Source organism: Maribellus maritimus (genome assembly GCF_022267315.1).
GTDB lineage: Bacteria > Bacteroidota > Bacteroidia > Bacteroidales > Prolixibacteraceae > Draconibacterium > Draconibacterium maritimum.
This window is the reverse complement of sequence record NZ_JAIKLE010000001.1, coordinates 461,372-510,519: the sequence shown is the minus strand read 5'-3', so window position 1 is coordinate 510,519 and position 49,148 is coordinate 461,372. Positions and strand designations below refer to the sequence as shown.

The following is a 49,148-nucleotide window of genomic DNA, read 5'->3' as shown; positions in this document are numbered from 1 at the left end:
GCCAGCGCCGATGGTACTGCGTAAAAGTGGGAGAGTAGGTCGCTGCCAAATTTATTGAAGCCCGTGTTCTTACTTGAGCACGGGCTTTATTGTGTATAAATGTTGTTAATTAACGTGAAAAGTTTCTAAGTTTTCAGTTTAACATCGATGCTTTTTTTAGTTTTGTTCTCGAATTACTTGGTTTGTATGAGAAAACAGATAAATAAATATCTTCTTTTTATCATAATTGCTTTTTTACCTGTGCTTGTGTTCTCACAGCGGCCCAGCGAATTTATGAATGAAGAAGAAAGTCAGCCAAGTAAACCACAAAAAGAAATTAAACCTGAAATAAAATTGTGGCAGCTTTCCGGTTATGGAGCTTTTCAGGATTCAAGCAAATTAGATACAATGCTGAAAGATTTTCGTTTGTATCATCCGGTATATAAAAATTCTATAACAGCAACTTATCTTGGAAATTATGGTTTGCCCTATTTGGATAATAATTTTTTCGAACGAAAAACAGATATTGACTTTTTTTTCCTGCGTACCAGGGAAGCTTATCTTTTAACACCATCCAAACTAAAATATTATAATACCCGCACTCCTTATACGGTTTTGGATTATAGTCAGAGCGAGAATAAAAGCCGGAAAAGTGAAGCAAGATTTAACGTACTTCATACTCAGAATGTGAATCCATATTTAAATCTTACATTCCGTTATGACCAGGCTCGTTCTGATGGTCAATATAACTATCAGGATAGTAAAAATAATTTGGTATCGCTCTATTCGAACTATAACAAAGATGAATTAAAAATACACGCGGGATTTATAGCTAACAGTATTCAAAACAGTGAGAATGGAGGATTGGAGGCTGACAGTTTATTGCTGGGTGACAGAGAAACAGAGTATTTGAATGTTAACTTAAACAGCACCCGGTCGAAGTTTACCAACACGTATTTTTTTGCAACGGGAGAATATCGGTTTGGGAGACACATAAAAGTAGATACAATTCCTCCACCGGAACCTGTTTCTGAAGACGAAGAGGGGGGAGCTCCTGTGCCTCCTTCAGAAATTTTTAAGCCAATTGTAGGCTTGATGTATTCTGTTGAATACCAACGCCACTATAAACAGTTTACCGATGAAGAAGATACAACAAATACCTTTTTCCCAAATACTTATTTTGGTGATGATTATGTGAAAGATTCTATTCGGTTCAATAAGATTTCAAATGTCTTTCAAATAAAGCAATACGAAAACCCGGATAGAAAAACGAGTTTTGGGAAACGGGCATTTATTGGGCAGGAATTTGTTAAGGTTACACATCCGGGACCAATTCCTGACGTCTATAATCGACCGCAGGTTAGCAAATATTCTAATGTATATCTCGGGGGAGGTATTTTTAGGCAAACAGGCGATTTTTGGCAATGGAATGCCGAAGGAAAATTTTATGTGGTTGGCAGGAATATCGGACAAACTGAAATATCAGGAATAATTTCAAAACCATTAAGGCTTTTTAATGATTCACTGGCGGCATTCAAAGTTCGGGGAGCAATCGAGAATACGGTGCCGGATTATTTTCAGGAAGAGTTCTATTCAAACCATTCGAAGTGGAATAATGACTTGGATATGGAACAAAGTATGACCATAGAAGGTAGTTTTGAAATGCCAAAACACAGGCTGGAATTTGGAGCTAACTATGCCCTTATAAACAATTACATTTACAATGACACCCTTGGGGTTCCTGCACAAACAAATGAAGAATTACTTGTAATTGCGGCCTATATTGATAAAGATTTTAGCGTACGTAATTTGCATCTCAGAACCCGCTTGCTATATCAAAAGGTATCAAACGAGAAGTACATTCATCTGCCCGATTTTTCTGCTTTTGTTTCCGCTTATTATCAGTTTGTTATCTCAAAGGTATTATACACTCAATTGGGGGTTGATACCCGGTATTATACGTCGTTTTATTCCGACGCCTATGAGCCTTCAACAGGATTGTTTTACCTTCAAAATGAAAAAAAGACAGGAAATTTTCCGTATATTGATGCGTACGCCACTTTAAGGCTGAAAAGAACCCGTTTTTTCTTTAAAATGATTAATATAGGGACCAGTTTCATAGAAAGGGAGTATTTTACTACCCCTCATTACCCGATGAATCGAATGACGTTCAGATTTGGAGTTGCCTGGTCTTTTTATGATTGATGAAGTATTTTTTTCTACATAAAAAATCAACTGTAAAAATTTTCTTTTTGTTGGTTTGTTTTCTCTGTTTATTCTCCTGTAACCATACGAGCCGGGAAAAGAAAAAGAAGGAAACTGTCCAATCTGAGTCAAACGACCTGGAGCGGATAAGTAGTACCGGAACATTACGTGCAGTTGTTGACTATAACTCAACAAATTATTTTGTATACAGGGGAAAACCCATGGGATTTAAATATGAATTATTAAAACAATTAACTTCTGATTTGGGGGTGAACCTTGAAATAGTTGTAAGTAATAATTTGGCAGAAACGTTTAACGGACTTCAAAATAAAAGATTCGATTTAATTGCTAAAAATTTAACCGTGACAAAACAACGAAATTCGTTGGTTGATTTCACAGTCCCTTTGGAACAAACCAGACAGGTTTTAGTGCAGCGGAGTCGTGAAAATCAATTGGATTCGGTTTATGTGAATTCAACTCTTGAACTTGCCGGAAAAGAAATCCATGTTCAGAAAAATACCTCTTATTACAGAAGAATGGTAAATTTATCGGAAGAAATAGGTGAAGATATTCACATTGTTCAGGATACTGTTTACGGGGTGGAACAATTGATTGCTTTGGTTGCTGAAGGTGAAATTAATTATACTGTTTGCGATGAAAACATTGCCTTGTTGAATAAAATGTACTATCCCAATTTGGATGTTTCTTTAAAAGTAAGTTTTCCGCAAAACATTGCCTGGGCTGTAAGAAAGGACTCAAAAGAGTGGAAAGAATATTTAGATAACTGGATCTCGAAGTTTAAAAGGTCAAGAAAATACCATGTTTTATATCACAAATATTTTGAAAGTCCGCGAACTGCGGAGCGATTGGGAAGTGATTTTCACAGTATATCGGGGGGGAATATTTCAAAGTATGATAATTACATTAAAGAATTTTCAGAGGAATACGGTTGGGACTGGCGTTTAATAGCTTCAGTTGTTTACCATGAATCGCGTTTTAATGCGCAGGCTGAATCATGGGCGGGAGCATATGGATTAATGCAAATCATGCCTTCGACGGCACGTTCATTAGGAGTTGAGAATTTTGAACGACCTAAACAAAATATTAAGGCAGGTATTCTTTTACTCGACTGGCTGGATGAACAGTTAAGCGAATCAGTAAGGGATTCAACAGAGAGGATAAAATTTATACTTGCGTCGTATAACGTGGGTTTGGGACATGTAAAAGATGCACAAAGACTTGCCCGTAAGTATGAAAAAAACAGCGAGATTTGGGACGACAATGTTGATTTTTATCTTCGAAACAAATCAGCGGAAAAATACTACAAAGATCCTGTTGTTCGTTGGGGATACTGCCGAGGGGAAGAAGCTTACTTATACGTTTCTAAAGTGCTTAATAATTATCAACATTACCTGAATGTCATTCCTGAATAAAAGATAAATCGTCCATTATATCATAAAATTCAGATAAAATCATGGCAGTGGCTCCCCAAATGATTTCACCGTCAAATTTTATACAGGGCACTTCAAGAACTCCTATATTGGTTTTAATACTCGTCTTTTCAAAATGATTTTTATATTTCAAGATAGGAAGCAAAACCATCTTTTCCACCTCATCTTTGTTAATGCTAAAAGTCGGCTTTTTATTTAGCCAGCCAACAATTGGTTGAATCTGGAAACCGCTCACTTCAACGTACAACTCTGAAAGCATTCCGAGTATTTCAATCTGATTTTGGTGAACTCCAATTTCTTCGTAGGTTTCGCGCAGGGCTGTTTCAACCGCATTTTCACCTTTCTCAATTCGGCCTCCCGGCAGTGCAATTTGACCGGCGTGGTGTTTCATGTGTTTTGGTCTTTTTATCAGGCACCCGTATAAATTGCTGTTTTCAACATATAAAGCGAGTAAAACACTGCTGTGTTTTAGTTTGTTTCGTTTTTCGGGTGTAGCAACCAGTTTGCGGCTCGGGGGAAGCATCTTTTTATGCGATGACTCACCGGGAAGTGTAATTTGAAGTGCTTTTTTTATTTCGTTTTGAAATGCCATGGGGCAAAAATAAGAAATGGATTTTTAAATAAATTGTTTTTAGTTGTTTTGAAAGCATAAAATCAAAACGAGAGTCGTTTCAAATTGTTGTAAAGGAAAGCGCTTGCAGGATCAACTAAACTTTTTCTTGGTGTCGTCGGAGATGTTGATATTTTTAAGACGGTATTTTGTAATGTACACGGAAGGAAGTTCTCCATAAAATTTTTCAAAATATTTTGAAAAGTAACGTGGACTGTTAAAACCTACATGATAAGCTGTTTCTGAAACTGTCAGCTGGCTCGATTGCAAAAGATCAGCGGCTCTTTTTAACCTGATTGTGCGAATAAACTCAATGGGGGTTTTATCGGTTAGTGCCACCATTTTTTTGTACAAGCTTACCCGGCTCATCCCCAACTCTTTGCTCAAATCTTCAACGGTGAAAGAAGAGTCTGAGATGTATGTTTCAATAGTTTGGAGAGCCTTTTTTATAAATATCTCGTCCTGCGAATTGACTTCAATTTTTTCAGGATTAATACCAATCATCGACTGGTAGGACAACCTGAGTTGTTCGCGTGTGTTGATCAGATTTTCAATTCTCGATTCAAGAATCCGAAAATCAAAAGGTTTCGAAATATAGCCGTCAGCACCTGATTCAAAACCTTCAACTACTGGTTCTGTTTCAGTTTTGGCAGTAAGCAAAATTACCGGAATATGTTTGGTTTTGCGGTTGGTTTTAATTGTGGTACAAAGCCTGATCCCATCCATAACCGGCATCATAATATCGCTTACAACCATGTCGGGAAGCTTACTTTCTGTCAATTCCCATCCCTGCTCTCCATTTTCAGCCTCAAAAATATTATACAGCTTTTTTAAGTTGTCTTTTAAATAAAAACGAAAATCAGGGTTGTCTTCAACAAGTAGAACTGTTTTTTTTGCATGATTATGTGTAATATCCTCTTCCAGTAAGGTGCTTTGAGTGGGCTCTTTTTTACTTTCTGTAACCTGATTTTTATTTTGAGTACTATAAGAATCAATTTCTTCTTTGGAAAATAATTGAGCCGGCAATTGAACTGTAAATGTACTTCCTTTACCAACAATACTTTCAACTTTTACTATACCTCCCAAAATAGTAACATACTCGTTCACCATGGAAAGCCCTATTCCACTGCCCTGGTTTGTTATCGAATTGGGCAAATCGTTTTGGTAAAAGCGGTCGAAAATACGGGTTTGCTGTTCGGGGGCGATTCCTATTCCGGTGTCTTTTACAGTTATTTGTACGGTAGCAGTTTTCGATTCTGTATTTTGGTCCGGTATTTCTATGTCAAGATTTACTTTGCCTTTTTCGGGGGTAAATTTAAATGCATTTGAGAGAAGGTTGGTAATAATTTTATCGGTTTTGTCTTTATCAAAAAAAGTGAAAAACGCCGGTGTTTGGGATTTGAAGTCGAACTCAATTTGTTTGTTTTGAGCCAGATCTTCAAATGATAAACTAAGCTCACGGATAAATTTAACCATATCACCCCAATTTTTTTTGGCTTCCGGTTTCTGAACTTCCATTTTCCTAAAATCCAGCAGTTGATTTACCATGGTTAGCAATCTTCGTGCATTTCGCTGGACCAATATCAGGTGATTTCTGTTTTTTTCATCATGAGTTTGGGAAATTAGTTTCTCGATGGGGAAAATTATCAACGAAAGCGGGGTTCTGAATTCATGGCTTACATTGGTAAAGAATCTGGTTTTTAAAGCATCCAATTGCTGTATTCTTTCCGCTTCCCGATGTTCCTGTTCGGCTTCAAATTTTAGTCTGTGACGTTCGAGCATTATTCTTCTCGAAAAAAGAACCAGGGCTACAAAGAGTATAAAATAAAGAACAAATGCATAAATGCTTTTCCAAAAAGGAGGAAGGATTTCAATTGTTAACGGAGGCTGCATTTCTGTCCATTCATCTCCATCTTCTGTTACCCTGATTTCCAGCTCATATTCTCCGGCATTGAGGTTGGTAAAAGTAATGTCGTTTAAACGTTCATCTACCGGGAGCCATTCATCGTTAAATCCTGTAAGCCGGTACTCAAAACTGTTTTTTTCCGGGTGAAAGAAGTTTAGTGCTGCAAATTCAAAAGAAAAAACATTTTCGTTGTGCCGGAGTGTAATTTTGTCATATTCGGTAATTGATTTTTCAAGAATGATACGATTTCTAAACGGTATGTTAACAGGAACATTTTGATTAAAAACTTTAAATTCAGTGAGAACAATTTTATTTTCGGTATTTTGTTCTTTTATTTTTTCCGGGATAAACAGGTTAAAACCGTTGGCCCCGCCAAAAATAAGTTCTCCTGAACGTGTTCTATATGCCGCCTTTTCGTTAAACTCTTTTCCCTGAAGTCCATCCGGAATGTTGTAATTGTTCACTTTTATATTCAATTCGTCGAGAGAAGGATGTTGCTGCGTATTTGCTACCGAGATTTTTGAGATACCATTTGTGGTCGATATCCAGATATTGCCTTGTTGATCTTCCTGAATGGTTTTGATGTTGGAACTTGCCAGTCCGTCTTTTTCGGTAAAAACTCTGAAACGCGATTCATTTCTATCTAAAACGTTTACTCCCTGGTGTGTGGCTATCCATATAAACCCACGCCCGTCTTCGAGTAAGTCAATTGTATTTTTATCACTCAATTTTCCATGCGTTCCGGGCTCCGGAGTATAATGATAAAAACGTTTTGTTCCGAGGTCAAGTCTGTCCAGTCCATCGGAAGTTCCAAGCCAAAGATTGTTTTGCGAGTCTTAAATTATAGAAACAACAAAATTGGATCCCACTGAATTGATATCTTCTGTATTATAATGATAGAATTCGGTTTTTTCGCGGTCGAATAAGTCAAGGCCGCCGTTTAAAGTTCCAATCCACAGATTTTGTTTTGAGTCTTCATAAATTTCCCAAATACGGTCATCAGCTAACGAACTCGGATTTGAAGGATCGTGCCTGAATGTTTTGAACTTTTTCCCGTCAAAACGGTTGAGCCCGCCAAAGTAGGTTCCTATCCACAGTATTCCGGCCCGATCGATAAAAAGTGAAACGATAACATTGTTGCTGATACTTTCCGGGTTACCGGGATCGTATGTGAATGTTTTGTATGAATTGTTTTGCCGGTCAAAATATATAAGACCTCCGCCGTTTGTCCCAATCCATAAATTTCCTTTACTATCTTCTGCAAAACAGTTCACGTCGTTGTATGGCAGACTGTTTGGGTCAGAGGGAATATGACCAACATGTTCAAACCGAATCAGATTATTATGATAGTAACTTAACCCTTTTTTATATGTTCCGGCCCAAATAATTTCTTCGGAATCTTTAAAGAGGCAGGTAACACTGTTTTGACTGATGCTGTATCGATCATTACGGTTATTTACAATGTAAGAAACCGATTGGCGTTTTTTATCAACAATGTTAATACCACCATGATCTGTCGCCAGCCAGATTTTCCCGTTTTCGTCCTCTTCAACCGATGAAACGAGGTTATTATTTAAGCGAATGGGATAAGAGGAATTTGTATAGTTTTGAATTTGATTAGCCGAAGAACTGATATGAAAAACACCATTCGGACTACCGGGGGAACAAATCCAGACATCGTCATCGCTGTCAACAAACAAACTGAAACTGTAAATTTCACTTGTCAGCCATTTATCCAGTTCGAATTCTTCAAGAATTTGAAAGTTACTTGGAGTAATCTTTTGAACTACTCCTGAGTTTGAAATAACCCAGAGATTTCCCTGCGAATCTTCATCAATGCCATAAAGATAATTATTACTTCCGGCCTTTTCGGGGGGGGGCGGATACGGAATTGAATCTGTTTTTTCGCTTTTTGGTGAATATTTATAAAGCCCGAAGTCTCTATTTACAAACCACATATTGCCAGCGCTGTCTTTAAACAGATTTTGTAAAGTGTTTAATGGAATTGATGTATTTTTATAATAATTTCCGGCTCTTTTAAACGATTCACTTTTAGGATCATAAATAACAAAGTTCTGGAGTGAGCGAATCCAAATATTCTGATCAATGTCTTCAAAAAGAAAATCAATACTATTAAAAGGAATGGATGTAGAGTCGTATAAATTGTTCAGATAGATTTTAAAATTGGTTCCGTCAAAACGGTTTAATCCACGGTCGGTCCCAAACCACATAAACCCCCTGCTGTCTCTCAGAATCGCTCTTACCTGATTGTTGGAAAGCCCGTCGTTTAGGTCAGTATGCATAAACTTATACTGTTCTCCTGCATGGCCTTCGTCAGCAGCAACCGGAAAACAGCAAATGATAGTAAGCAGAATAACCTGAAATACAATATTTATTTTTGTTTTTGCTGAAATTAGAATCATCATCAAGGTCTTAACATCCAAAAGATACAAGAATTTTGTATTAATCCTGTCCAACAAAACAAAAATGTAAAAAAAACGGGAAACTGGAAATTACTTTCACGTCTCCCGTTTGTATCTAACTTGCTAAACAAACATTACAATAGTTGTATTTTTATCTCTTTCCCTTTATATGTCACTGTTTCAGCTACTCCGTCTTCAGAGAGGAAAGGAAGTGGCTTGTTACGGGTAATTACTTTTATTCTGAAGACTCGCGTGGGAATCATACTGTCAAATTTACCTTCGCGTGAAAGAATGGTCAGGACTTTTTCCTTTTCAGAATAGTCAAAACTGATGGTGCTGAATTCGCCTTTTTCGTAGTCGTAATTGGTTCCTTCATCTTCGTATAAATTAAATGAGGCATCTTGTCCTGCATAGACGTATATGTCAATCGGTGCATCTTTTTTCTGACTTGTATATTCAATCTCCGGGCCAACCGGAATAATTGAACCCTCTCGCACAAACAGGGGCATCCTTTCGTAAGGGGCTTCTGTGTTTACTTTCTGTCCTCCTGCATAATATTCGCCGGTATACAAATTAAACCAACCGCCGTTATTTGGAAAATATACATCCCGTTTTCTTGCCTTGTATTCGTACACCGGGCAAACCAAAAGTGAAGGGCCAAACATGTACTCATCGCCTATGTTTTGTACTCTTTTGTCAAACGGAAAGTCCATGGCCAAACCGCGCATAATAGTGTAGTCGTTGTGATAAACAGCACCTGTTAAGCTGTAAATGTAAGGCATAAGCCGGTAGCGCAATTTGTTGTAATACAGCATTGATTTGTAAGCCGGGTGACTTTCAGGTGCCAGGTTCCAGATTTCACGGTACGGAAACTGTCCGTGTACCCTGAATAAAGGAACAAAAGCGCCAAACTGGTACCAGCGTGTGTTTAATTCCCGCCATTCATCCATTTCCTTTGAACCTTCTGTAGCTTGTTCAAATTTTTTCTGAACGCTAAAGCCTCCAATATCCATGGTCCAGTAGGGAAGCCCCGACATCGAAAAGTTAATACCTGCCGGAATTTGTGCTTTTAAATCTTCCCAGCATGTTCCTATATCTCCGCTCCAGGTGGTCGTTCCGTAACGTTGCATGCCGGCAAATCCTGAACGGGTTAAAATAAATACCCGGTCGTTTGGATTTTTTTCACGCTGGCCTTCGTAAATTCCTTTGGCATTCATCAACGCAAAAGCATTAAAGTACTTTGTTGATGGGCCGAGCGCCGTTGGATTCATTAGTTGTTTGCGGTATTCTACGCTGGCGTTCGATAAAATATCGGGTTCTGTTGCATCGAGCCACCATGCATCAATCCCTTTTTCATATAAATGTTCATCAATCTGTTCCCAGAAAAGTTTACGGGCTTCTTCGTTGTACGCATCATAAAACGAACCAAGATAACCCGGGTAAATCCAGTCGCGAATGCTGTCCTTAACGGCTTGTTTATATATCCACCCTTTTTTTTCAAATTCGTTATAATGTTCTGTTCCTACATAAAATTTTGGCCATACCGAAATTAAAATCTTTGCGTTGTTGTCGTGTATTGATTTAATCATTCCTACAGGATCGGGAAAACGAGTTTTCTCAAATTCGTGACTTCCCCATTTGTCAACTGGCCAGTACGACCAGTCCTGCACAATGTTGTCTATCGGAATATGTCTTTTCCTGAATTCTTTTAAGGTATTGATCAGTTCATCCTGGGTTTTGTATCTTTCGCGGCTCTGCCAGAATCCCATTGCCCATTTGGGCATCACCTGTGCCTTGCCTGTCAGCTTTCTGTATTTGCTGATAACCTCGTCGATTGAATTTCCTTTCATAAAATAGTAATCGATTTGATTCCCCATTTCAGAAGAGAAAGAAATATCATCCTGTTGGTTTGCAGGAAGCGGTGAGAGTGCTTTTAATCCAATATATGAAACTCCTCCATCCGGAATCCATTCCAGTTTTAACTTGTATCTTTTCCCGGCTTTCATATTCCACTGAAATTTTGCTACCGAAGGATTCCAGGCGGTCCGCCACTTATCTGCCATTAACTGGCCGTCGATCCATATTTTTGTATAACCTGCGTAATACAAAAGAAAACGGAAAATGCCTGATTCTTCTGGCTGGAGTTCTCCTTCCCAGGTAATTTTGGCATGGTTAAAGTCAAATCCTTCCGGGAATTTTTCTATTGTTTCCAGGTTTTCATAATCTATCGTTGATTCATCACGCGTTATAAAAATATGGTCGTTATCGGTGTTGTTGATATAAGTTGCTGTTAAGCTCCCTTCGTTGCCATTAGCATTAAAGAGTTTGAACTGATTTATTTGACCGTAGGGGCGCGGATCACCAAAGCGTGAAAATGAATAATTATCCCAAAGTAGTCCGTAGTTTTTTGTTGAAACGATAAATGGAACCGATACTTTCGTGTTGTACTGAAACAGCTCTTCGTTTTTTCCCTTGTAGTTTATTTCATCGGCCTGGTGCTGCCCCAGACCGTAAATAGCTTCGTCTTTCGATGATTCAAAAACCTGTTGAACAATGTATCCTTTTATTCCGTCAACTTCAATTTCTTTTAAGCTTTTCCCTCCGCCTTGTTTTTCCTCAAGAAGAAGATTTTCGTTCTCGTCTGAGAATTGTATTTCTCCTGTTGTTTTTGAAATTTTAATTTTTGTTTTTGAAGTTGAAACAATCAGTTTATCTTTTTCTTCTTTTACCTCAAATTCAACCGGTTTTGTATCGGGTAAAACAACCAGGCTTTTCTCGGTACTAAACGTTCTTGTTGCTGAAGCTGAAATTTTTATGATTTCTTCGTCAACAGGTGAAACAAGGATAGCTTTTGCCGCATTTGTTTTTGCACCAGAAGGATATAAAATTATGCCGTTGCTGCCTGCTTCCCAGTTTCTTTTTGAGCACGAAATACTTATAAATGCTATTAGAATAACTGTCAAAATATGCTTCATCGGTTCGTTTTTATTAGATTGTGAAATACGATGTTTCTCTGTTCTTATTTATTTTTTGGTATTTTTAATGGTTCTGTTTTTCAAAATGGGTAGATTCCGGCACTGGCCCCCTCTATCAAGCCGGTGTATGATTGTTGATCACTTATTAGATTTGTTTCTCTGTTAAAAATACCGCTACCGTTGTCCCAGAAAAAAGGAACCAATCCATTATTTTTTGCTTTTTCCACTACATTCTTATAAAAATAGGCCAGTGACTCATCGTGTTTTTCCTGCCAAAGCTGGTTATAGGGGAATGTGCGGTGTATTGCTCCAAATTCTCCTAAAATGACTGGTATTCCGTTATCTACGAATTTAGTTTTCATCTTTTGGAACTGCGCCACTAAATAGTCTTCTTCACAATTCCAGTCGGGATAACGACCTTCAGCACCTTCGAGGTGGTAAGGGGCTCCCCAGAAATAGTAAACGTCGCCCCAGCCGGCATCTTCGGTTAGCCCGCAAAACTGCCATGGAGTATAATAATGTACTTCTGCGAGTAGTCTGTTGTCTGTATTATCCGATGGAATTGTCATATATGTGTCGGCTTTGTCAATGTCGGTAAAGGGAGTCTGAACAACAAGATTCCGGTAAGCATTTTTTCCACCTGTAGCACGGACAATATCAACAAAGGTTTGCATATATGCAGCAAGTACGTCTACTTGCACCTGATTTTCGGCGTTCGGTTCATTTGCTCCTGCAAAAAGCAAATGCTCGTCATAATCCCGAAAATAAATCGCAATTTGTTTCCAGATCGTTTCCAGCTTTTGGTTTACCTCATTTTGTTTTTCGGGTGTGCAGTTATTTTCCATCCAGCCGCCATCCCAGTGAATATTTAAAATAGCGAACATATCGTTTTCAATACAGTAGTCCACTACTTCTTTTACACGTGTAAGCCAGGATTCCTGTATTTTGTATGTTGTTTGCTCTTCCAGGTATTGATCCCACGAGCATGGGATGCGGACGGCATTAAAACCGGCTGCTTTTACAGCTAAAATTAAGTCGGCGCTTGCCTGTGGATTTCCCCAGACTGTTTCGCCTCCAATCGCTTCAAGCGTATTTCCTAAGTTCCAGCCCAGATATATTTTTGATGCAATGGTTTTTGCATCACTTTCCATTCCCGTATTATCAGGTTCAATATATTCAGGCAGGTGTATTTCCGGCTCACCAGCCTCCTGTGAAATTGAAATTGTAATATCGTCAACATTTAAAGCCGTTATTGTAAAAGTGGTATTTCTTTCCTCTTCCAGTTCGTTCGCATCGGCAGTAATGGTAACTGATGCATTTCCTTTAGTGGTTTGAATAGAGGGGCGGCACCACGTTGAAGAAGAATTAATATTCCAGGTCGTATTTGATGCTATTGAAAAGGTTTTTGTGCCGCCTTCTTTTGTAAAATCAAACGATAGCGGAGCAACAGAAAGTTCAGCAACAAATTCTTCAGGAGGAATAATTTCTTCCTTTTTTTTGTCACATCCAAATACAAAGAACAAAAGAAGGAGAACGATGATTATTAAATTTTTTTTCATACGTAAAAGTTTAATTAGATTATTAGTTCTCTCAATTCTTACAATTTAGCTGCGATGAAAATTCCATTTCCGGAAATTCATAATAAATTAATTCTAAAAGTATGGACCTGGAGAAGAATACATGTGAGAAAATGTTTTTGCTTGGTGTATGAAGTGTTAATGCGGGTGTGTAAAATGTAAAAAAGCACCGGTCTGTTTGTTAACGTTTTTAATACATTTTTTTGATTTTTGTTTTTATTTTGTTGACAGACAGGTGATTTGTTCAGGATCCAAAAAAATGTTGGTTCTCCTCTTTTTTCTAATTCTTCCAGATGAAGTTTTTCTTCCCGGCTACTAATTTTGAACCAGATAATGACAGACCTGTTTTAACATTTAATCAAATCGGATTGCTTTCTCAGGTGAGATTTTGCTGATAAGGAAACTCGGAATTACGAGCATTAATATCGTAATGGTGATACTTGCCAGGTTTAAAATAAGAATATGGAGAATGGAAAAATTAACTGGCGCTACATCAACATAATACATTGCAGGATCCAGTTTTACAACATGAAAGACTTTTTGAATGACAATAATTGCAATCGCGATTATATTTCCCCAAAGCATACCACTGCCGGTTAGAAAGAAAGAGAGGTATAAGAAAACTTTTCGGACCGACCAGTTCGGGCTTCCGAGTGCTTTCAAAATGCCAATCATATTTATTCGCTCCAGGATTAAAACCAGTAATCCCGATATCATATTAAAACCGGCAACTACGCTCAATAGAATCAGAATCACCCATACATTCATGTCAATAACAGAAAGCCAATCAAATATTTGCGGATATTCGCGTGTAATGTTGAGTGTGCGCAAAATCGTCGAATTTTCTTCACTGTAGCTGATTACCTGGTTTCTTACCCGCTGTTCAATTTCTTCGGTACTGAAAAAATTGTCAACAGTAATTTCAAAGCCACTTACCTGGTCGTTCTGCCAGTCATTTAAACGTTGAATGTGTTTTAAATCGCCAAGAATAAAAACATTGTCAAATTCTTCCAGACCAGTACGATAAATACCGCAAACCTTAAGTTGTAAGATTCTGGGGAGGTTTTCATCTTCGTTTAAAAAATAGATAAATACATCTTCGTTTAACTTTAAGTGCAGCAGCTGTAAAACCTGCTCCGACAAAATAATTTCATTTACCCTCGCCGAATCATTCAACGCAGGAATGCGACCTTCAATCAGGTTTTTTTTGAAGAAGGCCCAGTTGTAATCTTTGTCAACACCCTTAAAAACAATTCCCTGCAAGTATTCGTCGGTTTTTATCATTCCGGGTTTTGTCGCATAAACATCTACACGGTTGATTCCTTTAATTTTTTTTATTTCGGGGACAAAAGCCTGGTTTTTTGAAATTGGTTTTGTTTCATATGAATTGTTGGAATCGAAATTAATGATTTGAATATGCGAACCAAAACCAACTATCTTACTTCTGATTTCGTTTTTGAACCCGGTAACTACCGCCACCGAAACTATCATTACCGCTAGCCCGAGTGCAATGCCAAATAGGGCAATCCGTATTATCTTGTGCGACAAATATTTTTTATTGCTTTTGTCGAAAAATAATTTGCGAGCGATAAATAGTTCGGTATTCATCCGAAAAAGTTTTAAATTTTGGAAATTCTGAATTCAGAAATCAGGCACCTGCCGGTTCCACATCGTTTCTTCTGTTTATAAACGGTAAAACAAGCAACGAAATTATACCAATGATAATAATCATCAGTGTCATTGAAGAGTGGGCCACAAACGCAAAAATAATTCCGTTTTCATTGGCAATGCCGTAAAGCGAAAGTGCTTCTTTGGCCATAAAATGCCATGCTCCGATTCCTCCCTGCACCGGTGCCACCATCCCGAAACTCGCCAGAACAAAAGTGGTTAAGCCGGCAATCGGATTTAAATCGCTTGTAAAATCGAACGCGAAAAAAACCACATACAACATCAAATAATACATGGCCCAAATAAAAAACGAATGAAAAAAGAACCAGCCTTTTCTTTTTATTGAACCAATAGAAATAAATCCTTCTTTAAAATTATTAATGATTTCTATAAGTTTGGTGAAAACCACCGTGTGTTTAAATGCTTTTCTGAAAATATACATAAGAACAATCAAAACGACCAGTCCACCAATTAAATATGGAGATGAAATAATTGAACCAAGCTTTTCTTCAATGCCTGGATTGTTATGAAGAAAGCTCAACATTTCGCCAAATTGCGAAAAAATGACAATTGCCAGCAGTACTAAAAGAGAAACCATGTCAACCGCTCTTTCCGCAACGACAGTCCCTATCAGTTTTGTAAACGAAAGTTTTTCATAACGTGATAACACCCCACATCTCGATATTTCTCCCATTCGGGGTATCGCCATGTTCATCAGATACCCTACCATAACTGCCAGGAAAGTATTTACAAACCTTGGCTTATGTCCAATGGGCTCAATCATCAATCCCCATCTTAAAGTGCGGCTTATATGACTAAGCAGCCCGATAAAAAGAGAGATGATAACCCAAAGATAATTTACATCGTTTTTTAGTACCGATTTAATTCGTTCAATATCTTGATCTTTATAAATAAGCCAGAAAATAAATGCGCCAACAGCAAAAAAGGCCAGAAACTTTAATACGTTAAGTACAATTTTTTTCAATCTGTAGTTTTTTTGGGTGCAAACCGGTTTCAAAATAATAATCCCTAAATTTTTATTACTTTCGGGATGCGAAATTAAAAAGGCTGCAACTATTCGTAGCGAACAAAAATATAAATTTGTTTTATTAATTTCGATAAAAAATATAAGGTTATAACAGAAATGGACGAGGCGGGGAGTAATGAATATTGTAAGACCCAAAAAGAAACTTGGTCAGCATTTTTTGAAAGATCAAAATATTGCACGTAAAATTGTTGACAGCCTGGGGACTACCGAATCCAATGTATTGGAAGTAGGACCGGGGATGGGAGTGCTGACACAGTTTTTGCTTGAACGTCCTGAACTTAATATTCATGTTGTAGAAATAGACAAGGAATCGGTTGAGTATTTACATCAAAATTTTCCGGCGCTGGAAAATCATATTTATTCTGAAGATTTTTTGAAATTTAATTTTCCTGGTCTTTTCGAAGGAAAATTTTGTGTCATAGGGAATTTTCCCTACAACATTTCTTCTCAAATATTTTTTCGGGTTCTTGAATTCAGAAACCGGATCCCCGAGGTTGTCGGAATGATTCAGAAAGAAGTAGCCGAAAGAATTAACGCGGGCCATGGAAATAAAACCTATGGAATATTGAGCGTATTGCTTCAAACTTTTTATCAGATAGAATATCTTTTTACGGTTTCCGAACAGGTTTTTACTCCCCCACCAAAAGTAAAATCGGCGGTAATTCGTTTGGTGCGTAACGACCGGACCGATTTGCCCTGTGATGAGAAGCTTTTTTTTAAAGTAGTAAAAGCGGCTTTCAACCAACGGCGGAAAATGCTTCGGAACTCTCTGAAGGAAATTTGTACTGATCTTCCGGCTGAATACGCTGAGAAAAGACCTGAGCAGCTCTCTGTTAATGACTACATTGAATTAACTCGCGGAATTGAAAATCAAATCAAAAAGACAGGACATGCAATTTGAAATTTCAAGAGAATATATAGATCACATCAAAGAACTTGTTGAAAACGACAACAAGAAAGAATTGCAACAGCTGATGGATGAACTCCACCCCGCTGACATAGCAGAGGTAATGGATGATTTGAACATGGACGAAGCCAAATACATCTATTTGCTTCTTGATGGAGAAAAGGCTTCTGATGTTTTGGTTGAAATTCCCGAAAATGACCGGCGAAGATTCCTGAAGGTATTGCCACCCGAGTTTATTGCAAGTAAGTTTATCGAATACATGGATTCTGATGATGCGGCGGATGTTGTTGCAGCTTTGGATGATGATGTAAAAAAAGAGGTTTTAAACGAGATTGAGGATATTGAGCAGGCTGGCGATATTGTTGACCTTTTGGAATATGAAGAAGACTCTGCCGGCGGGATTATGGCAAAAGAGCTGGTGGTGGTAAATGCAAACTGGACCGTTGCTACCTGTTTAAAAGAAATTAGCAGGCAGGCCGAGGAGGTAGATGAAATCTACTATATTTATGTGGTTGACGATACCGAAAAACTGAAGGGTGTTCTTTCACTCAAAAAGCTTATTCTGAACAACACAAATACAAAAATTTCGAATATCTATAATCCGGATGTAAAAATGGTTGATACCAGTACCCGGCAGGAAGAAGTAGCGGAAATTATGGATAAATACGACTTGGTTGCGATTCCTGTGGTTGATGAAATTGGTCGATTGAAAGGCCGGATTACCTTTGACGATGTCATTGATTTTGTGCGTGAAGAAGCCGAGAAAGATTACCAAATGGTATCGGGTATTACCGGTGATGTTGAACCGGGCGATAAGGTTTGGGAATTATTGCGGGCACGTTTTCCCTGGTTGTTAATCGGACTGCTTGGTGGGATTATGGGAGCACTTGTTTTAGGAAGCCATGAAGATGCATTGAGTAAAGTCACCGAACTGGCTTTTTTTATACCCTTAATTGCTGCGATGGCAGGAAATGTGGGAGTCCAGTCGTCCTCGATTGTGGTGCAAAGCATTGCCAGCGGGGTGAAAGATATCGAATCAACGTCTAAAAAGTTAATGAAGGAGATTTCTGTGGCCTTATTAACCGCTTCTATTTTTGCAATACTTATTTTTGTCTACAATTATTTTACGCAGGGGAATATGAACCTTACTTTTTCTGTGTCTATTTCTTTATTTATTGTAATTATATTCGCGTCGTTTTTTGGAACTACAATTCCATTAATATTGCATCGTTTAAAAATAGATCCCGCATTGGCAACAGGACCTTTCATTACCACAATGAACGACATTTGCGGGTTGCTTATTTATCTGATGATTGGAAAGATGTTTTTTGAATTTTTATAAGAACAGCTTGTGTTTGTAAAAAAAATCGTAATTGGCAGGAAAGATATTGCCGACTTCGAAAAACTTGGTTTGTTTGGCATTGAAGTGAAAGTGGACTCGGGAGCATATACATCCAGTTTTCATTGCCATAAAATTTCGTGCATTGAAAAAGAGGGAGAAGACTGGGTAAAATGTAATTTTCTGGATCCGGACCATGAAATGTACCACGAAAAAGAATTTTGTTTTCCGGTTCATAAAACACGTCGTGTAAAAAGTTCAAACGGCATGGTGGAAGAAAGGTATTCCATAATTACTGACATAAAAATATTTGAAAATGTTTATCCAATAGAATTAACGTTGACGGAAAGACAAGATATGAAACATCCGGTTTTATTGGGCCGGAAATTTCTGTCAAAAAAATTTATTATCGATACGTCAAAAAAAAATCTTTCCCAAAAGAGAGAGAAGATAGAAATTAAATTACCGAAAAAAGCAGACAGATGAAGATTGTGATACTATCAAGAAATCCACATTTATATTCAACAAAACGATTGGTTCAGGCGGGAGAAAAACGAAAACATGAAATGGTGGTGGTGGACCACACCAAATGCGATTTAATCATTGAAAAAAAGAACCCGGTTATTAGTTACAAAGGGGCAAAGCTGGAAAATGTTGATGCTGTGATTCCGCGAATTGGGGCATCAGTCACATTTTACGGGACAGCAGTGGTTCGCCAGTTTGAAATGATGAAGGTGTTTACTGCTGTGGAGTCGCAGGCTCTCGTTCGGTCACGCGATAAACTGCGGAGTTTTCAAATATTGTCGCGTGCCGGTTTAGGTTTGCCAAAAACTGTTTTTACCAATTACTCAAAAAATGTAAAAGACATTATAAAAGGAGCGGGAGGGACACCGGTGGTTATCAAACTGCTTGAAGGAACACAAGGACTTGGTGTGGTTTTAGCTGAAACAGATAATGCAGCCGAATCGGTGCTGGAAGCTTTTAATGGTTTAAAGGCAAGGGTAATTGTTCAGGAATTTGTAAAAGAAGCTAAAGGTGCTGATATCAGAGCGTTTGTTGTTGACGGTGTTGTGGTTGGAGCAATGAAACGCCAGGCAAAAAAAGGTGAATTCCGATCCAATCTGCACCGTGGAGGGTCGGCCGAGATTATTGAACTTTCGGAGGATGAAGAAAATGCTGCTCTAAAAGCTGCGCGTGTAATGGGGCTTGGCATTTGCGGTGTTGATATGTTACAGTCAGACCACGGGCCCCTTATTCTGGAGGTAAATTCGTCGCCGGGTTTGGAAGGTATCGAGTCCGCAACCGGAAAAGACATCGCCAAAAGCATTGTTCGTTACATTGAACGAAATGTTTGATTCAAAATATGAATAAGAGAAAGAAAATTACCATTCTCGGTGAGGAAATTACGCCCGGTAAAAAAAGAATTTTAAACCTCGACATTGCCCGTTTGCATACCTATTCAAAAATTGAAATTCCTGTAATTGTTGAACGTGCAAAAGAAGAAGGTCCGGTTCTTTTATTAAACGCCGGGATTCACGGAAACGAATTAAACGGGGTTGAAATTGTTCGCGAATTACTTGCGAGAAAATTTACGAAACCCGAAAAAGGAATGGTAATTAGTATTCCTACGTTGAATATTTTTGGGTTTATCAACCAAACCCGCGAATTTCCCGATGGCAAAGATTTAAACCGCATTTTTCCGGGTTCGCAAAAAGGTTCACTTGCTGGTATTTTTGCCCATCACATGATGAAAGAGATTATTCCGCATGCAGATTATTGTATCGATTTTCATACGGGTGGGGCACGTCGTTTTAATTCTTCGCAGATTCGCATTTCTAAAGACAATGAGGAATTACTTGAGTTGGCAAAAATTTTTAATCCGCGGTTTATCGTTTATGCCGGGCAACGTGAAAAATCGTTTCGACAGGCGGCTACATTGGCGGGCAAAAAAGTGTTGCTTTTTGAAGGTGGAAAAACACACGACTTTAATCAGCGCATTACAAAACGAGGGGTTTCAGGAACAATGAAACTGATGCAATATCTCGGGATGCGTGACTTTTCGGAGGAACTGGAGAAGATGAACAATTATTCCGATGCAGTTATTATTAAAAATTCTACGTGGTTACGCGCGCGGCAGGGAGGGTTGTTCCGGTTTTTTATAAAAGACGGAGCAAAAGTAAAAAAGGATGAAATTATTGGTACCATATCCGATCCGTACGGGAAATACGAATACAAAATAAAAATACCTGCCGACGGGCACATTATTGGTCTAAACCACGCACCGGTGGTATACAAAGGCGATGCATTGCTGCATTTGGGTTTTGAATAAACTAACTAAACAGAATTAATTGCTTCTACCGGATCGAGTTTGGCGGCAGATCGTGCAGGCATTAATCCGGCAATAAAACCAATAACACTTGAAATCAACAAGCCTCTTACGATATTTCCAACTGTTAAAACAATAGTGAATTCACTAACATAAGTGACAATCTGTGTTCCGATAAAAATCAGTACCAGACCAACTACTCCTCCAATCAATGAAAGTACAATGGCTTCAAAAATAAATTGAAGCAAAATAAAGTACCGTTTAGCTCCCAGCGATTTTTGAATGCCGATAATTTTTGTACGTTCTTTTACCGAAACAAACATGATATTGGCAATCCCAAAGCCACCCACCAAAATGGAAAATCCGCCGATAATTGCACCGGCAAGGTTGATCACTCCAAAAAGCTGGTCAAACTGGTTAGAAATCAGGTTTACTTCATTTAGTGCAAAATCATTTTCTTCCATTGGTTTTAATCGATGGATGTTTCGCATAATTCCTTCCAGCTCGGCGATAAACTCATCCTGGTCAGCATTTTGTTTTGCTTTTACGCAAATGGTTTGCCCGCGGTCGCGATTTCGGACGTCGACCATATAAAACGATTTTGTGGCCGAGATATGGATATAGTTGTCCATGCTTGTCCCAAACATGTCTTGCCCCATTTTCTTGTAAACGCCAATTATTCTGAATTTGTATCCCTGGATTTTTATTGTTGTCCCCACCGGGTTCGTTCCGCTGAACAATTTATTGGCTATTTCTGCGCCAATTACGGTTACAGGTGCTCCTGAGTTCATTTCAGCTTCGGTAAAATATCGTCCCTGGCTAAGTTCCAGGTTCCATACATCATACAGCGGATAAGATGTGGCCAGGATAGTTGCATTTTCGAGTTTGTCGGAACCGGATTGAACAGTTCTGGAGAATCCGAAAAAGAAAGAGGCGTTGTCGATGGTATTTCCTCTTCTGACCAATTCTTCGGTTTCTTCTGGAGTTGGTGAGGGCCGATTTAAATATCTCCACCATGGATACTCTGTTTCTCCTTCCGGTGGTGTCCAGGGCCATTTTTGAACATAAACCATGTCACTTCCCAGTGAATTCAAACTCTCTTTGATAAACCGTTCGAGTGAATCGATTACTGTAAAAACCGAAATAATGGCAAAAATTCCGATAGTAATTCCCAAAAGCGAAAGCAAAGTTCGCAATTTGTTTGCCCTTAGCGAACCAAACGCAAAACTAAAACTTTCAAATATGAGTCTTAAAAGTAACATTCAGGAAATGGATTTCGGTTTTAAAAATACAACTTGTATAAACGATAAAAATTAAAATTTCTTAAAAAAGTAATTTTCCTTATTAGTGTATTTTTTTTGTAATGATTACAGTTTATATTTAAGATTGAAAGCAAACTTAAAAAAATCCCAAAGAAAATTTTTTTATCCTTTTGTTTTTTAACAATATCTGCATTGATTTTTTTATCTTTGCAATCGAATTCGAAAAATGGAATAAATGGCTGATAATAAAAAAATTAAGACTGCTCTTGTCTCAGTCTTTCACAAAGAAAATCTGGATGTAATTATTAAAAAGTTAAATGAATTAGGTGTTAAAATTTTAAGTACCGGGGGAACAAAAAGTTTTATCGAGTCGCTTGGAGTACCCGTAACATCAGTTGAAAGTCTTACAGGTTATCCTTCAATTTTAGGAGGTCGTGTAAAAACACTTCACCCAAAAGTTTTTGGTGGAATTTTGTCGCGACGTGATAATCAGGGAGATGTAAGTCAGTTGACAGAATATGAGATCCCTGAAATTGATTTGGTGGTTGTTGATTTGTATCCCTTTGAAGATACCGTTGCTTCAGGAGCAGAGGAGCAGGACATAATTGAAAAAATTGATATTGGTGGAATTTCCCTGATTCGGGCCGCTGCGAAAAATTTTAAAGATGTTGTGATTGTTCCGTCACAAAAAGAATATCAGCCATTGCTTGATCTTTTGAATGAAAAAGGTGGTGAGTTTTCGCTTGCCGACAGAAAATGGTTTGCCGGAAAAGCATTTGGTGTTTCATCGCATTACGACGCTGCAATTTTTGGTTATTTCAATAATGACGAAGATGAAGCAACTAAAAGAATCAGCCTCAACAACGGACATGTTTTACGTTATGGCGAGAATCCACATCAAAAAGCAACCTTTTTTAAATTTGATAATTCTCCTGAAAAAGACACTTTGGCCAATGCCGATGTTTTGCAGGGGAAAGCGCTTTCATATAACAATATGCTTGATGCCGATGCCGCATGGAAATCGGCAAGCGATGCCTACCATTCAGTAAAACACATCGAAAAGAAAGTTGCTGCTTCAGTAATAAAACACCTAAATCCTTGTGGGTTGGCAGTGACCGATAATACTTTAAAATCTTTGGAACTGGCCTGGGCGGGTGATCCGATTAGTGCATACGGAAGTATTATTTGTTTTACCGACACAGTGACAAAAGAAGTGGCTGAGTGGTTTGGGAAAAAGTTTGTTGAAATTGTTATCGCTCCCGAATTTAGTGAAGGTGCGCTTGAGGTTTTCAGCAAAAAGAAAAACCTGCGTTTGTTGGTAACGCCGGTAAAAAAAGAAATTACAGGAGAAAAATTATATCGTTCGATAAGTGGCGGAATGCTGGTTCAGGATGAAGATGAAGGGCTGGATACGGAGTTCAAAAATGTAACCAATCGTCCGTTTGAACCCGGAAAATTAAACCTGGCTAAATTTGGTGTTACAGCATGTAAACATTTGAAGAGTAATTCAATTGCCGTTGTCACGGAAAATGAAGATGGTTCGTTTTGGCTGACCGGTGCAGGGATGGGACAACCTAACCGTCTGGATAGTTTACGTCATCTGACTATGCCTCGTTTTAAAATGAAGGAAGGACTTGATATCGAAAGTTCGGTTTTAATTTCGGATGCATTTTTCCCGTTCCGCGACAGTATTGAAGCGGCTAACGAATACGGAGTAAAATACATTATCGAACCCGGAGGCAGTATTCGCGATGATGAAGTGATTGAAGCATGCAACGAATTTGGAATCGCCATGGCATTTACCGGACGCAGACATTTCAAACATTAACAATAAACTGGATAATATTTAGTTTAAATAAGTATTTAAATTAATATGGGATTATTTTCTTTTTTGACACAGGAGATTGCGATTGACCTGGGAACAGCTAACACCATTATCATTCATAACGATAAAATTGTGGTAGATGAACCTTCGATTGTTGCCATTGATTTGAAAACAGAAAAAATGGTAGCAATTGGTGAAAAAGCCAGGCAAATGCAGGGGAAGACACATGCGAACCTGAAAACAATCAGGCCGCTAAGAGATGGTGTGATTGCAGATTTTAACGCTGCAGAGCAGATGATACGGGGTATGATTAAGATGATTAATCCCAAGTCGAGAATGTTTTCACCGGCATTAAAAATGGTTATTTGTATTCCTTCAGGAAGTACAGAGGTAGAGATTCGGGCTGTACGCGATTCTTCTGAACACGCTGGTGGAAGAGAAGTATATATGATTTATGAGCCGCTGGCAGCAGCGATTGGTATTGGACTTGATGTGGAAGCACCGGAAGGAAATATGGTGGTTGACATTGGTGGCGGAACAACCGAAATTGCTGTAATCTCTTTGGGAGGAATTGTTACCAATAAATCAATCCGTATTGCCGGCGATGATTTAACAGCTGATATTATGGAGTATATGAGGCATCAGCACAATATCAAAATAGGTGAACGTACAGCAGAGGAAATTAAAATACATGTTGGTTCGGCGCTGTCACAGTTGAAAGATCCGCCGCCGGATTATGTAGTACAAGGACCTAACCAAATGACCGCACTGCCGATTGAAGTTCCCGTTTCATATCAGGAGATTGCACATTGTTTGGAAAAGTCAATTTCAAAAATTGAAACAGCAGTGTTAAGCGCGATGGAGCAAACCCCGCCTGAATTGTATGCTGATATTGTAACCAAAGGAATTTGGCTGGCAGGAGGTGGAGCCTTGCTTAAAGGTTTGGATAAACGTCTTTCAGACAAAATAGGAATTCCCTTCCACATTGCAGAAGATCCATTGAGAGCGGTTGTACGAGGAACTGGAATAGCATTAAAGAATGTAGATAAATTCTCTTTCCTGATCAGATAACGGTCAGGATTTTTTTTAATTTCAAATGAGGAGTCTTTTCAGGTATTTATTTCGGAATTATGGTTTTTTCCTTTTTATCATATTGGAAATAGTCGCCTTATTTTTAGTGTTTAATTACAACAATTATCAAAAAGTAAAATACCTGAATTCATCCAATGTGGTTGCTGGTTCTGTTTACAATTCATTTAATTCAGTAGTTAGTTATTTTGCACTGGCAAGGGTTAACGCAGAGCTGGCAGCGGAAAATGCAAAATTAAGGTCACGCTTTCAGACCGACGAAAGTGAACCGATGATTTTTGAGAATAAAGCACCTGCCTTTGTCCCATCCGATTCAACACTTTTTCAGTTCATTTCTGCAAAAGTTATCAATAATTCGGTGAATAAACCTTTTAACTATATTACGCTAAACAAAGGAAGAAGTGACGGGGTAAAACCCGATCAGGGAATTATATCTGCAAGTGGAATTGTAGGGGTTGTTACCAATGTGCTGGAATCATATTCCATGGGTTTGTCGGTTTTAAATCAGCGTTGGAGTGTTTCCTCGAAACTTAAAAAGAATGGTTCTTTGGGCTCATTGTTGTGGGATGGAGAAGATTACAGGTTTGCGGAGCTTATGGAGATTCCTTTTCATGTTGAGCTTCAATTAGGCGATACCATTGTTACCAGTGGCTATTCATCTATTTTTCCTGAAGGAGTAATAATTGGTACTGTTAACGCATTTGATAAACCTGCGGGAGAAAATTATTATAATATAACAGTAAAATTAACAACCAATTTTAAGGCACTTTCATATGTTGAAGTGGTGGAGAATTTACATGTAGATGAAATAAAGGAACTTGAAAAATTAATTCAGGAAAATGAGAGGGGGAATTAGATATATCGTCATGTTCATAAGCTTGGTATTGGTTCAGGTGTTGGTACTAAATCAGATTCAGGTGAGTGGATATTTAAATCCTTACATTTATGTTTTATTTATAATGTTACTGCCTTTAAGTTTACCCTTGTATATTGTATTGCCGCTTGCTTTTTTAACCGGGCTTACTGTTGATGTTTTTTCAAATACTCTAGGAATACATGCTGCAGCTACTACTTTTATAGCATACATACGACCATTAGTAAGCCGCTCAATATCGACTCATGAAGAGGATCGGAGTGATTATCCGGGAATGAAATACAACGGATTCCGCTGGTTTTTATACTACACTATCATTATGGTATTTTTTCATCATGCTATTTTATTTTTTCTCGAGATTTTCACATTTGCTGATTTTGTCCAAACTTTTTATCGTATTGTTTTAAGTTCTCTTTTTTCAATTTTTATTATAGTTTTAAGTCAGTTTATTGTTTTCAGAGACTAATTTTGTAGTGTGAATAATTTTTCGAAGAGAAGCTATATCATAATTGCCATATTTGCTGTTGTTGGCCTTGTTTATATTATTCGTTTGTTCAGCTTGCAGGTTGTTGATTCTACCTACAAGCAGTTTGCAACAAATAATATACTGCGCGAGATTGTTCAATATCCGGCACGTGGACTAATTTATGACCGAAACGGTAAGTTGCTGGTTATAAACAAGGCGGCTTACGACTTGTTGATTACACCACGGGAAGTAAAGACTTTCGATACGCTTCAGCTGTGTAATCTTCTTGAAATAACCAGGGAAGAACTTGAAATAAAAATTCAGGAAGCGAAAGACTATTCGCGGTATAAACCTTCCATTCTTGTAAAACAGATTCCTCCTGAAAGCTACGCAAATCTGCAGGAACAGTTGTATAAGTTCAGGGGCTTTCACACCCAATCGAGAACTTTAAGAGAATACGAAACCACCGCTGCATCACATGTTTTGGGGTATGTTGGTGAAGTTACCGCCAGCGATATTAAAAACAGTACTTATTATAACATGGGCGACTATATTGGCGTAAGTGGCATTGAAAAAACGTATGAAGAAGCCCTGCGAGGAACCAAAGGAGTACAAAAAAAACTGGTTGATGTACATAATCGTATTCAGGGGAGTTTTCTGGACGGACAGGAAGATGTTCCTGCTCAAATTGGCAAAAATGTAACTTCTTCTATTGATCTGGATTTGCAATTGTATGCCGAGAAATTATTTCAGAATAAAATTGGAAGTGTGGTTGCCATCGAGCCGTCAACCGGAGAAATACTTGCTATGGTAAGCGCCCCTACTTATGACCCCGGTTTATTAGTTGGTAGGGTTAGGGGAAGTAATTATGCAAAGTTGGTTGCCGACACCCTAAAGCCATTGTTTAACAGGGCGCTGCTTGCTGAATATCCTCCAGGGTCCACATTTAAAATATTAAATGTTCTTATAGGCTTACAGGAACAGGCGATAAATCTTTATACCCGTTTTTCCTGTGCCGGACCTGCTTCTACGCCAATCCGTTGTACACATAACCATGTAACACCTTTAGGACCTATTCAGGCAATTAAAGAGTCTTGTAATCCCTTTTTATGGAATACATTCCGTGCTATAATAAACAAAGGGAAAACCTCTGCTGACGGTTTTAATATGTGGAGAGAATATGTGCAAAGTTTTGGGCTGGGCAAAAAATTGGGTTCCGATTTACAATACGAAAATAAAGGAAATGTTCCTACGGAAGAGTATTATAACCGGTTTTACGGAGCCGGCCACTGGAATGCAATGACTGTCCGTTCGCTGGCTATCGGACAGGGAGAACTTGGCATCACTCCTTTACAATTGGCAAACTACTGCGCTGTAATTGCCAATAGGGGCTACTATCATATCCCGCATGTTGTAAAGGAAGTTGAGGGAGAAGAATTAAAAGCAGATTTTCTTGAAAAAGTAAATACCAATATTTCCGAGGAGTTTTTTGAGCCGGTAATTGAGGGGATGCAGAGAGTGGTAGAAACAACCAATGCTTCTGTTTTTATGAAGATTCCCGACGTTGTGATGTGCGGAAAGACCGGTACTGTTCAGAATCCACATGGAGAAGATCACTCTGCTTTTATGGCGTTTGCGCCAAAAGATAATCCCAAAATTGCTATTTCTGTTTATGTTGAAAATAGCGGCTACGGCTCAATGTTTGCGGCTCCGATTGCAAGTTTACTTGTTGAAAAATATTTAAAAGGAGAAGTGGAAGAAAGCCGGAAATGGGTTGAAGAACGAATGCTTAATATTGATTTGATACATCCGAAACAGGAAAACTGATATGGCAAAAAGAAACAATGTGTGGGCAAATATCGACTGGGTGACTGTTTTGTTGTTCCTTTTACTCATATTTTTGGGCTGGATTAATATTTATGCTGCTATTTATAATCCTGAAAACCAGAGTATATTTGATGTTTCTGAACGTTATGGGAAACAGTTAATTTGGATTGGAGCGGCACTTGCACTTGGCTTTCTAATTTTGCTTATTGAAACTAATTTTTATGTGTTCTTTTCCTATATTATTTATGGATTTTTTATTTTGTTGCTCATTCTTGTGCTGTTTATGGGGAAGGAAATTAATGGCGCCAGATCATGGTTTGACATTGGTGGAGTGAGACTACAGCCCTCTGAATTTGGAAAGTTTGCAACTGCTTTGGCTCTTGCAAAGTACATGAGTTCTTTTGGGTTTAAATTGCAGCGGTTTAAGTCGATTGTGGTAATTGCTTTGCTTATTTTAGCCCCTGCTTTTTTTATTTTGCTTCAAAACGATACCGGATCTGCTTTGGTTTATTTCTCTTTTGTTCTGGTACTTTTCAGAGAAGGTTTGTCAGGGGTGATTTTATTTTTTGGCTCGTTGATAGCCCTGCTTTTTGTTCTGGCATTGGTGCTTTCAAACTTAATTCTCAACGCTGTATTGATTGGCGCAGTTTTGAGCATATTTTTGATTATGAACACGCGGTTGAAACAGTTTGGTATAATCCTGATAATATTTTCTTTAAGTATAGGAATATTTTTTGGTTTAAATGAAATTGTCTCAACCGAATACCAGCCTGCCGATTTTTTATTTTCAGGTGGATTATTGGGGGCATTAATTACACTGATATACAGCATCCGTAAACAGATAAGCAATTATATAATCGTAACGGTAATATTTATAGGAGCCTTGCTTTTTAGTGTGTCGGTTGACTATGGGTTTACAAATCTGCTGGAACCTCACCAGCAGGTGCGGATAAATGAGCTTTTGGGGATAGAATCAAATCCACAGGGAGCAGGTTATCATGTAAACCAGAGCAAAATTGCCATTGGTTCCGGTGGATTCTGGGGGAAAGGATTTTTAAATGGCACGCAAACAAAATTCGATTTTGTTCCTGAACAGAGCACTGACTTTATTTTTTGTACCGTCGGCGAGGAATGGGGTTTTGTAGGGACCTTTGTACTGATAATACTTTTTTTAACCCTGTTCATCCGGCTTGTGCTTTTAGCTGAACGACAACGGTCCGGGTTTTCGCGAATTTATGGTTATTCAGTGGCCGTTATTCTTTTTTTTCATTTCATGGTAAATATTGGTATGACAATCGGGATAATGCCTGTAATTGGTATTCCATTACCATTTTTTAGCTACGGAGGCTCGTCACTTTGGTCGTTTACCATCCTTTTGTTTATTTTTATCCGGTTGGATGCAAGTCGCCTGGATCATTTGTCTAATTAAGCTGAGGTTTCGGAATCTGCTCATTTTATAAAACACCGATTTTTTGTATATTTGGGCGACTTAAAAGAAAAATCAAAAAAAATATTGCTCTTGTTCATGTCTTCTGTGGAGGCATATACGGCTTACTGACTTAAAATAGTTCTTTAAAATAGTTTATAAATGAAATTTAAATCGTATTCTTTACATAATTTCCGGGAAATACCCCAAATAGAAAATTTATCGGAGGAACAGAAGTTTGATATTGAAGTGGTGGGGACAGTTCTTCCTTTTCGGACAAATAATTACGTAGTTAATAAATTAATAGATTGGAATAACTTTGAAAAAGACCCGTTTTTTATTTTAAATTTTCCGCAGAAAGAAATGCTTGATGATGATAGTTTTAATCGGGTTGCAACACTTTTAAGAAACAATACACCCAAGCCGTTTTTACAAAAGGAAGTAAATAAAATCAGGCTAAAATTAAATCCAAATCCCGCAGGGCAGGAGAGCAATGTTCCGATATTTGAAGGAAAAAGACTTAACGGAATTCAACACAAATACAGGGAGATAATGTTGTTTTTTCCGTCGCAGGGACAAACTTGCCACGCTTACTGTACATTTTGTTTTAGATGGCCGCAGTTCGCATTAAACGAATTTAAATTTGCGATGAAAGAAGCTGACGCAATGATTCGGTACCTTAAAGCAAATCCCGAAATAACAGATGTTCTTTTTACCGGCGGCGATCCGGCCGTAATGAAAACCCGGTTTTTTAAACAATATTTTAATGCACTTCTGGAAGCTGATATTCCTCATGTAAGAAATATCAGGATTGGCACAAAATCTCTTGCCTACTGGCCATACCGTTATACAACCGATGAGGATGCAGACGACTTGCTGCATTTGTTTGAAAAAGTGAAAAAGAAAGGAATCAATGTCGCACTGATGGCCCATTTTAATCATCCGGGTGAATTAAAAACCAGAGAGGTAAAAAAAGCCGTAAAAAGGTTGATTGGTGCAGGAGTACAGATTCGCTCCCAATCGCCACTTCTCCGAAATATTAACGACAATGCAGAAATTTGGGCCGAAAACTGGAAGGAACAGGTAAAGTTGGGAATAATTCCTTACTACATGTTTGTTGCCCGCGATACCGGTTCACAGGATTATTTTGCTGTAACACTGAATCGTTCGTGGCAAATTTTTAGGAATGCGTATAACCAGGTGAGTGGAATTCACCGTACAGTGAAGGGACCGAGTATGTCGTGTAATCCGGGTAAAGTTCAAATTGTAGGAGTCTCTGAAATCAACAATCAAAAAGTGTTTGTTTTAAACTTTCTTCAGGGACGAGATCCAAGCTGGGTAGGGAAACCATTCTTTGCTAAATTCGATCCCCATGCCATTTGGTTTGATGAACTGGAACCAATTATCGGAGAATCAAAATTCTTTTTTGAAGATTTGTATTACGAAATGCATGCATAGTATTCAAAGCCCGGCAATCCAGTCGGATTTTTTTATTTTTATCTGGTGAGTTTCTGTAACAAATTCAAACATTTCATCCATAAAAGAGGTAAAATTGTTTTCAAAAAAGATAAAATTCTCCCTCAGAATTTCGATGGCTTTTTCAGATTTTGCCGGCAATGAAGTATGGCTGCTCATAATTTCAAGCGTTTTTTGAATTCCTTCGATAGTTGCATACGATTCCAGTCTTTTGTGTTGAATTAGAAAAGGTAGAAAACCCTGCACCCGTTTAGGTAGATAAAAAAAATGCGAAAGTAAAATTGCATGTATTTTTTTTGTAAAGTCCCTCAAAATTAGCTGTGAATAGGATGGCCAGTTTCGGGCCAGAAAGTGGTCATAAAAAAGATCGATAACAACACCGGCATGTAATCCGTATTCAGCGAGCAAAAGTTGTTTTGCTTCTCTGAATTTAGGATTTGTATCTGTGAAGGAGTCAATTTGACGATGTAAGAGAATACCTTTTTGAACGGGCCCCGGATAATTTATATATTTTTTGCCCTTTACATAGTCTCCTATAAAATTTCCAACAATGACATCTTCTTCTTTGCCGGAGAGATATAAATGTGCCAGATAGTTCATAATCAAGAATTAAACGGCTGGTGTCCGTTTTTGTTTTGTATTTCTCTTAATTCTTTTGTAAATGATTTTAATTTTATTAAACATCTTTATGATTTGAAATTTGAATCGTTTTTCAATTATAACTATTTTTGCGCTCTGAAAATTTATTGATGGGAAAAAAGATAGTTGCATTTGGTGAAATAGTTTGGGATTTGTTACCCAACGGCAAAGTTTTGGGAGGGACACCATCGAATATGGTTTTCAGAAGCAATTCTTTTGGCGAAGAAGGATATTTACTTTCAAGGGTTGGCGACGACAAACTGGGGCACGCGGTCTTAAACAAGTTAAAGGAATTGGGAATATCGGATGAAAATGTTCAGATGGATTCTGCATTCCCCACCGGAACAGTAAACATTACATTTGACGAAAAAGGCGACCCCAGGTACAATGTAACACTCGATGTTGCTTTCGATCATATCGAGTTTTCTGCTGAAGCACTGAAACTGGCGCGAAATGCCGACTGCTTGTTTTATGGATTACTTCCGCAACGTTTTGGCCTTTCAAAAAATACAATTCGTGAATTAATAAAAGAGTCGCCTGATTCACTTAAATTTTTTGATTTAAAACTTTTTGAACATTTTTTTGATCTGACGGTAGTTGATTTTCTTCTTCGGAATTCAAATATTGTACGGATAAAAGAAAAGGAAATTGGTTTTCTGGCAGAGAAACTTGACTTGAAACCAGATAGTCTGGAAGATTTTGGGGCTCTTCTTTTAGCAAAATATAAAAAGCTGGACCTTGTTCTGGTAACCCGGGGAGAAGGTGGAATCTTTGCTTACAGTAAAAGGCAGGGAGCATTCAGGATTTCGGGTTACAATATAAAAATGAGAGACAACATTGGTTCCGGCATGGCATTCTCAGCCGGATTTTTACATTATTATCTAAACGGAAAATCAATTGAAGAGGCACTGGAGTTTGGAAATGCTGCCGGCGCTCTAAATACTTCAAAACGTGGTGCTACAGCCATTTTTAATAAAAAGGATGTGTTGCAGTTTATGGAGAAGAATTCTAAAAGAGAACCAGGTTTATAATAGATTTTTTCCACTTAAACAATACTTTTAAACATCTGATTTTTAGAAACCTGTAACTTCCTTTTTATGTTTAAATGAGAAGGAGGGATGTCATTTTTATTTCCCCTCCCAAATAACAGAAGTGACATGAAAGCAACAGCAAAACAAATTATGGGCGAACTTTTAAACAGATTGTGGGAGAAATATCTGGAAAGAGTATCGTATGCAAAAATATATGCAGAACTGGTGAGTAAAAAAGGAGGTAAGGTTGTTAATGATCACATCGCCTTTCGAACATTCAATACACACACCGGGGAACAACCGGAAGGCATCAGGGCAATAAAACACATTATTGAAACGCTGGAATACAAACCGGTTGAAAAATATGTCTTTAAGAAAAAAAAACTAACGGCCACTCATTTTGAGCATGCAGATGAGTTATTTCCCAAAATTTTTGTTAGCCAGTTAGAAGTGGAACAGCTTCCGAAGTGGGCGCAGAACACAATCAATCAGACAGTAAAGGATACACCCTATTTGCTTTCCGATGAGGCGATTGAATTGCTTGGAATTCTCAGGACTGAGAAAACATTGACACATGAAGCATCGAAGTTTTTAATTGACGATCTGGTTAATTATTTTCGTCGTCCGTGGTCAATACCTTTCAAAGACGATGTATTAAAAATTAACGATGTTTCGCAATATGCCGCATGGACATTATTGCACGGGAATTCGGTGAATCATTTTACTGCTTATATTAATTTCCAGGAGGTAGAAGAATGGACCGATCTGGAGACTACCTGCAAAGGATTAAAAGATGCGGGTATCCCCATGAAGGATACTATTGAGGGGCAAAAAGGAAGTAAACTGCAGCAATCGGCAACACAAGCTGTAAAAGAGGAGGTTGAAGTAAGGACCGCCAGCGGTGTTGAGTTGATTGACTGGACCTATGCCTACTACGAACTTGCCCAGCGGGACTTTATTGAAGAGAATGGCAAAATAAAACTTTTCTCGGGTTTTTTGGGGGAACAGGCAACACATTTGTTTGATATGACCAAAACCCGCGATAATTAATATTTTTTGGGTACATATGTCATCTCATCCAGCGGCGGGCGAACATATCCTTTTGTTTCTTTTCTTGGTGGGAGCTCAAAAGAATCCGGCGTTAAATCTTCATACGGAATCATTGACAACAGATGATGAATGCAATTTAAACGGGCTCGTTTTTTATTGTCAGCATCAACCATATACCACGGGCTGATTTTTGTGTCGGTATACGCAAACATCTCATCCTTAGCCTTTGAATATTCTTCATACATTTCCCGTGATTTCAAATCCATCGGACTGAGTTTCCAGCGTTTGGTCGGGTCTTTTATTCTTGAAAGAAAACGTTTTTCCTGCTCTTCCTCGCTCACCGAAAACCAATATTTTATCAAAATAATTCCCGAACGGATAAGCATTCTTTCAAAATTCGGGCAGGCACGTAAAAAATCCCAATATTCATCGTTGGTACAAAATCCCATTACTTTTTCAACTCCGGCCCGGTTGTACCAGCTTCGGTCAAACAAAACCATTTCTCCGGCAGCCGGTAAATGAGCAACATACCGCTGAAAGTACCACTGCGTTTTTTCTTTTTCAGTAGGCGTTCCCAGTGCAACAACTCTGCAAATTCTGGGGTTCAACGATTGAATGATCCTTTTTATGGTTCCGCCTTTTCCTGCAGCGTCGCGTCCTTCAAAAATAACTACAACCTTTAGCCCCTTGTGTTTTATCCACTCCTGGAGTTTTACCAGTTCAATCTGCATTTTATTTAACTCCTGTTCATAGATTCTTTTGGAAATTTTCTTGTTTGTGGTTTGTGTTTCAGAATTTTCCATAACGACAGATTTTGATGGAACGGTGAATGATTTTTTTAAAAGTAGTAAAAAATCATTTAAATCTTATTGCATTCATTTTTTAAACCAGAATATAGGCCCCGAATTGCGCTTCATTTGTTGCCTCGGTTAAAGCAAAAAAACCAGATTTGATTTTTTTTGATTTTATTTTTAAAGGATGTTTTTCTTCCATCTCAGTTTTGAATGAATAAAAACTTTTTCCCGGTTGGTAGTAAGTTCTGAAAATTCCCTTCTCTCCGGGGTAAATCAGTTTTTCAAGGTAAAGCGAAAGAAACCCCATATTTTGGCGCACATTAATTTCAAGACAAGGGTTTATTTTTAGTTGCTCCTTTTTATCTCTGAATAGTAACGTGTCGACACCAAAATTACCTTCGTAAAGTTGGCTTAGTTTACTGTTCTCAAGAATATTAATAAGCGGTTCAATAATAATTTCGGGAATTTCTGTTATAAAATTTTTGATTTCTTTTGAATAAGTATCGGGTAATCCGTTCAGAAGGTTACCCTGATATTGTCCCTTTTGATCTGTCCGGAAATTACTGATCCCCAGAAAAGAAACTTTCCCTTTTTTTACCTCAAACTGCAGCGCCATGTCAGCAACTTTGTCAAGGTAAGGTTCAACCAGTGTAAAGCCCTGATCGTTTACTATACCCAATAGTTTTTCCCAAACTTTTTCGTGAACAGGTGTTTTCGTGATGGGTTGTAAGCCACGGCCGGAACTGCTCCAAGGAGCTTTCACCATCAATCTGCCCCATCGTGAAATTAGTCTTTCAATTTCTTCCCTGCTTGTACAAATTTCAGGGAAAAGCTCTTCCTCAATAAATAAATCGGATTTAACTGTAGAAACCAATTGTTTTAAAATATGCAGTGCAAATCCTTTTGAATACAGTTTTCGGTGTTCCGGGTGCCAGTTTGAAACGGGAGATTGATTGAATTCTTCCGAACAGAAGGCTTTTAGCGGAGATAATAATTTGTGCGCAGCCGGACTCCATCCCCAGGGACTAAGCTTGTTAAAGGTTTCTTTTTTTGATTTGTCTGAATTTAGAATTTTTTTTCTCAAAACAAATTGAGGAAGTAAAATATCAACTTTACCCAACTGTTCAATAAATTCTTCTGATGGGAGCTTGTCAACTAAAATTAAATCCTTTGATTGGGCATAAAACATTGGCAGAGTTGCCAAATCTGATTCCATCTTTTGTAAAATCCGGTTGGGGTGCCACGATGCATTTCCGTTTGCCACTGCATATTCGCATGTTGGATTAAAAAGATATACATCAGGATGTTTCATTTCAATTGCCGGTTGTGTCAGTGACTATTTTCGGGTTTTTAAAACGCCTGCCTGGGCAAGAGTCATTATCAGCACACCAAAAACTGTAATTAATCCACCAGTCAACTGATGAGACAGCGGAATGGTTTTAAAAAATAAATAAGCGCCAATTAACACAAAAATGCCTTTTAAGCTTTGAACCACCGACGAGCGCGAAGCGTCAATAAAATGAAATGAATAATAAACAGTTAACACAGCCAGAAAGGGACCAAGAACTGCGCCGATAGCAATATTTTTTAGTGCTGAAACGGGAATGGCAAATGATTGTCGGGTTACAACAAATACTACAATTGAAAACGTAAGAAGCCAAACCGTTCTGTTCAGATTAATAAATTCGGGGCTTAGCTTTTTTACATGAACCTTAACAACGAGACTGGCCGTGGCTGCCAGTAAGGCATTCACAAAAACAATTCCTGTTCCGGCTATAAAAAAAGTTTTTAGCGTTGTTCCTCCCGTGTAACTGATAACAAAAGCTCCGCTTAGCGCTAAAACAGCACCGATAATTTCAATCCATCCAAATTTTTCTTTAAGTAGAAAAATGCCGCCGAGTGTTAGAAAAACCGGATACATATTTCCGAGGAAGGATGTAACTGCAGGATCAGGGATAATATTGATGGAAACAAAAAAAGTTGTGGTGGTGAGGATTTCAAGAATTCCAAGGATAACCAGAACCCGGATTTGTTTTTTACTGAGGGTTCTGATTTGCGAAAGCTTTTTATTTTTTGCTGCCATCAAAAAATTTAAAAAAGTTCCGATGGCAAACCAGTAGATTCCGAATTGTGCCAAATGTACCTCGTTTAAAGCAGCTTTACTAAAAATGTAAACATTGGAAAAGGCAAGTGTGGCAACCAGTGCAAAAAAATAGCCCATTAAAGTTTCCGATTTCATAAATATCTTTCAAAAGAAATTCGAAGCAAATGTACAAAAATGGAATAGAATTGGGTTGATTTAATTTCGCTTGTTCTTAATGGTAGATTAAGATTGAATGAGGAACGATCGACAATCTTTTTAAACAATTATCTTTGTAGTTAACAAGTATAAATTTGCTGAAATTATTTAAAAACAAGAATTTAAGATATGTTGCCAAAAATTAATCCGACTACTACTGAAGCCTGGAAAAAACTTGAAGACTATTTTGCCGGCTTCAAATCAACTCAAATTAAAGAGCTTTTTGCAGACGATATTGAACGTTTCCAAAAATATTCGCTAAAATTTGAGGATATTCTGGTTGATGTTTCCAAAAACCGCGTGGATGAAACCGTTCGTTCCCTTTTGGTGGAATTGGCTACCGAATGTGGATTGAAAGAAGCAATTGGAGGTATGTTTTCAGGCGAAAAAATAAATGCGACTGAAAATCGCGCAGTTTTGCACGTTGCCCTTCGAAACAGAAGCAATTCACCGATTATAGTTGACGGTAAAGATGTTATGCCCGAGGTAAATGTTGTTTTGGAGCAAATGAAAGTTTTTTCGGAAGAAATAATTTCCGGAAAATGGAAAGGTTACACAGGAAAATCGATTACTGATGTTGTAAATATCGGGATTGGTGGTTCTGATCTTGGTCCCTTGATGGTTACAGAGGCTTTGAAACCCTATAAAAATCATTTGAATTTGCATTTTGTTTCCAACGTTGACGGAACGCACATTGCGGAAACATTGAAGAAAGTTGATCCGGAGACTACGTTATTTATTGTGGCTTCAAAAACATTTACTACGCAGGAAACCATGACCAATGCAAACTCTGCAAAAAATTGGTTCCTCGATTCAGCCAGAGAAATAACCCAGGTTGCCAAACATTTTGTTGCCGTTTCTACCAATGCGGAAGAAGTTGCCAAATTTGGAATTGACACAAAAAATATGTTCCGTTTCTGGAATTGGGTAGGTGGCCGTTATTCGCTGTGGTCAGCTATTGGTCTTTCCATTGTTTTGGGAATTGGTTATGAAAATTACATTGAGCTTTTGGAAGGTGCTCATGCTATGGATAATCATTTTAAAGAAGCTGCTTTTGATAAGAATGTTCCCGTAATTCTGGCACTGATTGGGATTTGGTACAATAATTTTTATGGAGCGGAAAGTGAAGCTATTCTTCCCTACGACCAGTATATGAACCGTTTTGCCGCTTATTTCCAACAGGGGAATATGGAAAGTAACGGAAAATATGTTGACCGCGAAGGAAAACAGGTAAGCTACCAAACCGGCCCGATTATTTGGGGTGAGCCCGGAACAAACGGACAACACGCTTTTTATCAGCTCATTCATCAGGGAACGAAGTTGATTCCCTGTGATTTTATAGCTGCAGCAATCAATCACAATCAGGTTAGCGATCATCATCCAAAATTATTGGCCAATTTCTTTGCACAGACTGAAGCTATGATGGTTGGGAAGACTGAAAAACAGGTAATTGAGGAGTTAGTTGCTGCAGGCAAATCGGAAGCTGAAATTGCAGCTTTATTGCCGTTTAAGGTTTTCCTCGGAAACATTCCAACCAATTCATTCCTGGTTAAAAAATTAACACCAAGAACATTGGGGTCCTTAATTGCGATGTACGAACATAAGATATTTGTACAAGGAGTTATCTGGAATATATACAGTTTCGATCAGTGGGGTGTTGAACTTGGTAAACAGCTCGCAAATCGTATTTTACCGGAATTGCTGAGTGACGACCCGGTTATCGGACACGATTCGTCAACGAACGGATTAATAAATGCATATAAAGAAATGAGATAAGATTATGTAAGTTTTTTTAGGAAAAGGGTGGTGATTTTGAAATTGTCGCCCTTTTTTTATTCTGTTTCTGTTACTGATTTTAGAATCTCAATTATTTTTTCATTTTTTATTATCTGTAAACCCAGTCTGTCAAAGCAAACTCCCTTTATAATCTTGTAATCGTAAACAGGAGTTTCATTCTCAAGTTTTGAATTAAAAAAGCGGTATAAGATCGTATCAAGATGTTCTATTTCATTGGCAATTTCAGAGATGTGGGTGGAAATACAAAAGAACGACTTTTGAATTTTTGCAAACGAGAGTATTATTAAAAGAGACGCATCAAACGCATCTTTTACGTTTGTTCCTCTGAATAGTTCATCAAAAATTACAAACACCTTCTTTTTATCTTTAATTACTTGTGCAGTTTCTTTTACTCGTTTTACTTCGCTGTAAAAATGACTGTAGCCTTTTCCAATATTATCCGAAAGATTGATGGTTGTGATAATCCCGTTAAAAACTGTGGTTTTGTACGTTTTTGCAGGAACAGGAAAACCGAGATGTGAAAGATAGACTGACAAGCCGAGCGATTTTAGAAAAGTTGATTTTCCCGCCATATTAGGTCCTGTTAGAAAACAAAGATTGTTTTTGTCTTCAGTTTTAAAATCGTAAGGAACAGCGTTCTCCACCAGAGGGTGGTATAGACCGGAAATTAAAAGATGTGGTTTTTCTTCTTCCAAGTATTCGGGGAATGTAAAATTTTTATTTTTGGCTGTGTTCGCAACAGATATTAACACATCGAGTAGATACAAGGATTGAAGCATTTCCTGAATTTCATCTTTTAAATTTTTTCTAAATATGTTGTCAAGGCGGCCCAATTGCAGCGGTGTTATTTTTATTTTGTAACCAGAGTATTTTTTTATTTTCGGGTTTTTAGTCAGTGTCTCAATTTGGTTAAAAATTGATACAATTTGGAGTGGTAATGTTTCTGTCTCAACTTCAAATATTTTCTTTTGAAGATGAGTAAACAGGTACAATAAATTTTGAACACCCAGCATGATAATGTAATAGTGGTTGCTGGGCTTTATTTTATAAGATAAATTTTGAAGCAGGGCGTCAAGAAAATTATTCTTCAGAGGAGCAATATTTAACCGAAGATAATGCTCAATATATTCAAACTGGCTGTGATTTATTTTGAGTTCAAAGTTGGTGTCGTAACAAAAACGGATAGCATTAGCTCTTTCCTTTAGCTGGTTTAATTCGTTTAGCGGAGAACGCATCAGTTTATTTAAAACCTTTCTTCCTCCTGCAGTTTTACAGGAATTGTACAGTTCAAAAATGTAGCTTCTGCTTTTGTCCTTTCCGAATAACTCAAGGTCATTGATGGTTTGGCTATCAACTTCAAAACTCATATCGGTTGATTTTAATACGACGTATGGCGGATTATTTTTCTAAAAATAGAAATAAGAATTCACTTGTCTGTACAACAAGGCGTTAATAAAAGCAAAAAGATGATAAAAACAGCTGAGTTAACAGGTGATATAGGTTTTTTAGCTGAGCTGATGAGTTAATTTCTCCATCTCGCGTTTTGGAGAAGCGTTTTCGTAGAGAATTTTATACACCATGTCAGAAATGGGCATGTGTGCTTTGTATTTTCGGTTAATTTCATAAATAGAGCGTGAAGCATAGTAGCCCTCAGCAATCATGTTCATATCCAAAATCGCGTTTTTTATGGAGTAGCCTTTGCCAATCATGGTCCCGAAAGTTCTGTTTCGGCTGAATTGTGAATAAACAGTTACCATCAAATCGCCTAAATATGCCGAGTCTTTTATGTCGCGCGAAATAGGGTGAACAGCATCTACAAATCGTTTAATTTCCTGAATGGAGTTGGCAACCATCGCTGCCTGAAAATTGTCGCCGTAACGTAAGCCGTGAGCGATTCCCGCACCGATGGCAATTATATTTTTAATTACAGACGCGTATTCTGTTCCCCAGATATCATCGGAAACCGATGTGAAAATGTATTCACTTTGAATAAGTTGCGCAAAATTGCTTGCTTTTTCTTCATCTAAACTTGCAACCGTTAAATAGGATAATTTTTCCAATGCTACTTCTTCCGCATGACATGGCCCTGCGATAACACCCATTTTTTCCAGAGGTACATTAAAATATTTATTTAAATATTCCACCACAAGATAATTCTCCCTGGAAACAATTCCTTTAATTCCTGAAAGAATGTATTTTTCGCTTATATCGATCGGCGTACCGCTAAGAATTTGCGGTAAAAATGCAGAAGGAATGGCCAACACCAGAATGTCGGAAGCTTTAATAATTTCATTTATATTGCTAAAAAAGTGAATTCGGTCAGTTTCGAACTCTGCACTTTGAAGATATCTGGGATTATTTCCCTGTTTTTTGAACTGTTTAATGGTATCTTCTTTTCGGAAAAACCAATTGATTTCTTTAACATTTTCAAGCAACATTTTTGCTATCGCTGTAGCCCAACTTCCGCTTCCAATTACAGCAACTTTGTCTCGTTTTATATTCATTCTTTATGAGTTTCGGCGGGCAAAAGTAAAAAGTTTATCAGGAATCAGGCAATGATTTTTAAATAGGATATGTTTTTCATTTTTATAACGTTGATTGAAAAGCTGTCGGTAAATTGTTTTGAAGATGCTGTAAAATATTCCTTGAGTTTGCTTTTAAAGTTGTAAATTCAGGAGCAATTATTATTAACAGGATTTCTAATTAAACCTAATTTTATGCAAAAATATATTCTTTCGCTCGATGCAGGAACAACCAGCAGCCGGGCCATTTTATTTAATCATTCAGGCGAAATAGTTAATGTTGCCCAGCAAGAGTTTGAACAGATTTATCCACAGGCAGGATGGGTGGAACATAATCCTGAAACCATTTGGGAAACACAGCTGAAAGTAGCAAGGGAAGTTATTCAAAAACAGGGAATTTTAGCTTCTGAAATTGCAGGGATAGGAATCACAAATCAACGTGAGACTGCCATTGTTTGGAATAGGGAAACCGGTAAACCTGTTTACAATGCAATTGTGTGGCAAGACAGAAGAACTTCCGGAATATGCGACAATTTGAAGTCGAAAGGACTGGAACCGTTGATAGCCGGAAAAACAGGATTGGTAATTGATGCTTATTTTTCAGGGACAAAAATTAAATGGATTCTCGACAACGTGGAGGGTGCCCGTGACCTTGCAAAACAGGGGAAGCTTGCGTTTGGGACGGTGGACACCTGGCTTATCTGGAAATTGACTGGAGGAGATCTTCATGTAACCGATGTAACCAATGCCAGCCGAACTTTAATCTACAATATTCATGACTTAAAGTGGGATCAGGAATTGCTCGAAATTCTTGATATTCCAGCGGGAATTCTTCCTGAAGTAAAACCAAGTAGCGAGGTTTACGGAAATACATTTGGTGAGATTTTTGACAAAGAAATCCCAATTGCCGGGATTGCGGGCGACCAGCAGGCAGCTTTATTTGGCCAGATGTGTGTTGAAAAGGGAATGGTGAAAAATACTTACGGAACCGGGTGTTTTGTAGTAATGAATACGGGTGAAAAACCGATTGTATCAAAACATAAATTGTTAACGACCATTGGCTGGCAAATTGGCGATAAAGTTACTTATGCACTTGAAGGTAGCATTTTTATTGGTGGTGCAGTAGTGCAATGGTTACGCGATCAGTTGGGGATTATAAAATCCTCATCCGAGATTGAAGCTCTTGCCCGAGAAGTGGACGATAATGGAGGAGTATCGTTCGTACAGGGATTTGTTGGTCTGGGGGCACCACACTGGGATCAATATGCGACTGGAGCAATAATTGGTTTAAGCCGTGGAACAGGAAAGGCTCACATAGCCCGCGCTGCTCTTGAAGCCATTGCATTCAGGTCAATGGAAGTGATTGAGACCATGGTAAAAGATTCAGAAATAGAACTAAATGAACTCCGTGTAGATGGAGGAGCTGCCGTGAATGATTTATTGATGCAAATTCAGAGCGATTCGATCGATACAAAGGTTGTTCGGCCCAGAGTTACGGAAACTACGGCACTGGGAGCTGCGTATCTGGCAGGACTGGCAACAGGATTCTGGAACAGCGTTGATGAAGTAAAAAAACAATGGCAGGTAGATAAAATTTTTGAACCGGTTGAGGATAAAACGGTAATAAAAAGAGTTATCAAAAATTGGTCGAAAGCAGTTGAGCGAAGTAAAAAATGGTACGAAACACATTAATTGGTAATCTAATTCACCCAAAGAATTAAAGATGAAAAGGGAAAAGATTTTAAAAAAAATAAAAAAGAGCTCCTGGGATATTGTAATAATCGGAGGAGGGGCGACCGGGCTGGGTTGCTCAGTTGACGCAGCCTCTAGAGGATATAAAACTTTGTTGCTGGAACAGGTAGATTTTGCAAAAGGTACATCAAGCAGAAGTACAAAATTGGTTCATGGAGGTGTTCGTTATCTTCAGCAGGGGGATGTTTCTTTGGTTTTTGAAGCTCTAAAAGAGCGTGGTTTGATGTTCAAAAATGCACCACATTTGGTTACTAACCAGTCGTTTGTTATTCCAACTTACGATTGGTGGGGCGGCCCGTTTTACACGGTCGGATTAAAAGTGTATGATCTGATGGCCGGTAAGCTCGGGTTGGGGCCGTCTAAGCACTTATCACTTGAAGAGGCAATCAAAGCTCTTCCAACAGTGGAGCAAGACGGTTTAAAAGGTGGAGTGATTTATCAGGACGGACAGTTTGATGACTCAAGAATGGCCATAAGTCTGGCGCAAACCTGTATTGATTATGGCGGAACAGTTTTAAACTATTGCAAGGTTACAAAGCTGGTTAAAGATGGCGAACTGATTTCGGGTGTTGTAGCGGTTGACCAGGAAAGTGGGGAGGAGATGAAAATACAGGCAAAAGTAGTAATTAATGCAACCGGGGTTTTTGCCGATGAAATTATTCAGATGGATGAACCGGAAAAAAAGGATATGATTACACCAAGTCAGGGAATTCACTTGATTCTCGATAAAGAGTTTTTACCTAATAATTATGCGATTATGGTTCCGCATACCTCTGATGGAAGAGTGATGTTTGCTGTTCCCTGGCATAATCATGTGGTCGTTGGTACCACTGATACGCTTGTTAAAAATCATTCCCTTGAACCTGTTGCTCTCGAGTCAGAGGTTGATTTTGTTTTGGAAACTGCAGGACAATATCTGGTGAAACAGCCAACACGGAAAGATGTATTGAGCGTATTTGCAGGATTACGTCCCCTGGCAAAGCCTGACGGAGAGAAAAAAGCAACCAAGGAAATTTCTCGTGGTCACAAAATTCTGATTTCGGTTTCGGGATTAATCACTATTATCGGCGGGAAATGGACGACTTACAGAAAAATGGCTGAAGATACAATTGAAAAAGCAATTATGCTGGGAGGTTTGCCAGAGAGAGAATGTGTGACACGACATTTACCCGTTCACGGTTACCGGATGGACATCGATCCGTATAACGATCCGCTTGCTCCATACGGTTTGGAAAAAGAGGAAGTTATTGCTTTGGGGGAAGAGGAAGACGCCTGGAGCGGATGGTTGAGCGAAAAATTGCAGATTTTGAAATCACAGGTTGTATGGGCGGTACAAAAAGAGTTGGCAAGAACGGTAGAAGATGTACTCGCACGCCGCACTCGTGCTTTGTTTCTAGATGCCCGTGAAAGTATCCGGATTGCTCCGGAAGTAGCTCAATTAATGGCAAAGGAACTCAATCGTGACGAGAAATGGATTGCTGACCAAATACAAGTTTATAAGGCAGTGGCAAAGAACTATTATTTTGAAGACTAAGATTAAAACCAATAAATTATGACAGAACTTTTTGGAGAATTCCTGGGCACATTTATTCTGATTCTTTTGGGAAATGGAGTTGTCGCCAATGTAAATCTCGATAAAACACACAGTAAGGGAGCAGGCTGGATTGTGATTACAGCAGGCTGGGGAATGGCGGTTTTTGTGGCGGTACTGGCTACTGCCGATATCAGCGGCGCTCACTTAAATCCTGCCGTAACACTTGGGTTGGCATTTAGTGGCCTGTTCGAATGGATAAAAGTATTCCCGTTTATTCTCGCTCAAATCCTGGGAGCAATGTTTGGCGCAACAGTGGTTTATCTGTTTTTTAAAAATCATTTTGATATTACAACCGAGCCAGGGGCAAAGAAAGCTTGTTTTTGTACCGCGCCTGCTATTCGAAGTTATGGAAGCAATTTTTTTTCTGAAGTGATCGGAACCTTTGTGCTTGTGCTTGCTGTTTTGCTCATAACTCTGCCTCAGCTTGACTATGTAAGCCTGGGAAGTGATAAAGTGGGTATGGGATCGCTGGGGGCGTTGCCGGTTGCTTTGGTGGTTTTTTCCATCGGTATGAGTTTAGGCGGAACTACCGGATATGCAATCAATCCGGCACGTGATTTTGGACCGAGGATAGTTCATACTTTATTGCCGCTCAAAGCAAAAGATGACAATGACTGGAGTTATTTTTGGGTTCCGTTTTTTGGCCCTGTTGCCGGGGCAGGATTGGCTGCTTTAGTTTATTTAATTATCAATCTTATGATAAACTAAAACATATTCTGCTATTTTTGGGTTTAATAAAAAAGAAACTAATACTTACGAACATGGATAATAAAATTAGTGACAGCTCAATTCGCTTGCGGGAGATGATTGAAAAAGCAATCGAAGATCATAAAATTACGCGCGATGAATATGATAAGATTATTCATATCGCAACCGAGGATGGTCATATCGACAGACACGAACAGGCGTTGCTGAGCGAACTTCAGCAAATGATTGAAGACAAGATGGTAAAATTTGTGATGAAATAGATTTTGAAATTGAATAGCAGAAAAGGATTTCTGAATTACAGAAGTCCTTTTTTATTTTCAATATTTTGTGTTTGAATATTGTTGTTTACAGAATAAATTCTATTTATTGGGTTTTAGTACAAATTTTTTGTATTCATCTCCGTCTGCCACCGCTTCAATTACTGTCGGTCCATTTGCTATAAAAGCTTTTTGAAGCGCATTTTTATATTCCTTTTGATTCCTGATGCGAATCACCGGAACGCCAAAATAATGATTGGTCGCTTCTTCAGAAAGCATGTCGAGTGGAGTTCCGTAATCAGTCGCAAAATTCTTCTTTTCCTGTTTTATTTTGATAAGTGATAAACTGTTGTCGTAAATCACGATAAATACAATTTTTAAATTGAGCCGTTTGGCAGTAGCAAGTTCCCCTGCATTCATCAGAAAACCGCCATCTCCGGTCACGCATGCAACCTCCAGTCCCGGATGACAAAGTTTTGCAGCCAGTGCAGCCGGAATGCCAAATCCCATTGACGACCAGCCATTAGTTATAAGTAGTTTTTCAGGAGAAGGCGTTTGCCACATTTGGCCAATCAAATGTAAATGTGCGCCCACGTCAACTGTTAAAATGCCATTTTCAGGAAGTGTATTTCGCAATTCTGTTACAATATTTAATGGCCCGAAATGATTGGGTTGAGGTGTGAGTGCATGGAAAAGTATATTTTTCCGAATTTGAAGATTTTTCAGATTCCACGTGTTTTGAATCTGTTTATAATTTGAAAATTGTGGGATGGAAGTTTTAAGTTCCCCCAAAATATTTACCACTTTTCCGGTTTGAGTTATATCAACGTCGGCTTCTTTTTCATCAAAATGAATTAGCGGAACCTTGGGCATCCAGTCTTCATAATTGAACTCTACCGGATCGTAACCAATTCCAATAACGAGGTCGGCCTGTTGGTAGGTTAACGCAACTTTATCAGATAAAGCATGAAAAAGAACTCCTGCATACAAGAGATGTTTTTCCGCAAACATTCCCTTTGCCATCGGAGTCAACACAACAGGAAGATGAAATCTTTCAGCGAGTTGCAACAACAGCGGTTTGATGTCAGCGCGCACAGCACTTAATCCAACAGCCAGAATTGGTTTCTCTGCTTTCAAAAAAAGCATCTTTGCCTCTTGTATTGATTCATCCGGTGTTTTTTGAGAAAGATCTTTTTTTAGCTGCAAATAGTTGACATCCACTTCTGTTTCTCGAATTTCAGTTTGTCCAATTCCCGCCGGAACGCCAACATGCACCGGCCCGGGATATTCAGAAATGGCAATTCCTGCCGCTTTTAAAATAATTTCCCGAACATTTTCAGTATTAAAACGAGTGGTGTGTTTTGTAATTGGCTTAAAAAGTTGTTGATGATCGATGTTCATTTGAACGGTTCGGTGAAGTAGATTTTCAGGCATTTCATCGGTGAACGCAATCATTGGAAAACGATCGAGAAATGCACCTCCAACTCCCGTACTCAAATTGGTGGCTCCCGGTCCGAAAGTGCCAAAACACACACCCGGAACTCCTGTTAACCGGCCAACAGCACCGGCCATAAATGCGGCAGTAGTTTCGTGCCCGACCAAAATAAAATCGATATTTTCTTCTTCTCGGAGCGCTTTAATATAGTCAATCATATTTCCGCTGGGAACGCCAAAAACATATCGAACTCCGATTTCTTTTAAGGTCTGTGCAAATTGTCGGGCAACCGTCGCCATATTTTTTTAATTAGGTTTTGTAAGTTACCAATATTGGTGTAAAAGAAAAAGGTTCCCGATGAAAGAACCTTTTTCAAGAAGATCGAAATGTTTTATTTAAAATTTTTCAGAATTTCCTGAACGGCATCTTTGTGAATAGTGAAATCCATCATTTTTAGTTTGATGTAATCTTCGCTAAAGAAATAGTAGCCAAAGTTTGGATTGTCTTCTCCCACGTTGCGAGAACCTGAACTTGAGTCTTTGATCAGGTACCAGTCTTTTCCGGTGTCTTTGTAGTTTTCCAGAATTCCAATCAGATGCATTCCGTGGTCATCGGTGGTTGTGCCGTTTGAAAAACGGAACTGTCGCGCATCTTCATTAATGTATTCTGAAGGAATATCGTAATCCGGAATAATGGCGCAGTTTGTTTCGCGGCTAAAACCGGTTTCCGAAACATCGCCGCCAATAGAAACGGAATATCCTTTTTTCACTGCTTCTTTCAGCGCTTTCATAAATACATCAAGCGGAACATTGTAATAATCTTTGTTGTGCCACCAGTTATCGGGTACTTTGTATTCTACTTTTTCCCAGTAAGGTTCCTGTTTGTACGAAATGATTTCAACAAAATTGTTTGGATCCAGTTTCAGGTAATCTTTTAAATAGGTTTTTGGCGTGTATCTTTTCCCGTCAATAGTAAATTCAACTGGCGGTTCGCCAATGTAGTGTTTCATAATGTCTTTAATGGTTGCCAGTCCGTATTCCATATTCCAGGAGTTCGATTCTTTCATGGATTTGAGGAAACTTGACATTTCGTCCATCATTTTTGCGTGGGTGTGAAATTTGCGGCCATGCAGCAAACCGGTGTATGCACTTTCAGGAACAGCGCCGTACATTTCCATAATCCGGGCAACAGCATTTCCTTCAGAACCTTCACTAAAATGGGAGTCGCCTCGTTTTTCAATAAAACGGCGCGCTTTTTCAACATACTCCCAATACACCGTGTACATTTCCGAAAGTTTTACTTCTTTGCCGGTTTGTCTGTAAATTTCCGCTTCATAAAACGACGAGGTTGAAAAGCACCAGCATGTTCCTCCGTTTCCCTGCGAAATAGTGGGTTGGCACCAAACTGTTTGATACAAACTCTTGTCGTTGGGTAAATCAAGCCCCGACTGATCCATTACAAATCTTTTGTAGGGTTCTTTTTCCTCCAGTTTATCTTCAACTGCGTTTACATCTTTTAAAATCGATTCATAATAAAACCCTTTGCCTTGTTCTACAACTTCGAGTTTTCCTTTGTCTTCATTTTTTTGGGCCATTGTACCAAAGGCAATCAACAACCCCATCAATGCTAAAAAATTCCGTTTCATAAATATTTTTTGTTGAATAAGTCAAATTTTAAACGCAATGCAACCAAAACTTTGATTGAGATAAAATATATTTTTTGAAGCCGAAAAGTTAGTTTTAATTTGTGAAGAAACGGATGACGATCGTCAGTAAATAAAGAGGGAAAGGAAGCGTAAAATCATTCTTCCAGCATTTTCATTACATAATCCAAATCAATGTCGGGTTCGGAGATCTGGTATTGAGCCTGTGTATAAAATTCGTTTCTTTTTTTGAGTGTTTCATCAATAAAAACAACCAATTCATCGCGCGATTTGCCTTTGATAAGAGGACGTTCTGTTTTCGATTTTAAAAGGCGATCGGCCAGAATGCCCGGAGCAATATTCATATACATTGTTTTTCCGGTTTTGTTCATTAGGTCGATATTATCAAAAAAGCAGGGTGCGCCGCCACCGGTAGCAATTATAATATTCGTAAACTCCGAGAGTTCCTGTAATGCTTTTTGTTCTTTTTTGCGAAATTCTGCCTCTCCATCCTCAGCAAAAATTTGAGGTATTGTTTTACAGTTTCGTTCTTCAATGTAGTGGTCCATATCCACAAACTGCAGGCCGGTGTGTTTTGAAAGTCTTCTCCCTAACGTTGACTTTCCGCATCCCATGTAACCAATCAGGTATATTCTCATAATTCTTGAAAAACGTAAAAATACAAAGTGAATCGGAGATTGGCAAAAATAAAAAAGGACGCTGGTTTTGCGTCCTGCTATATGTTATTCATTTAGAAAAGTGACATCTGATTAGGATTTTCCTCCTCGTCGTCATCTTTTTTTGGTCTTTTTATTTCAAAAGGAACATCATCAAAACCTTTCTTTTCTTCCGGCTCTTCCTCTTCCGGCTTGTCGTCTTCATCTTTTATTATGGGCTCCAGTTCTTTGATGTTGTCTACATGATAATTGGAGAGTCGTTTCCCTTTAGCTTTCCATGATTTAACGCCAA

39 protein-coding genes (1 of these 39 cut by a window edge) are annotated in these 49,148 nt (G+C 38.4%); 21 read left to right on the top strand and 18 right to left on the bottom strand.

What is annotated here, in order from left to right; all coding sequences use genetic code 11:
* Positions 1–186 precede the first annotated feature (186 nt).
* Positions 187–2,184 carry a putative porin gene (locus K5G00_RS02085; RefSeq protein WP_238763905.1) on the top strand — a complete coding sequence of 666 codons (1,998 nt, stop codon included), beginning with the start codon at positions 187–189 and terminating at the stop codon, positions 2,182–2,184.
* A gap of 47 nt (positions 2,185–2,231) precedes the next feature.
* Complete coding sequence (locus K5G00_RS02080) at positions 2,232–3,617, top strand: MltF family protein (protein ID WP_238763903.1); 1,386 nt, start codon at positions 2,232–2,234, stop codon at positions 3,615–3,617.
* Here K5G00_RS02080 and K5G00_RS02075 read toward each other — a convergent pair.
* From K5G00_RS02075 to K5G00_RS02045, 7 genes are all read right to left on the bottom strand, one after another.
* Positions 3,604–4,227: an NUDIX hydrolase gene (locus K5G00_RS02075; RefSeq protein WP_238763901.1), complete on the bottom strand. Its 624-nt coding sequence runs from the start codon at positions 4,225–4,227 to the stop codon at positions 3,604–3,606. The two genes, K5G00_RS02080 and K5G00_RS02075, sit on opposite strands and share 14 nt — an antisense overlap.
* A 111-nt stretch (positions 4,228–4,338) precedes the next feature.
* Complete coding sequence (locus tag K5G00_RS02070) at positions 4,339–6,879, bottom strand: hybrid sensor histidine kinase/response regulator transcription factor (protein WP_238763899.1); 2,541 nt, start codon at positions 6,877–6,879, stop codon at positions 4,339–4,341.
* A gap of 108 nt (positions 6,880–6,987) precedes the next feature.
* Positions 6,988–8,595 (bottom strand): ligand-binding sensor domain-containing protein, encoded by a 1,608-nt coding sequence (locus K5G00_RS02065; protein WP_238763896.1) that lies wholly within the window; start codon positions 8,593–8,595, stop codon positions 6,988–6,990.
* Positions 8,596–8,708: 113 nt separating this feature from the next.
* Positions 8,709–11,549, bottom strand: a complete 2,841-nt coding sequence (locus K5G00_RS02060) for a TIM-barrel domain-containing protein (RefSeq protein WP_238763895.1) — start codon at positions 11,547–11,549, stop codon at positions 8,709–8,711.
* A gap of 80 nt (positions 11,550–11,629) precedes the next feature.
* Positions 11,630–13,108, bottom strand: coding sequence for a cellulase family glycosylhydrolase (locus tag K5G00_RS02055; RefSeq protein WP_238763893.1), 1,479 nt, complete (start codon positions 13,106–13,108; stop codon positions 11,630–11,632).
* A 372-nt stretch (positions 13,109–13,480) separates the two neighbouring features.
* On the bottom strand, positions 13,481–14,734 hold the full coding sequence (locus K5G00_RS02050) for an ABC transporter permease (protein ID WP_238763890.1): 1,254 nt from the start codon (positions 14,732–14,734) through the stop codon (positions 13,481–13,483).
* A gap of 40 nt (positions 14,735–14,774) precedes the next feature.
* Positions 14,775–15,779, bottom strand: a complete 1,005-nt coding sequence (locus tag K5G00_RS02045) for a lysylphosphatidylglycerol synthase transmembrane domain-containing protein (protein ID WP_238763888.1) — start codon at positions 15,777–15,779, stop codon at positions 14,775–14,777.
* A 178-nt stretch (positions 15,780–15,957) separates the two neighbouring features.
* Between K5G00_RS02045 and rsmA the strand changes: the two genes are divergently transcribed.
* Genes rsmA through K5G00_RS02020 form a run of 5 tightly spaced genes read left to right on the top strand, consistent with a single transcriptional unit; the run spans position 15,958 to position 20,417 of the window.
* Positions 15,958–16,743: a 16S rRNA (adenine(1518)-N(6)/adenine(1519)-N(6))-dimethyltransferase RsmA gene (gene rsmA, locus K5G00_RS02040; RefSeq protein WP_238763886.1), complete on the top strand. Its 786-nt coding sequence runs from the start codon at positions 15,958–15,960 to the stop codon at positions 16,741–16,743.
* Positions 16,733–18,091, top strand: coding sequence for a magnesium transporter (mgtE, locus tag K5G00_RS02035; RefSeq protein ID WP_238763884.1), 1,359 nt, complete (start codon positions 16,733–16,735; stop codon positions 18,089–18,091). Before rsmA ends, mgtE begins: the two co-directional genes overlap by 11 nt.
* Positions 18,092–18,100: 9 nt before the next feature.
* The gene (locus K5G00_RS02030) at positions 18,101–18,574 is read left to right on the top strand and encodes an ATP-dependent zinc protease family protein (RefSeq protein WP_238763882.1); all 474 of its coding nucleotides are present in this window, start codon (positions 18,101–18,103) and stop codon (positions 18,572–18,574) included.
* Complete coding sequence (gene rimK, locus K5G00_RS02025; protein ID WP_238763880.1) at positions 18,571–19,443, top strand: 30S ribosomal protein S6--L-glutamate ligase; 873 nt, start codon at positions 18,571–18,573, stop codon at positions 19,441–19,443. The genes K5G00_RS02030 and rimK overlap by 4 nt, the downstream gene beginning before the upstream one ends.
* Before the next feature lie 8 nt (positions 19,444–19,451).
* A complete protein-coding gene (locus K5G00_RS02020; protein WP_238763878.1) occupies positions 19,452–20,417 on the top strand; it encodes a succinylglutamate desuccinylase/aspartoacylase family protein in 966 nt (321 codons plus the stop codon).
* A gap of 5 nt (positions 20,418–20,422) precedes the next feature.
* Here the strand turns inward: K5G00_RS02020 and K5G00_RS02015 are convergent, their stop codons facing one another.
* Positions 20,423–21,676 carry an ABC transporter permease gene (locus K5G00_RS02015; protein WP_238763876.1) on the bottom strand — a complete coding sequence of 418 codons (1,254 nt, stop codon included), beginning with the start codon at positions 21,674–21,676 and terminating at the stop codon, positions 20,423–20,425.
* A 235-nt stretch (positions 21,677–21,911) separates the two neighbouring features.
* On the opposite strand from K5G00_RS02015, the gene purH reads away from it, so the two are divergent.
* The 7 genes from purH to K5G00_RS01980 all read left to right on the top strand — a co-directional run bounded on the left by purH (position 21,912) and on the right by K5G00_RS01980 (position 30,641).
* A complete protein-coding gene (gene purH / locus K5G00_RS02010; protein WP_238763873.1) occupies positions 21,912–23,504 on the top strand; it encodes a bifunctional phosphoribosylaminoimidazolecarboxamide formyltransferase/IMP cyclohydrolase in 1,593 nt (530 codons plus the stop codon).
* Positions 23,505–23,549: 45 nt separating this feature from the next.
* Complete coding sequence (locus K5G00_RS02005) at positions 23,550–24,572, top strand: rod shape-determining protein (protein WP_158868031.1); 1,023 nt, start codon at positions 23,550–23,552, stop codon at positions 24,570–24,572.
* A gap of 25 nt (positions 24,573–24,597) precedes the next feature.
* On the top strand, positions 24,598–25,446 hold the full coding sequence (gene mreC, locus K5G00_RS02000; protein WP_238763871.1) for a rod shape-determining protein MreC: 849 nt from the start codon (positions 24,598–24,600) through the stop codon (positions 25,444–25,446).
* Positions 25,447–25,456: 10 nt separating this feature from the next.
* Positions 25,457–25,930 carry a rod shape-determining protein MreD gene (gene mreD / locus K5G00_RS01995; protein ID WP_238763868.1) on the top strand — a complete coding sequence of 158 codons (474 nt, stop codon included), beginning with the start codon at positions 25,457–25,459 and terminating at the stop codon, positions 25,928–25,930.
* Positions 25,931–25,939: 9 nt separating this feature from the next.
* The gene (gene mrdA, locus K5G00_RS01990) at positions 25,940–27,757 is read left to right on the top strand and encodes a penicillin-binding protein 2 (protein ID WP_238763865.1); all 1,818 of its coding nucleotides are present in this window, start codon (positions 25,940–25,942) and stop codon (positions 27,755–27,757) included.
* Between the two features lies 1 nt (position 27,758).
* Positions 27,759–29,186, top strand: coding sequence for a rod shape-determining protein RodA (rodA, locus tag K5G00_RS01985; RefSeq protein ID WP_238763862.1), 1,428 nt, complete (start codon positions 27,759–27,761; stop codon positions 29,184–29,186).
* Positions 29,187–29,345: 159 nt separating this feature from the next.
* Complete coding sequence (locus K5G00_RS01980; protein WP_238763859.1) at positions 29,346–30,641, top strand: KamA family radical SAM protein; 1,296 nt, start codon at positions 29,346–29,348, stop codon at positions 30,639–30,641.
* A 3-nt stretch (positions 30,642–30,644) separates the two neighbouring features.
* On the opposite strand, the gene K5G00_RS01975 is transcribed toward K5G00_RS01980, so the two are convergent.
* Entirely contained in the window at positions 30,645–31,259 is a 615-nt protein-coding gene (locus tag K5G00_RS01975) for an acyl carrier protein phosphodiesterase (protein WP_238763856.1), read from the bottom strand.
* 149 nt (positions 31,260–31,408) lie between these two features.
* Here K5G00_RS01975 and K5G00_RS01970 point away from each other — a divergent pair, with 149 nt between their 5' ends.
* Both K5G00_RS01970 and K5G00_RS01965 read left to right on the top strand, forming a co-directional pair.
* The gene (locus K5G00_RS01970; RefSeq protein ID WP_238763854.1) at positions 31,409–32,329 is read left to right on the top strand and encodes a carbohydrate kinase family protein; all 921 of its coding nucleotides are present in this window, start codon (positions 31,409–31,411) and stop codon (positions 32,327–32,329) included.
* A gap of 126 nt (positions 32,330–32,455) precedes the next feature.
* Positions 32,456–33,379, top strand: coding sequence for a DUF1338 domain-containing protein (locus K5G00_RS01965; protein ID WP_238763852.1), 924 nt, complete (start codon positions 32,456–32,458; stop codon positions 33,377–33,379).
* On the opposite strand, the gene ppk2 is transcribed toward K5G00_RS01965, so the two are convergent.
* The 3 genes from ppk2 to K5G00_RS01950 all read right to left on the bottom strand — a co-directional run bounded on the left by ppk2 (position 33,376) and on the right by K5G00_RS01950 (position 36,412).
* Positions 33,376–34,182 (bottom strand): polyphosphate kinase 2, encoded by an 807-nt coding sequence (gene ppk2, locus K5G00_RS01960; protein WP_238763850.1) that lies wholly within the window; start codon positions 34,180–34,182, stop codon positions 33,376–33,378. The genes K5G00_RS01965 and ppk2 overlap by 4 nt on opposite strands.
* A gap of 79 nt (positions 34,183–34,261) precedes the next feature.
* Entirely contained in the window at positions 34,262–35,485 is a 1,224-nt protein-coding gene (locus K5G00_RS01955; protein ID WP_238763849.1) for a hypothetical protein, read from the bottom strand.
* Positions 35,486–35,509: 24 nt separating this feature from the next.
* Positions 35,510–36,412, bottom strand: coding sequence for a DMT family transporter (locus K5G00_RS01950; RefSeq protein WP_238763847.1), 903 nt, complete (start codon positions 36,410–36,412; stop codon positions 35,510–35,512).
* Between the two features lie 189 nt (positions 36,413–36,601).
* Here K5G00_RS01950 and pgi point away from each other — a divergent pair, with 189 nt between their 5' ends.
* Positions 36,602–38,248, top strand: a complete 1,647-nt coding sequence (gene pgi, locus K5G00_RS01945) for a glucose-6-phosphate isomerase (protein ID WP_238763845.1) — start codon at positions 36,602–36,604, stop codon at positions 38,246–38,248.
* A gap of 56 nt (positions 38,249–38,304) precedes the next feature.
* Here the strand turns inward: pgi and K5G00_RS01940 are convergent, their stop codons facing one another.
* Both K5G00_RS01940 and K5G00_RS01935 read right to left on the bottom strand, forming a co-directional pair.
* Positions 38,305–39,636 carry a MutS-related protein gene (locus tag K5G00_RS01940; RefSeq protein ID WP_238763844.1) on the bottom strand — a complete coding sequence of 444 codons (1,332 nt, stop codon included), beginning with the start codon at positions 39,634–39,636 and terminating at the stop codon, positions 38,305–38,307.
* A gap of 138 nt (positions 39,637–39,774) precedes the next feature.
* Positions 39,775–40,773: an NAD(P)H-dependent glycerol-3-phosphate dehydrogenase gene (locus K5G00_RS01935; RefSeq protein WP_238763841.1), complete on the bottom strand. Its 999-nt coding sequence runs from the start codon at positions 40,771–40,773 to the stop codon at positions 39,775–39,777.
* A 213-nt stretch (positions 40,774–40,986) separates the two neighbouring features.
* Here K5G00_RS01935 and glpK point away from each other — a divergent pair, with 213 nt between their 5' ends.
* The 4 genes from glpK to K5G00_RS01915 are packed head-to-tail and all read left to right on the top strand — an operon-like array spanning position 40,987 to position 45,105.
* On the top strand, positions 40,987–42,483 hold the full coding sequence (gene glpK, locus K5G00_RS01930; protein ID WP_238763837.1) for a glycerol kinase GlpK: 1,497 nt from the start codon (positions 40,987–40,989) through the stop codon (positions 42,481–42,483).
* Positions 42,484–42,514: 31 nt separating this feature from the next.
* Positions 42,515–44,077 (top strand): glycerol-3-phosphate dehydrogenase/oxidase, encoded by a 1,563-nt coding sequence (locus K5G00_RS01925; protein WP_238763834.1) that lies wholly within the window; start codon positions 42,515–42,517, stop codon positions 44,075–44,077.
* 18 nt (positions 44,078–44,095) lie between these two features.
* On the top strand, positions 44,096–44,845 hold the full coding sequence (locus tag K5G00_RS01920; protein ID WP_238763832.1) for an MIP/aquaporin family protein: 750 nt from the start codon (positions 44,096–44,098) through the stop codon (positions 44,843–44,845).
* A 17-nt stretch (positions 44,846–44,862) separates the two neighbouring features.
* A complete protein-coding gene (locus K5G00_RS01915; protein ID WP_238763829.1) occupies positions 44,863–45,105 on the top strand; it encodes a hypothetical protein in 243 nt (80 codons plus the stop codon).
* A gap of 99 nt (positions 45,106–45,204) precedes the next feature.
* Here K5G00_RS01915 and K5G00_RS01910 read toward each other — a convergent pair whose 3' ends face one another.
* From K5G00_RS01910 to K5G00_RS01895, 4 genes are all read right to left on the bottom strand, one after another.
* Positions 45,205–46,836 carry a thiamine pyrophosphate-binding protein gene (locus K5G00_RS01910; RefSeq protein ID WP_238763826.1) on the bottom strand — a complete coding sequence of 544 codons (1,632 nt, stop codon included), beginning with the start codon at positions 46,834–46,836 and terminating at the stop codon, positions 45,205–45,207.
* 92 nt (positions 46,837–46,928) lie between these two features.
* Complete coding sequence (locus K5G00_RS01905) at positions 46,929–48,182, bottom strand: C1 family peptidase (protein WP_238763823.1); 1,254 nt, start codon at positions 48,180–48,182, stop codon at positions 46,929–46,931.
* A 155-nt stretch (positions 48,183–48,337) separates the two neighbouring features.
* Positions 48,338–48,838 (bottom strand): shikimate kinase, encoded by a 501-nt coding sequence (locus K5G00_RS01900; RefSeq protein WP_238763822.1) that lies wholly within the window; start codon positions 48,836–48,838, stop codon positions 48,338–48,340.
* A gap of 92 nt (positions 48,839–48,930) precedes the next feature.
* Positions 48,931–49,148 carry the 3' portion of a DNA gyrase/topoisomerase IV subunit A gene (locus K5G00_RS01895; RefSeq protein ID WP_238763820.1) on the bottom strand. Its footprint extends 2,437 nt past the window's final position, so 218 of the gene's 2,655 nt are visible here — the last part of the coding sequence; the start codon falls outside the window, past its right edge; it ends in the stop codon at positions 48,931–48,933.

Bases quoted from the DNA above. Each gene is read 5' to 3' on its own strand.
- K5G00_RS01980 (WP_238763859.1), top strand. From the start codon at position 29,346: ATGAAATTTAAATCGTATTCTTTACATAATTTCCGGGAAATACCCCAA.
- K5G00_RS02075 (WP_238763901.1), bottom strand. From the start codon at position 4,227: ATGGCATTTCAAAACGAAATAAAAAAAGCACTTCAAATTACACTTCCC.
- rimK (WP_238763880.1), top strand. From the start codon at position 18,571: ATGAAGATTGTGATACTATCAAGAAATCCACATTTATATTCAACAAAA.
- K5G00_RS02085 (WP_238763905.1), top strand. From the start codon at position 187: ATGAGAAAACAGATAAATAAATATCTTCTTTTTATCATAATTGCTTTT.
- mreD (WP_238763868.1), top strand. From the start codon at position 25,457: ATGTTCATAAGCTTGGTATTGGTTCAGGTGTTGGTACTAAATCAGATT.
- K5G00_RS01955 (WP_238763849.1), bottom strand. From the start codon at position 35,485: ATGAAACATCCTGATGTATATCTTTTTAATCCAACATGCGAATATGCA.
- K5G00_RS02055 (WP_238763893.1), bottom strand. From the start codon at position 13,108: ATGAAAAAAAATTTAATAATCATCGTTCTCCTTCTTTTGTTCTTTGTA.
- K5G00_RS01910 (WP_238763826.1), bottom strand. From the start codon at position 46,836: ATGGCGACGGTTGCCCGACAATTTGCACAGACCTTAAAAGAAATCGGA.
- K5G00_RS01940 (WP_238763844.1), bottom strand. From the start codon at position 39,636: ATGAGTTTTGAAGTTGATAGCCAAACCATCAATGACCTTGAGTTATTC.
- mgtE (WP_238763884.1), top strand. From the start codon at position 16,733: ATGCAATTTGAAATTTCAAGAGAATATATAGATCACATCAAAGAACTT.
- K5G00_RS01920 (WP_238763832.1), top strand. From the start codon at position 44,096: ATGACAGAACTTTTTGGAGAATTCCTGGGCACATTTATTCTGATTCTT.
- K5G00_RS01905 (WP_238763823.1), bottom strand. From the start codon at position 48,182: ATGAAACGGAATTTTTTAGCATTGATGGGGTTGTTGATTGCCTTTGGT.
- K5G00_RS01970 (WP_238763854.1), top strand. From the start codon at position 31,409: ATGGGAAAAAAGATAGTTGCATTTGGTGAAATAGTTTGGGATTTGTTA.
- K5G00_RS02020 (WP_238763878.1), top strand. From the start codon at position 19,452: ATGAATAAGAGAAAGAAAATTACCATTCTCGGTGAGGAAATTACGCCC.
- glpK (WP_238763837.1), top strand. From the start codon at position 40,987: ATGCAAAAATATATTCTTTCGCTCGATGCAGGAACAACCAGCAGCCGG.
- rsmA (WP_238763886.1), top strand. From the start codon at position 15,958: ATGAATATTGTAAGACCCAAAAAGAAACTTGGTCAGCATTTTTTGAAA.
- K5G00_RS02050 (WP_238763890.1), bottom strand. From the start codon at position 14,734: ATGAATACCGAACTATTTATCGCTCGCAAATTATTTTTCGACAAAAGC.
- K5G00_RS01950 (WP_238763847.1), bottom strand. From the start codon at position 36,412: ATGAAATCGGAAACTTTAATGGGCTATTTTTTTGCACTGGTTGCCACA.
- K5G00_RS01975 (WP_238763856.1), bottom strand. From the start codon at position 31,259: ATGAACTATCTGGCACATTTATATCTCTCCGGCAAAGAAGAAGATGTC.
- K5G00_RS01935 (WP_238763841.1), bottom strand. From the start codon at position 40,773: ATGAATATAAAACGAGACAAAGTTGCTGTAATTGGAAGCGGAAGTTGG.
- mreC (WP_238763871.1), top strand. From the start codon at position 24,598: ATGAGGAGTCTTTTCAGGTATTTATTTCGGAATTATGGTTTTTTCCTT.
- K5G00_RS01925 (WP_238763834.1), top strand. From the start codon at position 42,515: ATGAAAAGGGAAAAGATTTTAAAAAAAATAAAAAAGAGCTCCTGGGAT.
- K5G00_RS02005 (WP_158868031.1), top strand. From the start codon at position 23,550: ATGGGATTATTTTCTTTTTTGACACAGGAGATTGCGATTGACCTGGGA.
- K5G00_RS02015 (WP_238763876.1), bottom strand. From the start codon at position 21,676: ATGTTACTTTTAAGACTCATATTTGAAAGTTTTAGTTTTGCGTTTGGT.
- pgi (WP_238763845.1), top strand. From the start codon at position 36,602: ATGTTGCCAAAAATTAATCCGACTACTACTGAAGCCTGGAAAAAACTT.
- purH (WP_238763873.1), top strand. From the start codon at position 21,912: ATGGCTGATAATAAAAAAATTAAGACTGCTCTTGTCTCAGTCTTTCAC.
- K5G00_RS01965 (WP_238763852.1), top strand. From the start codon at position 32,456: ATGAAAGCAACAGCAAAACAAATTATGGGCGAACTTTTAAACAGATTG.
- K5G00_RS01900 (WP_238763822.1), bottom strand. From the start codon at position 48,838: ATGAGAATATACCTGATTGGTTACATGGGATGCGGAAAGTCAACGTTA.
- ppk2 (WP_238763850.1), bottom strand. From the start codon at position 34,182: ATGGAAAATTCTGAAACACAAACCACAAACAAGAAAATTTCCAAAAGA.
- K5G00_RS02060 (WP_238763895.1), bottom strand. From the start codon at position 11,549: ATGAAGCATATTTTGACAGTTATTCTAATAGCATTTATAAGTATTTCG.
- rodA (WP_238763862.1), top strand. From the start codon at position 27,759: ATGGCAAAAAGAAACAATGTGTGGGCAAATATCGACTGGGTGACTGTT.